55 protein-coding genes, 1 pseudogene and 3 riboswitches (2 of these 59 cut by a window edge) are annotated in these 56,268 nt (G+C 61.3%); of the genes and pseudogenes, 21 read left to right on the plus strand and 35 right to left on the minus strand.

Annotated elements, in window-relative coordinates:
* From otnI to RCH06_RS05850, 10 genes are all read right to left on the minus strand, one after another.
* Window positions 1-332: the 5' end (the start) of a 2-oxo-tetronate isomerase gene (gene otnI / locus RCH06_RS05805; protein WP_327080489.1), read on the minus strand. The gene continues 469 nt to the left of window position 1, outside the view; 332 of the gene's 801 nt are visible here — the first part of the coding sequence; its start codon is at window positions 330-332; its stop codon lies beyond the left edge, outside the window.
* 6 nt (window positions 333-338) lie between these two features.
* Complete coding sequence (locus tag RCH06_RS05810) at window positions 339-1,022, minus strand: class II aldolase/adducin family protein (RefSeq protein ID WP_327080490.1); 684 nt, start codon at window positions 1,020-1,022, stop codon at window positions 339-341.
* A complete protein-coding gene (gene otnK / locus RCH06_RS05815; RefSeq protein ID WP_327080491.1) occupies window positions 1,019-2,446 on the minus strand; it encodes a 3-oxo-tetronate kinase in 1,428 nt (475 codons plus the stop codon). Before otnK ends, RCH06_RS05810 begins: the two co-directional genes overlap by 4 nt.
* Complete coding sequence (ltnD, locus tag RCH06_RS05820) at window positions 2,443-3,333, minus strand: L-threonate dehydrogenase (protein ID WP_327080492.1); 891 nt, start codon at window positions 3,331-3,333, stop codon at window positions 2,443-2,445. The genes otnK and ltnD overlap by 4 nt, the downstream gene beginning before the upstream one ends.
* Before the next feature lie 183 nt (window positions 3,334-3,516).
* Window positions 3,517-4,293, minus strand: a complete 777-nt coding sequence (locus tag RCH06_RS05825; protein WP_327080493.1) for a FadR/GntR family transcriptional regulator — start codon at window positions 4,291-4,293, stop codon at window positions 3,517-3,519.
* 7 nt (window positions 4,294-4,300) lie between these two features.
* A complete protein-coding gene (locus tag RCH06_RS05830) occupies window positions 4,301-5,578 on the minus strand; it encodes a TRAP transporter large permease (protein ID WP_327080494.1) in 1,278 nt (425 codons plus the stop codon).
* The gene (locus RCH06_RS05835) at window positions 5,575-6,069 is read right to left on the minus strand and encodes a TRAP transporter small permease (RefSeq protein WP_327080495.1); all 495 of its coding nucleotides are present in this window, start codon (window positions 6,067-6,069) and stop codon (window positions 5,575-5,577) included. Before RCH06_RS05835 ends, RCH06_RS05830 begins: the two co-directional genes overlap by 4 nt.
* 86 nt (window positions 6,070-6,155) lie before the next feature.
* Window positions 6,156-7,127, minus strand: a complete 972-nt coding sequence (locus RCH06_RS05840; protein WP_327080496.1) for a TRAP transporter substrate-binding protein — start codon at window positions 7,125-7,127, stop codon at window positions 6,156-6,158.
* Window positions 7,128-7,225: 98 nt separating this feature from the next.
* Window positions 7,226-8,281, minus strand: a complete 1,056-nt coding sequence (denD, locus tag RCH06_RS05845; protein ID WP_327080497.1) for a D-erythronate dehydrogenase — start codon at window positions 8,279-8,281, stop codon at window positions 7,226-7,228.
* A gap of 376 nt (window positions 8,282-8,657) precedes the next feature.
* A complete protein-coding gene (locus RCH06_RS05850; RefSeq protein WP_327080498.1) occupies window positions 8,658-10,406 on the minus strand; it encodes an IlvD/Edd family dehydratase in 1,749 nt (582 codons plus the stop codon).
* A 159-nt stretch (window positions 10,407-10,565) separates the two neighbouring features.
* Between RCH06_RS05850 and RCH06_RS05855 the strand changes: the two genes are divergently transcribed.
* From RCH06_RS05855 to RCH06_RS05875, 5 genes are all read left to right on the plus strand, one after another.
* Window positions 10,566-11,525 (plus strand): LysR family transcriptional regulator, encoded by a 960-nt coding sequence (locus tag RCH06_RS05855; RefSeq protein ID WP_327080499.1) that lies wholly within the window; start codon window positions 10,566-10,568, stop codon window positions 11,523-11,525.
* A 45-nt stretch (window positions 11,526-11,570) separates the two neighbouring features.
* Window positions 11,571-11,675: riboswitch (glycine riboswitch) on the plus strand.
* Window positions 11,676-11,700: 25 nt separating this feature from the next.
* Window positions 11,701-11,802: riboswitch (glycine riboswitch) on the plus strand.
* A gap of 44 nt (window positions 11,803-11,846) precedes the next feature.
* Window positions 11,847-12,992, plus strand: a complete 1,146-nt coding sequence (gcvT, locus tag RCH06_RS05860; protein ID WP_327080500.1) for a glycine cleavage system aminomethyltransferase GcvT — start codon at window positions 11,847-11,849, stop codon at window positions 12,990-12,992.
* Between the two features lie 48 nt (window positions 12,993-13,040).
* Window positions 13,041-13,409 (plus strand): glycine cleavage system protein GcvH, encoded by a 369-nt coding sequence (gene gcvH / locus RCH06_RS05865; protein WP_327080501.1) that lies wholly within the window; start codon window positions 13,041-13,043, stop codon window positions 13,407-13,409.
* 33 nt (window positions 13,410-13,442) lie between these two features.
* Window positions 13,443-16,334, plus strand: a complete 2,892-nt coding sequence (gcvP, locus tag RCH06_RS05870) for an aminomethyl-transferring glycine dehydrogenase (RefSeq protein ID WP_327080502.1) — start codon at window positions 13,443-13,445, stop codon at window positions 16,332-16,334.
* Window positions 16,335-16,464: 130 nt separating this feature from the next.
* Window positions 16,465-16,866: an FKBP-type peptidyl-prolyl cis-trans isomerase gene (locus tag RCH06_RS05875; protein WP_327080503.1), complete on the plus strand. Its 402-nt coding sequence runs from the start codon at window positions 16,465-16,467 to the stop codon at window positions 16,864-16,866.
* Window positions 16,867-16,878: 12 nt separating this feature from the next.
* Here the strand turns inward: RCH06_RS05875 and RCH06_RS05880 are convergent, their stop codons facing one another.
* The 12 genes and pseudogenes from RCH06_RS05880 to RCH06_RS05935 form a co-directional block, all read right to left on the minus strand.
* Window positions 16,879-17,754 carry an alpha/beta fold hydrolase gene (locus RCH06_RS05880; RefSeq protein ID WP_327080504.1) on the minus strand — a complete coding sequence of 292 codons (876 nt, stop codon included), beginning with the start codon at window positions 17,752-17,754 and terminating at the stop codon, window positions 16,879-16,881.
* A gap of 36 nt (window positions 17,755-17,790) precedes the next feature.
* Window positions 17,791-18,678 carry an NUDIX hydrolase gene (locus RCH06_RS05885; RefSeq protein WP_327080505.1) on the minus strand — a complete coding sequence of 296 codons (888 nt, stop codon included), beginning with the start codon at window positions 18,676-18,678 and terminating at the stop codon, window positions 17,791-17,793.
* 343 nt (window positions 18,679-19,021) lie between these two features.
* Window positions 19,022-19,480 (minus strand): annotated as a pseudogene (locus RCH06_RS05890) (Rieske 2Fe-2S domain-containing protein); the annotation flags it as partial.
* A gap of 92 nt (window positions 19,481-19,572) precedes the next feature.
* The gene (locus RCH06_RS05895; protein WP_327080506.1) at window positions 19,573-20,283 is read right to left on the minus strand and encodes an ABC transporter ATP-binding protein; all 711 of its coding nucleotides are present in this window, start codon (window positions 20,281-20,283) and stop codon (window positions 19,573-19,575) included.
* The gene (locus RCH06_RS05900; RefSeq protein ID WP_327080507.1) at window positions 20,276-21,148 is read right to left on the minus strand and encodes an ABC transporter ATP-binding protein; all 873 of its coding nucleotides are present in this window, start codon (window positions 21,146-21,148) and stop codon (window positions 20,276-20,278) included. The genes RCH06_RS05895 and RCH06_RS05900 overlap by 8 nt, the downstream gene beginning before the upstream one ends.
* Entirely contained in the window at window positions 21,145-22,113 is a 969-nt protein-coding gene (locus tag RCH06_RS05905; protein ID WP_327080508.1) for a branched-chain amino acid ABC transporter permease, read from the minus strand. Before RCH06_RS05905 ends, RCH06_RS05900 begins: the two co-directional genes overlap by 4 nt.
* Before the next feature lies 1 nt (window position 22,114).
* A complete protein-coding gene (locus tag RCH06_RS05910) occupies window positions 22,115-22,987 on the minus strand; it encodes a branched-chain amino acid ABC transporter permease (protein WP_327080509.1) in 873 nt (290 codons plus the stop codon).
* A 95-nt stretch (window positions 22,988-23,082) separates the two neighbouring features.
* The gene (locus RCH06_RS05915; protein ID WP_327080510.1) at window positions 23,083-24,255 is read right to left on the minus strand and encodes an ABC transporter substrate-binding protein; all 1,173 of its coding nucleotides are present in this window, start codon (window positions 24,253-24,255) and stop codon (window positions 23,083-23,085) included.
* Between the two features lie 25 nt (window positions 24,256-24,280).
* Window positions 24,281-25,045: a GntR family transcriptional regulator gene (locus RCH06_RS05920; protein ID WP_327080511.1), complete on the minus strand. Its 765-nt coding sequence runs from the start codon at window positions 25,043-25,045 to the stop codon at window positions 24,281-24,283.
* A 390-nt stretch (window positions 25,046-25,435) separates the two neighbouring features.
* The gene (locus tag RCH06_RS05925; RefSeq protein WP_327080512.1) at window positions 25,436-26,794 is read right to left on the minus strand and encodes an ATP-binding protein; all 1,359 of its coding nucleotides are present in this window, start codon (window positions 26,792-26,794) and stop codon (window positions 25,436-25,438) included.
* A complete protein-coding gene (locus RCH06_RS05930) occupies window positions 26,791-27,462 on the minus strand; it encodes a response regulator (protein WP_327080513.1) in 672 nt (223 codons plus the stop codon). The genes RCH06_RS05925 and RCH06_RS05930 overlap by 4 nt, the downstream gene beginning before the upstream one ends.
* Before the next feature lie 9 nt (window positions 27,463-27,471).
* Window positions 27,472-28,233 (minus strand): cytochrome b/b6 domain-containing protein, encoded by a 762-nt coding sequence (locus RCH06_RS05935; RefSeq protein ID WP_327080514.1) that lies wholly within the window; start codon window positions 28,231-28,233, stop codon window positions 27,472-27,474.
* A gap of 193 nt (window positions 28,234-28,426) precedes the next feature.
* Here RCH06_RS05935 and RCH06_RS05940 point away from each other — a divergent pair, with 193 nt between their 5' ends.
* The 4 genes from RCH06_RS05940 to RCH06_RS05955 all read left to right on the plus strand — a co-directional run bounded on the left by RCH06_RS05940 (window position 28,427) and on the right by RCH06_RS05955 (window position 32,844).
* The gene (locus RCH06_RS05940; RefSeq protein WP_327080515.1) at window positions 28,427-29,377 is read left to right on the plus strand and encodes a cation diffusion facilitator family transporter; all 951 of its coding nucleotides are present in this window, start codon (window positions 28,427-28,429) and stop codon (window positions 29,375-29,377) included.
* 122 nt (window positions 29,378-29,499) lie between these two features.
* On the plus strand, window positions 29,500-30,645 hold the full coding sequence (locus RCH06_RS05945) for a YihY/virulence factor BrkB family protein (protein ID WP_327080516.1): 1,146 nt from the start codon (window positions 29,500-29,502) through the stop codon (window positions 30,643-30,645).
* 28 nt (window positions 30,646-30,673) lie between these two features.
* Entirely contained in the window at window positions 30,674-31,420 is a 747-nt protein-coding gene (locus tag RCH06_RS05950) for an extensin-like domain-containing protein (RefSeq protein WP_327080517.1), read from the plus strand.
* Between the two features lie 152 nt (window positions 31,421-31,572).
* Window positions 31,573-32,844, plus strand: a complete 1,272-nt coding sequence (locus RCH06_RS05955) for a DEAD/DEAH box helicase (protein ID WP_327080518.1) — start codon at window positions 31,573-31,575, stop codon at window positions 32,842-32,844.
* 30 nt (window positions 32,845-32,874) lie between these two features.
* On the opposite strand, the gene RCH06_RS05960 is transcribed toward RCH06_RS05955, so the two are convergent.
* From RCH06_RS05960 to RCH06_RS05975, 4 genes are all read right to left on the minus strand, one after another.
* Entirely contained in the window at window positions 32,875-33,207 is a 333-nt protein-coding gene (locus RCH06_RS05960; RefSeq protein WP_327080519.1) for a DUF6172 family protein, read from the minus strand.
* A gap of 111 nt (window positions 33,208-33,318) precedes the next feature.
* Window positions 33,319-33,873 (minus strand): DsbA family protein, encoded by a 555-nt coding sequence (locus RCH06_RS05965; RefSeq protein WP_327080520.1) that lies wholly within the window; start codon window positions 33,871-33,873, stop codon window positions 33,319-33,321.
* Window positions 33,874-34,004: 131 nt separating this feature from the next.
* Window positions 34,005-34,277: a hypothetical protein gene (locus RCH06_RS05970; RefSeq protein ID WP_327080521.1), complete on the minus strand. Its 273-nt coding sequence runs from the start codon at window positions 34,275-34,277 to the stop codon at window positions 34,005-34,007.
* Window positions 34,264-34,641, minus strand: coding sequence for a hypothetical protein (locus tag RCH06_RS05975; RefSeq protein ID WP_327080522.1), 378 nt, complete (start codon window positions 34,639-34,641; stop codon window positions 34,264-34,266). The genes RCH06_RS05970 and RCH06_RS05975 overlap by 14 nt, the downstream gene beginning before the upstream one ends.
* 466 nt (window positions 34,642-35,107) lie before the next feature.
* On the opposite strand from RCH06_RS05975, the gene RCH06_RS05980 reads away from it, so the two are divergent.
* Window positions 35,108-36,316: a CaiB/BaiF CoA transferase family protein gene (locus RCH06_RS05980; protein ID WP_327080523.1), complete on the plus strand. Its 1,209-nt coding sequence runs from the start codon at window positions 35,108-35,110 to the stop codon at window positions 36,314-36,316.
* Window positions 36,317-36,410: 94 nt separating this feature from the next.
* On the opposite strand, the gene RCH06_RS05985 is transcribed toward RCH06_RS05980, so the two are convergent.
* The 8 genes from RCH06_RS05985 to RCH06_RS06020 all read right to left on the minus strand — a co-directional run bounded on the left by RCH06_RS05985 (window position 36,411) and on the right by RCH06_RS06020 (window position 43,595).
* Entirely contained in the window at window positions 36,411-36,626 is a 216-nt protein-coding gene (locus RCH06_RS05985; protein ID WP_131428831.1) for a TOBE domain-containing protein, read from the minus strand.
* Window positions 36,627-36,754: 128 nt separating this feature from the next.
* On the minus strand, window positions 36,755-37,567 hold the full coding sequence (locus RCH06_RS05990) for an ATP-binding cassette domain-containing protein (RefSeq protein ID WP_327080524.1): 813 nt from the start codon (window positions 37,565-37,567) through the stop codon (window positions 36,755-36,757).
* Between the two features lie 9 nt (window positions 37,568-37,576).
* The gene (ssuC, locus tag RCH06_RS05995) at window positions 37,577-38,473 is read right to left on the minus strand and encodes an aliphatic sulfonate ABC transporter permease SsuC (RefSeq protein WP_327080552.1); all 897 of its coding nucleotides are present in this window, start codon (window positions 38,471-38,473) and stop codon (window positions 37,577-37,579) included.
* A 28-nt stretch (window positions 38,474-38,501) separates the two neighbouring features.
* Window positions 38,502-39,665, minus strand: coding sequence for an FMNH2-dependent alkanesulfonate monooxygenase (gene ssuD / locus RCH06_RS06000; protein WP_327080525.1), 1,164 nt, complete (start codon window positions 39,663-39,665; stop codon window positions 38,502-38,504).
* Window positions 39,666-39,691: 26 nt separating this feature from the next.
* Entirely contained in the window at window positions 39,692-40,738 is a 1,047-nt protein-coding gene (locus RCH06_RS06005; RefSeq protein WP_327080526.1) for a sulfonate ABC transporter substrate-binding protein, read from the minus strand.
* 23 nt (window positions 40,739-40,761) lie between these two features.
* Entirely contained in the window at window positions 40,762-41,784 is a 1,023-nt protein-coding gene (locus RCH06_RS06010; RefSeq protein WP_327080527.1) for a sulfonate ABC transporter substrate-binding protein, read from the minus strand.
* A gap of 138 nt (window positions 41,785-41,922) precedes the next feature.
* Window positions 41,923-42,522 (minus strand): NADPH-dependent FMN reductase, encoded by a 600-nt coding sequence (gene ssuE / locus RCH06_RS06015; RefSeq protein WP_327080528.1) that lies wholly within the window; start codon window positions 42,520-42,522, stop codon window positions 41,923-41,925.
* A gap of 41 nt (window positions 42,523-42,563) precedes the next feature.
* Window positions 42,564-43,595, minus strand: coding sequence for a sulfate ABC transporter substrate-binding protein (locus RCH06_RS06020; protein WP_327080529.1), 1,032 nt, complete (start codon window positions 43,593-43,595; stop codon window positions 42,564-42,566).
* A 145-nt stretch (window positions 43,596-43,740) separates the two neighbouring features.
* Here RCH06_RS06020 and RCH06_RS06025 point away from each other — a divergent pair, with 145 nt between their 5' ends.
* Window positions 43,741-44,013: an oxidative damage protection protein gene (locus tag RCH06_RS06025; RefSeq protein WP_327080530.1), complete on the plus strand. Its 273-nt coding sequence runs from the start codon at window positions 43,741-43,743 to the stop codon at window positions 44,011-44,013.
* Between the two features lie 8 nt (window positions 44,014-44,021).
* Window positions 44,022-45,932, plus strand: coding sequence for an FAD-dependent 5-carboxymethylaminomethyl-2-thiouridine(34) oxidoreductase MnmC (gene mnmC / locus RCH06_RS06030; RefSeq protein WP_327080531.1), 1,911 nt, complete (start codon window positions 44,022-44,024; stop codon window positions 45,930-45,932).
* 68 nt (window positions 45,933-46,000) lie between these two features.
* Here mnmC and RCH06_RS06035 read toward each other — a convergent pair whose 3' ends face one another.
* On the minus strand, window positions 46,001-47,212 hold the full coding sequence (locus RCH06_RS06035) for an ABC transporter substrate-binding protein (protein WP_442799604.1): 1,212 nt from the start codon (window positions 47,210-47,212) through the stop codon (window positions 46,001-46,003).
* A 257-nt stretch (window positions 47,213-47,469) separates the two neighbouring features.
* Here RCH06_RS06035 and RCH06_RS06040 point away from each other — a divergent pair, with 257 nt between their 5' ends.
* The 9 genes from RCH06_RS06040 to RCH06_RS06080 form a co-directional block, all read left to right on the plus strand.
* Complete coding sequence (locus tag RCH06_RS06040) at window positions 47,470-48,261, plus strand: sulfite exporter TauE/SafE family protein (RefSeq protein ID WP_327080532.1); 792 nt, start codon at window positions 47,470-47,472, stop codon at window positions 48,259-48,261.
* Window positions 48,262-48,295: 34 nt separating this feature from the next.
* Window positions 48,296-50,128, plus strand: a complete 1,833-nt coding sequence (locus RCH06_RS06045; RefSeq protein WP_327080533.1) for a nitrite/sulfite reductase — start codon at window positions 48,296-48,298, stop codon at window positions 50,126-50,128.
* A 46-nt stretch (window positions 50,129-50,174) separates the two neighbouring features.
* Window positions 50,175-50,585: a DUF934 domain-containing protein gene (locus tag RCH06_RS06050; protein WP_327080534.1), complete on the plus strand. Its 411-nt coding sequence runs from the start codon at window positions 50,175-50,177 to the stop codon at window positions 50,583-50,585.
* A gap of 10 nt (window positions 50,586-50,595) precedes the next feature.
* Window positions 50,596-51,393 (plus strand): phosphoadenylyl-sulfate reductase, encoded by a 798-nt coding sequence (locus tag RCH06_RS06055; protein WP_327080535.1) that lies wholly within the window; start codon window positions 50,596-50,598, stop codon window positions 51,391-51,393.
* Window positions 51,390-52,322, plus strand: coding sequence for a sulfate adenylyltransferase subunit CysD (cysD, locus tag RCH06_RS06060; RefSeq protein WP_327080536.1), 933 nt, complete (start codon window positions 51,390-51,392; stop codon window positions 52,320-52,322). The genes RCH06_RS06055 and cysD overlap by 4 nt, the downstream gene beginning before the upstream one ends.
* Entirely contained in the window at window positions 52,322-53,635 is a 1,314-nt protein-coding gene (locus RCH06_RS06065) for a sulfate adenylyltransferase subunit 1 (protein WP_327080537.1), read from the plus strand. The genes cysD and RCH06_RS06065 overlap by 1 nt, the downstream gene beginning before the upstream one ends.
* A gap of 170 nt (window positions 53,636-53,805) precedes the next feature.
* Window positions 53,806-54,135 carry a ferredoxin FdxA gene (fdxA, locus tag RCH06_RS06070; RefSeq protein WP_327080538.1) on the plus strand — a complete coding sequence of 110 codons (330 nt, stop codon included), beginning with the start codon at window positions 53,806-53,808 and terminating at the stop codon, window positions 54,133-54,135.
* A gap of 76 nt (window positions 54,136-54,211) precedes the next feature.
* Window positions 54,212-55,312 carry an NAD(P)/FAD-dependent oxidoreductase gene (locus RCH06_RS06075; protein WP_327080539.1) on the plus strand — a complete coding sequence of 367 codons (1,101 nt, stop codon included), beginning with the start codon at window positions 54,212-54,214 and terminating at the stop codon, window positions 55,310-55,312.
* 158 nt (window positions 55,313-55,470) lie between these two features.
* A riboswitch (TPP riboswitch) is annotated at window positions 55,471-55,583 on the plus strand.
* Window positions 55,584-55,640: 57 nt separating this feature from the next.
* Window positions 55,641-56,268, plus strand: the 5' portion of a protein-coding gene (locus RCH06_RS06080) for a purine-cytosine permease family protein (protein ID WP_327080540.1). It continues 677 nt past the right edge of the window; 628 of the gene's 1,305 nt are visible here — the first part of the coding sequence; its start codon is at window positions 55,641-55,643; its stop codon lies beyond the right edge, outside the window.

Raw genomic sequence — 56,268 nt, forward strand, 5'->3', positions numbered from 1 at the left:
AGCGGCAAAAGCCCCGCCATCACATGAATACGCGGGCAGTCCAGCACGGCAGCATAGTCAAGCGCCTGCGCCATGCCTTGTCGAAACTCGGCCTCCCGCCCCGGCAGGCAGGCCAGGCCGCGTTCGCCGCCGTCCCAATTGCCGGGCGGCGCATTGAACAAGACCTGCTGCAAGCCATGCGCCTTCAGGCGGGCGGCGATTTCGCGGCTTTCAAACGCATACGGAAACAAATACTCGACCGCCTTGAAGCCATCTTGGGCGGCGGCTTCAAAACGGTCCAGAAAATCAAGCTCGGGGTAGAGCATGGACAAATTGGCTGCAAATTGAGGCATGGTGAGTTACCAGTGCGCGCCAAAGGTCTGGCGCAGTTCGTCTATTTGGGATTCGGTCAGCGGCGCGGGAGCTGCCCCGCACAAGTGCATCAACCGGGCGGTTTCTTCAAGCTCCTCTAAAGTAGCCATGGCGGCGGCGGGCGAGTCGTGCCAGACGTTCGGCCCGAGTCGCTCCAGCATCACGGCGCGGATGGGCGTGCCAGCTTCGCCGTAGCGGCCAATTGCCTGCGCCACCTGCTCAGCCGCTTCGGGGTCTCCGGGGCGGTGGTAGGGAATTAGCGGCACATGGCCGACTTTCATGACAAAGTAAGGGGTCAGGGCGGGCAGCAGTTCGCGCGGGGCTGGCCCGCACGCCTGCAGGCTTAGTGCAACGCAGTGGGTGCTGTGGGTGTGGATCACACACCTGGTTTTCATGCCAAATTGGCTTGATGCGCTGTAGATACGGGCGTGAAGCGCTATTGTTTTACTAGCACGGTCGCCACTGGTCTGCTGCGCCTGCGCATCCAGCCGGGCAAGCCGGGCCGGTTCCAAAAAACCCAGACAGGCATCGGTGGGCGTGATCAGGAAACCGCCGCCTTCGGCGTCATCAAGCCGCACGCTGATGTTGCCTGCAGTGGCATGCACATAGCCGCGCTCGAACAGGCTTCGGCCCACGCGGCAGATTTCTTCTCGGGCTTCTGTCTCGGTCATGCCAACCTCTTGAAAGCTTTGGTGAAGAAGTCGTCGGTGCCAAAGTTGCCGGATTTCAGCGTCAAATGCAGGCCTTCTCTGCCCGCCGCGTCACTGTGCGCATGACACCAAGGCACGCCGGGGTCAATTTGCGGCCCGATTTTCATCTGCGTGATGCCCAAGGCGTTGACGCAAGCACCCGAGGTTTCGCCGCCGGCCACCACCAGCTGGCGTACGCCGTGCACCACCAAGCCGCGCGCAATCGCGGCCAGGGTTTGCTCGACCAGCGCGCCGGCAGCCTCCACGCCCAGCTGGTCTTGCACCGAGCGGACTGAATTTGCGTCGGCTGACGAATAGATCAACACCGGGCCATCCGCCAGCAACGGCACGGCCCAGGCCAGGCTTTCAGCCACGATGTCCTTGCCCGCAGCTTGGGCGGCCGCGATGTGCAGCGGCTCCAGCGCCAGCGCCGGGCGTCCGGTCTGAATAAAGGCTTTCACCTGCCGGTTGGTGGCCAGCGAACAACTGCCAGACACCACTGCCTGCAGGCCGATGGCGGCGGGCAGCACACTGGCAGTGCTGGAAGGCGCAATGCCGAAGTTGGCCGGCAAGCCAATTGCCACGCCCGATCCGGCGGTGACCAGCGGCATGCCGTTCAGCGCAGGGCCGAGGCGCAGCAGGTCGTCGTTGGATATGGCATCGACCACGGCAATGCCGACGCCGTCGGCACGGAGTTGCTCGATGCGCGCACGAATCACCGCCTCACCTTGGGCTACGGTTTTGTAGTCGATCAGCCCCACTTTTTGGTGGCACTGCGCCTGCAACACGCGCACCAGATTGGCGTCGGTCATAGGCGTGAGCGGATGGTTTTGCATGCCGCTTTCATTGAGCAGCACATCGCCGACAAACAAATGACCCTTGAACACGGTGCGCTGGTTGTCGGGGAATGCCGGAGTGGCAATCGTGAAATCGCTTCCAAGCGCGGCCATCAAGGCCTCGATCACCGGGCCGATATTGCCCTGCGCCGTGCTGTCAAAGGTGGAGCAATACTTGAAGTAAATCTGCTGCGCGCCTTGGGCCTGCAGCCAGCGCAGCGCGTCCAGCGACTGCGCGATGGCTTCATCGACGGGCAAGGTGCGGGATTTGAGGGCGACCACAACCGCATCGGCTGGCGTATCCAGCGGCTGATCAGGCACGCCGATGGCCTGCACCACACGCATGCCAGCGCGCACCAGGTTGTTGGCCAGATCCGTGGCACCGGTGAAGTCGTCGGCAATGCAGCCGAGCAAGAGAGTGGCCCCCACGCTTGCCACTTCGTGTGCTGCGCTGCCCCCCGAGGGGGCTGAGCTTGCTTGGGGCGGCCCTGCGCGGCGCTCGGCCCCCACGCTTGCTACAAGGCGCTCTGTCCGGGACTCGGGCGGCGCGGAGTTGTTGATGTTGTTCATGGCTTTTTGGGCAACTCAATGCCGGGAAAAATCTTGATGACGGCGCTGTCGTCTTCGCGCGCAAAGCCTGCGGTGGATGCCTGCATGAACATCTGGTGCGCGGTGCTGGACAGCGGCAGCGGAAACTTGCTGGCACGCGCCATGTCGAGCACCAGGCCCAGGTCTTTGACAAAAATATCCACCGCCGACAGCGGCGTGTAGTCGGCGGCCAGCACATGCGCCATGCGGTTTTCAAACATCCAGCTGTTGCCTGCGCTGTGGGTAATCACCTCATACAGCGCAGCCGGATCGACCCCTTCGCGCAGCCCCAGCGCCATCGCTTCTGCGGCTGCTGCGATGTGGACGCCCGCCAGCAACTGGTTGATGATCTTGACCTTGCTGCCCGCGCCAGCCGCATCGCCCAGGCGGTACACCTTGCCGGCCATTGCATCGAGCAGCGCGCCGACCGCCGCATAGGCCTCGGGCGTGCCCGATGTCATCATCGTCATCTCGCCGCTGGCGGCCTTGGCGGCACCGCCGGAAATCGGCGCATCCAGGTAAAGAATGCCCAGCGCCTCCAGTCGCGCCTGCAAGGCAATCGACCAGTTGGGGTCTACGGTGGAGCACATCACAAACACGCTGCCCCGCTTCATCGCGCTGGCGCAGCCGCCTTCGCCAAACAGCACGCTTTCGGTCTGTGCGGCATTCACCACCACCGACACGATGATGTCGCACTGCCCGGCCAATTCGGCGGGAGATGCGCAGGCCACGCCGCCCTCTTCGGCAAAAGCCTGTGCGACATCGGGCCGCACATCAAAAACATGCACATGGCAGCTATGGCGACGCAGTGAACGCGCCATGCCACTGCCCATGGCGCCCAGGCCGATTACGCCAACGGTTGATGTCATTGTTTGACTCCTTCTTTGCGGTTGAATTTAGGACATGCCTGACGGAAAAGTCTTGAGACTCTGAATAAACCGGAAGGCTTGAGGCACTTTTTTGGCAAGGTTGTCATACAAATTTTTGTTGAATTTTCGGCACAGAATAATCCGTTGCAGCCTGTGGCGTACAGGCGGCAGCGGGCATGCGATTCAGTTTTTCATCGGCAATGCAGACACCAGCGGGCGCGCCAACTGAACGCCCGCTTGCTCCCAGAAAGCCGGGTCGGCCTGCTCAATACGCTGGATGGCGTTGTCCATGTGCTGCGCGGCGGCCTTGCGGGCCGCCACCGGGTCACCCGCTTCGATGGCCTGCACAATCATTTCATGCTCGTCGCGCACCTGCCGCGCAAAGTCTGCCCTGCGCGCTTCATTGGCGCGCGTCACCTGGGTCGCGCCACGCAGGAACTGGCCCAGGTATTGCAGCGTGCCAATCAGAAACGGGTTGCGCGCCGCGTCCGCAATGGCGCGGTGGTACTGGACATCTTCGTCCACGCCATCGCCACCGCTCTGCACCGCTTTGTCAAGCAGCGTGATTGACTGGCGGATACGCTTGATGTCAGCCTGGTTGCGGCGCTTGGCGGCCAGTTCGGCGACTTCTGCCTCCAGCGCGCGGCGCACTTCCACCATCTGGATCACCGCCTGCTTTGAAACCGCCGAACGCGCATCAAAGTTGAGCGGCGAAAAGCCGACTTCCTTCACATACACGCCGCTGCCCTGCCGGGAATCGACCAGCCCCAGCGACTTCAGGCGTGACACGGCTTCCCGCACCACGGTGCGGCTGACCAGAAACTGCGCCACCAGCGCCGCTTCCGTCGGCAGTTTGTGGCCCACGCCCAGACGCCCGGCGCGGATTTCGGCGGCCAGCACGCCGGCCACCTGATCCGAAAGGTAAGCGCCGGGCGTGATGGGCTTGAACTGCAGCGTCATGGTGGGGCTATTTGGCGTAAACCAGGTCGCGCAGGCCCAGCGACACCACCGGCACATAGGTAATGATCATCAGGCACACCAAAATGACCAGCACAAAGGGAATCAAGTCCTTGACCATCCGGTCCAGCGAAATGCGCGCCACGGTACACGCGGCAAACAGGTTCACGCCAAACGGCGGCGTGATCATGCCCATCGCCAGGTTCACCACCATGATCATGCCGAAATGCACCGGGTCAATGCCAAAGTGCATCGCCACCGGCGCCAAAATCGGTGCCAGCACGATGATGGCGGCGCTGGTTTCAATGAACATGCCAATAAAGAACAGAGCCGCATTCACGCCCAGCAAAAAGTAGGTCGGTGACTTCAGCACATCCTGCAGCCAATGGCCAATGGCGTCCGGCACACCGGCACGCGTGATCAAAAAAGCAAACAGGCCAGCGTTGGCAATGATGAACATGATCACCGCGGACGACAGCACCGACTTGCGCAAAATAACCAGCAGGTCGGGCAGTTTGATTTCGCGGTAAATCAGCAGGCCCACAATCAGCGAATAAAAAACCGCAACTGCTGAGGCTTCGGTAGGCGTAAACACACCGCCGTAAATGCCGCCCAGAATAATCACCGGCATCAACAGCGCCCAGCTCGCCTTCATGGTGGCCTTGCCCACCGACTGCCGGCCTTCACCGTCGTTCTTGCCCCAGCCCTTGATGCGGCAGTACACCCAGACAAAAAGCATCAGCCCCAGGCCAATCAAGATGCCTGGGCCAATGCCGGCAATGAACAACTCGCCCACCGACACTTCAGCGCTCACGCCGTAAAGAATCATCGGGATTGAAGGCGGGATGATCACGCCCAGCTCGGCGCTGGTGGCCTGCAGCGAAGCCGCCCAGGTGGTCGGATAGCCGACCTTGACGAGCGCCGGAATCAGGATCGTGCCAATGGCAAAGGTGGTCGCCACCGACGAGCCTGACACCGCCGCAAAAATCATGCAAGTCAGCACGCACGTCATGGGCAAGCCGCCCTGCACGCCGCCGACCAGGCTCTTGGCAAACTCGACCAGACGGCGCGAAATGCCGCCTGACTCCATGATGTTGCCGGCCAGAATAAAGAAAGGAATGGCAGCCAGCGGAAACTTGTTGATCGAATTGAACATCTCCTTGACGGAGATCAGCATGTGCGCATCGGCGACCTGAATCCCCACGATAGAGGCCAGCCCGATCGATACCGCGACGGATACGGTGAGTGCAAAGCACAGCACCATGGTGGTTAACATCACGGCGGTCATTGCGCAGTCTCCAGTTCAAGGCGCTGGGGATCCAGCAGGTTGGCAACAATGCCGATCATGCTCAGCACGCCGCCCACAGGCATGGCCAGATAGGCCCAGAACATGCTCACGCTCTCCAGTCCGCTCATGGTTTGCACCTTGCCACGGTTGGCATAGTCCCAGCCCCACCAGACGATGACGGCAACCAACGCCAAGGCGGCAAAACAAACAACAAAATCCAGCACGCGCTTGATGCGCGGCGGACTCCAGCGGTACAGCACATCCACGCTGACCATTGCGCCCTGGCGAAAGGCCATCGGAATGCCCAAAAATACCATCCAGATCAGGCTGAAACGAATCAGCACTTCCGTCCATTCCGCCGGAATTTCCAGCACAAAGCGGGTGATGATCTGAAATACTCCCAGGCTCGCGGCGATGGCGAGCATGGCGCAAGCGGCGTAAAGCGCAAAGCCGCTGGTCCAGCGCTCCAGCCTTAAAAAATTGTCTTTCATGGCGCTCTCGGTCTGAAAAGAGACGTTAAAAAACGCCCAAAAATTCTTGCTTTTTGGGCGTTACGGTTCAACGGGTGAAGCGGTGATTACTTGTAGTTGCGGATGCGCTCGATGTTCGCCTTGCCAAACTGCTTTTCAAACTCAGCATTCACCGGCGCCAGCATGGCGACGAACTTGGACTTGTCCACGTTTTCGACCACGGTCATGCCTTTGCTGCGCAACTCGGTCACACCTTTGGCGTCATCCTCGTCCACGCGGGCGCGGTTGGCTTTGACGCCTTCCTTGGCGGCATCAAGAAAGGCCTGCTTGTCCGCCGCGCTGAGCTTGTCGAAGGCTTCCTTGTTCATCAGGAAAATGCCGGGTGAATACACGTGGCCGGTCAGCGTCAGGTACTTTTGCACCTGGTCAAACTTCGAAGCCATGATGACCGACAAGGGGTTTTCCTGCCCGTCCACGGTGCCCTGCTGCAGCGCGGTAAACACTTCCGGGAATGCCATCGGCGTGGTCACGATGCCCAGGCCTTTGTAGGCGGCTACGTGTACCGGGTTTTCCATGGTGCGCATCTTCAGGCCCTTGACGTCTTCAGGGCCGTTGATGGAACGCTTGCTGTTGGTCATGTGGCGCATGCCGTTCTCGCCCCAGGCCAGCGCCTTGAAGCCTTTGGAGTCGAACTTGGACAGCAGTTCCTGCCCGATAGGGCCGTCCAGCACGGCGCGTGCATGGGCCTTGTCACGGAACAGGAAAGGAATGTCCAGAATTTTGGTTTCTGGCACAAAGTTGGGCACCGGGCCGGACGAAGAGAACGCCAGCGCCTGCGTGCCCAGCTGGACGGCCTCAATCGATTCGCGCTCGCCGCCAAGCGAGCCGGAATAAAAAGGCTGAATCTTGTAACGGCCAGCGGTGCGTTTTTCAACCTCTTTGGCGAACGTGTCGATGGCAACGCCCTGGTGCGAGTTTTGCGCAATCGAGATGCTGATCCGCATCGTGGTCTGGGCCGCAGCCGACGCCATAAAACCAACGGCCAAAGAAAGGCCAATTACCAGTTTGCTCAATTTCATGGGGTGTCTCCTCAGGGTGGCAAGTTAAGAACTGACGATGGGTTAGATCACTCAATCCGGATTGAATTTGTCATACAACTTTCAGTGTCGGGTGATTGTTATCTGATCGGCAAGGTGACGGCATACGGAGTTTCCCTGATGTAGTCCCGAATAATGGCTTCAAAGCTTTCCTCAGCCAGCAGCCCCAGGGCGCTGGCCCGCACCGAATGAATGCCCGCCGGCCAGGTGTTGACGATGTTGCCGATGGCTGCGTCGGGGATCCAGTCAATCAGCGCCGTGGCGGCGGGCCCGGCCACGCGTTCCAGCGCCGCTGCCATCTCGGCCGGTGTCGTCGTCAGCGCCGGCAGGTTCAGCGCAGTGCGCGGGCCCCACTGCGCATCGGTGGTCTCGGCGGCGCGAATCAAGCCATCAATGGTGCGCGCGGGCGACGACAGGGCGATGGGCGTTTGCGGCGCCACCGGACAGACGGCCCGCACGCCCGCCAAGGGCTCGCGAATCATGCCGCTCAGAAAGCTCGACGCCGCGCCGTTGGGCCGGCCCGGGCGCACGCTGACGGTCATCAGGCGCACGTTGCGGCCCTGAATGAAGCCCTTGCGCGTGAAGTCGGCGACCAGTTGCTCGCCCATGAATTTCTGGATGCCGTAGCTGCTTTGCGGCGTGGGCAACGTGTTGTCCTCGATGGCGGGCGGCAGCGGCTGGCCGGGCGCATCGCCAAACACGGCCAGCGAACTGGCAAACACCACCATCGGCCGGGTTTTCAGGGCGCGGCAGGCTTGCAGCAAAGCCAGCGTGGCGGCGAAATTGCTGCGCATGCCCAAGTCAAAATCAGCTTCGCATTCGCCGCTGACCGCCGCTGCCAGATGAAAAATGATAGCTGCCTGCGCAGGCACCGCTTGCGCCACAGTCTCTTTTTGCTCAAGAAGCTCGCCCAGGTCACCGATTACGACGGCGATGCGCGAGTCAGCCGTCAAATCGTCGGGCGGCTGCGCGCGGTCTACCAGCGTGATGCGCGTAATCGGCACAGGCGCGCTACCGGCCAGCGACAACTGCCCCTGCGCCAGCAGGCTGCGCGCCAGACGCACGCCCAGAAAACCGGCGCCGCCCGTGATGACGACATGACAGGGTAGCGGCGTTGAAAGGGATGGGTTCGACATAAAATCTCCTTGGTGATGCAATGGATGGATGGATGGATTATTTTCAACCCGAATAGTCAGCCCGCAGCCGCACGGGCTCAAGCTGACATGCCGGATGGCGATGACTGCCATGCAAAGACAGCGCACCGGAAGGCGAACGCTGCACGGCGCAGTGATTTGCCAGTGCGCCAGACACGGCCTCTGGCGGTATTCGCATGTTTATGCCGCACCGCAGGCGATTCATGAAGGCGGAAAACCCTCGCGGGCATCCGTCAACGGCATTTTCAGCATAAAACAGGCCTGTGGTGCACGCCGAATGGGCGCTGGCAGCTATTAATTCAGTAGCAAAATGCTGGCTTGCCTGCATGCCGCGATGGCCCGTTAAATCGATACCGCTTTAATGCGAATGCCGTGGCACTTCAGCGCCCCGGCACCCCACCAGAAAATCAAAATCACAGCCTTCATCGGCCTGCAGCACGCGGTCGATATACAGCTGCTGGTAACCGCTCTTGGGCGGCCCGGCCTGCAGCGTCTGCCGCGCTTGCCTGTCGGCGTGGCGCTGCGCCATATCGGCATCGCTCACTTCCAGCTCCAGCGTGCCGGCATGGCTGTCCAGCGCAATCCAGTCGCCCTCCTGCACGATGGCCAGCGGCCCGCCGGCTGCCGCTTCAGGCGCGACATGCAGCACCACCGTGCCGTAGGCAGTGCCGCTCATGCGCGCGTCCGAAATGCGCACCATGTCGGTAATGCCCTGCGCCAGTAATTTCGGCGGCAGGCCCATGTTGCCGACTTCGGCCATGCCCGGATAGCCCTTGGGGCCGCAGTTCTTGAGCACCATCACCGAGTCGGCATCGATTTCCAGCGCCGGGTCGTTGATGCGTTCTTTGTAATGGTCAAAATCCTCGAACACCACGGCCTTGCCACGGTGCTTCATCAGCGCGGGCGTGGCCGCCGACGGCTTCAGCACCGCACCGCGTGGTGCCAGGTTGCCGCGCAAGATGCACATGCTGCCGTCCGCCACCAGCGGTTTGTCCAGTGGCCGGATCACTTCGTCGTTGTAAATCGGCGCGTCCAGCACGTTGTCCCAGATCGACTTGCCATTCACGGTCAGCGCGTCCTTGTGCGGCAGCAAGCCGCCCTCGCCCATCCGGCGCAGCACGCCCGGCAGGCCGCCGGCGTAATAAAACTCTTCCATCAAAAAACGCCCGGACGGCTGCAAATCAACAATCGTGGGCGTGCCCTTGCCAATGTTCGTCCAGTCTTCAAGTTCCAGCGGCACACCGATGCGGCCGGCAATGGCTTTGAGGTGAATCACGGCATTGGTCGAGCCGCCAATAGCCGCATTGACGCGAATCGCGTTTTCGAAAGCTTCGCGCGTCAGTACTTTTGACAGCTTCAGGTCTTCCCACACCATGTCCACAATGCGCATGCCCGACATATGCGCCAGCACGTAACGGCGCGCATCGACGGCTGGAATGGCGGCGTTGTGCGGCAACGACGTGCCCAGCGCCTCGGCCATGCAGGCCATCGTGGACGCCGTGCCCATGGTGTTGCAGGTGCCCGCCGAGCGCGACATGCCGGCTTCCGCCGACATGAACTGGTTCAGGGTGATTTTTCCGGCCTTGACGGCTTCATGCAGCTGCCACACCACGGTGCCCGAACCGATGTCGCGGCCTTCGTGCTTGCCGTTGAGCATCGGGCCGCCGGTGACGACGATGGTCGGAATGTCGCAGCTGGCCGCGCCCATCAAGAGCGCCGGCGTGGTCTTGTCGCAGCCCACCAGCAGCACGACCGCATCCATCGGATTGCCGCGAATCGACTCCTCCACATCCATGCTGGCCAGGTTGCGCGTCAGCATCGCGGTGGGGCGCAGGTTCGATTCGCCATTGGAAAACACCGGAAATTCGACCGGAAAGCCGCCGGCCTCTGAAATGCCGCGTTTGACATGTTCGGCAAGCTTGCGAAAGTGGGCGTTGCACGGTGTCAGCTCAGACCAGGTGTTGCAGATGCCGATGATGGGCTTGCCCTGAAATTCATGGTCAGGAATGCCCTGGTTCTTCATCCAGCTGCGGTACATAAAACCGTTTTTGTCGGCCGATCCGAACCAGGCGGCCGACCGTAGCGTGCGTTTTGGCGTGTTGGACATCTTGTCTCTTTCCATCGGGGAGTGAATGCCAGCGCATGGTAGAAGCCCGAGGCATGCAAAACAAATGAAGAAATTTGCGCCAGCCATACAATTTTTCGTATCCCTCAACAAAATTGGCAACTGCATTAAATGCGTTGCCATCGCTACAGCAAACCCGACATGAACATCCTTGACGCAGCGCGGCGCACGCGCACCCGGCTCAAAACCCGACAGATGTTTTTGCTGATTGCGCTGGACGATGCACGCAACCTGCATCAGGCTGCCACGGCGACAAACATGAGCCAGCCTGCGGCGTCCAAAATGCTCAAAGACATCGAGGAGCTTTTTGGCGTGCCATTTTTTGAACGCCTGCCCCGAGGTGTGCGGCCCACGCTGTACGGCGAAACGATGATTCGCCATGTCCGCCTGGCGCTGGACAGCCTGTCGCAGGGCCAGGATTCGATTGCCACCTTGCAGGCTGGTTTGTCAGGCCAGGTGGATATTGGCGTCATCATCACGGCGTCGATGACACTCGTTCCGCAGGCCATCGCGCGCGCCAAGGCAGAAGCACCCCGGCTGTGCATCGGCGTCGAAATGGGCACCAGCCATGACTTGCTGCACCAGCTTCAGCGCGGCCAGCTGGATTTCTTGATTGCGCGCATTCTGGTGCAAAACGAGGCCATGAACCTGCGCTATGAAGCCCTGTCCGAAGAAACCGAATGCGCCGTGGCACGTGCCGGGCATCCGCTGCTCCAGCGCACCGACCTCGGCTTGCAGGATTTGGCCGCTGTCAGCTGGATACTGTCGCCGCGCGGCAGCATCTTGCGCCACCGGTTTGACATGATGTTTAGCGCCGCAGACATTGACATGCCTTCCAACGTCGTCGAGACCACGGCCATCTCGGTCATTACCAGCTTGCTGCTGCAAACCGATTTTTTGCATGTCATGCCACTGGAAGTGGCGCGGGCGTTTGTGCAATCGGGCGAACTGGCGGTTTTGCCGATTGCGCTGCCTTGCAAAATGGACAGCTTTGGCATTATTTTGCGGCGCGACCTGGTGCTGTCGCCGGGCGCAAACCTGCTGCTCAAGCATGTGCGCGCCACGGCGGCAGCGCTGTATTCAGGCACTGGCGGCGGTTAAATTCCAGCGCCGAACGTGGCAGAAAATTCAGACTGCTCGGCTACACTTGGCGCGTCAGGAGAGAGTTTTCCTTACTGAAAACCGCCGAAGGCGCATGTGCCACCCTCAATGGTGGACTGAACGCTCAGGCAAAAGGACTGACAACCGCCTTTGCCAGCGCATGCCGCAAGTCAAGGCGTTCCCTACTGGAGAGAGACCGTTTTCTAGGCGGTCCACCGAAGGAGCAACCCTGCATCGCCAGGCGAATCTCTCAGGTAAACAGGACAGCAGGGGCAGACCGTGGCTTTGGCCATGGATTCATATTTGCCCCCGGAGAACGCCATGTCCAACGAATCTTCTGCCCCTTTGCACAAAACACCGCTCAATAGCCTGCACATAGAACTCGGTGCGCGCATGGTGCCGTTTGCCGGCTATTCCATGCCGGTGCAATACCCGGCCGGACTGATGGCCGAACACCTGCACACCCGCAGCAGCGCCGGCCTGTTCGACGTGTCGCACATGGGCCAGTTGCGGCTCGTCGGCCTAGACGCCGCCGCCGCGTTTGAAACCTTGATGCCGGTCGATGTGATTGACCTGCCTGCGGGCAAGCAACGCTACGGCCTGCTGCTCAATGACGAAGGCGGCATCATTGACGACCTGATGTTCTTCAACCGCGATGTCGCCAACGGCGGCGATCTTTTCGTCATCGTCAATGGCGCGTGCAAGGCGGGCGACATCGCGCATATCCAGAACAAAATCGGCAGCCGCTGCGAAGTCATCCCGATGCCCGAGATGGCGTTGCTGGCGCTGCAAGGCCCGCTGGCCGTGCAGGCCCTGCAGCGCCTGTCGCCGGGCGTTGAAAAGCTGGTGTTCATGACCGGCGGCCAGTTCAGCGTAGCGGGCTGCGACTGCTTCATCACCCGCAGCGGCTACACCGGCGAGGACGGTTTCGAGATTTCAGTGCCTGCCGCGCAGGCCGACACGCTGGCGCGCGCCCTGCTGGCCCAGCCGGAAGTCAAACCGGTGGGCTTGGGGGCGCGCAACTCGCTGCGCCTCGAAGCCGGTCTGTGCCTGTATGGCCAGGACATCGACACCACCACCACGCCGGTCGAAGCCAGCCTGAACTGGGCGATGCAAAAAGTCCGCCGCACCGGCGGCGCGCGGGCCGGCGGCTTTCCGGGCGCGGACAAGATTCTGGCGCAGCTGGCTGAGCCGGCCAGCCTCACCCGCAAGCGCGTGGCGCTGATCGCCAGCACGCGCGTGCCGGTGCGCGAACCCGCCGCGCTGGAAAACATGGACGGCCAGGTCGTCGGCCAGGTCACCAGCGGCCTGCTCAGCCCCACGCTGAACCAGCCCATTGCGCTGGCCTATGTGCAGCCCGACTATGCGCTGGTCGGCACCGAACTGTTTGCCATGGTGCGCGGCAAGCCCGTGCCCATGAAAGTGGCCGCTACGCCTTTTGTGCCCACGCGTTATTACCGTGGCTGATTTATCCTTTAACTTCCTTTTTTCATACCACCCCACCGGAGAAACTGCATGACCGTCAAATACACCGAAGACCACGAATGGCTCAAGATTGAAGGCGACACGGCCACCGTCGGCATCACCGTGCATGCGCAAGATGCGCTGGGCGATGTGGTGTTTGTCGAGCTGCCGGAAGTCGGTGCCACCTTTGCCCAAAAAGACACCGCCGGCGTGGTTGAGTCGGTCAAGGCCGCTGCCGATGTGTACATGCCCGTCAGTGGCGAAGTCGTTGAAGTGAACGAAGCGCTGCGCGATGACCCGTCACTGGCCAACTCCGACCCGCTGGGCGCGGGCTGGTTCTTCAAGGTCAAGCTGTCCGAGCCAGCGCAACTCGATGCGCTGATGGACGAAACCCGCTACACCGCTTTTTCTGCCGCTTAAATTTTTCTTCAAAGACTGACACGGAACACTGACATGCTGCCATCCGCCACGCCGCTGGGCGCGCTCGAAAACCCTGCCGAATTTATTGCCCGCCACATCGGCATTGACGCGGCGGACGAAACCCACATGCTCAGCGTCGTCGGCGCCAGCTCGCTCCGGGAATTGATTGACGGCATCGTGCCGCCATCGATTGCCCGCAGCAGCCCGATGGCCATTCCGCCGCCCGTCACTGAAGCTGCTGCGCTCAAGCAGCTCAAGGCGATGGCGGCCAAGAACAAGGTGTTCAAAAGCTTTATCGGCCAGGGCTATTACGGCACCTACACGCCGGGCGTGATTCTGCGCAATGTGCTCGAAAACCCCGCCTGGTACACCGCTTACACGCCGTACCAGGCCGAGATTTCGCAGGGCCGCATGGAAGCGCTGATCAACTTCCAGACCATGGTCTGCGACCTGACCGGCATGCCGATTGCCAATGCGTCGATGCTCGATGAAGCCACTGCCGCCGCAGAAGCCATGACGCTGGCCAAACGCAGCGTCAAAAGCAAAAGCAATGTGTTCATCGTCGCGGGCGACTGCCATCCGCAAACGATTGAAGTGATCCGCACACGCGCCGCGCCGCTGGGCATTGAAGTCAAGGTCAGCACCGCATCCGCTACGCTGCCGCAGCTGATGGCCACGGGCGACTATTTCGGCGTGCTGGCGCAATACCCCGCCACCAGCGGCGCTATTCACGACCTGCGGCCACTGGCCGGACAAGCGCATGCCAACAGCGCGGCCTTGTGCGTTGCCGCCGACTTGTTGGCGCTGACGCTCTTGAGCCCGCCGGGCGAATGGAACGCCGACATCGTGCTGGGCAGCACCCAGCGCTTTGGCATGCCGATGGGCAACGGCGGCCCGCACGCCGCCTACCTGGCCTGCCGCGACGAATACAAGCGTTCGCTGCCGGGCCGTCTGGTCGGTGTCAGCGTTGATACGCACGGCCACCCGACCTACCGGCTGGCGCTGCAAACCCGCGAACAGCACATTCGCCGTGAAAAAGCCACCTCCAACATCTGCACCGCGCAGGTGTTGCCGGCTGTCATGGCCAGCATGTATGCGGTCTACCACGGCCCGCAGGGCTTGAAGCGCATTGCCGAACGCGTCGCCACCTACACCGCCATTTTTGTGCAGGGCCTGCGCCAGATGGGCTTTGACATCACGAATAAAGGCGCTTTTGACTCGGTCACTGTCAAAACCGGCAACGCTACTAATTCGATAGCTGAGCGTGCACGCCAGTCGGGCGCAAACCTTAGATTTCGCTTAAGAAATCACTTGGGCGTGTCGCTGGACGAGACCACCCGCCGCAGCGACATCGAATTGCTCTGGTCGTTCTTTGCGCAGCCGGGCCAGACCGTGCCGGTGGTCAGCAGCTTCGAGCAAGGCGTTGAATTGCTGATTCCCGCCAGCCTGCGCCGCACCAGCGACTTTTTGACGCATCCGGTGTTCAACACGCACCACAGCGAAACCAGCATGCTGCGCTACATCCGCAAACTCAGTGACAAGGATTTGGCGCTCGACCGCAGCATGATTCCACTGGGCAGCTGCACCATGAAGCTCAACGCGACCAGCGAGATGATTCCGATCACCTGGCCCGAGTTCGCCAACATCCACCCGTTTGCACCGCACGACCAGTTGCTGGGCTACGCCGAACTCGACCAGCAATTGCGCGACTGGCTGTGCGAGGCGACCGGTTACGCCGGCATCAGCCTGCAACCCAACGCCGGTTCGCAAGGCGAATACGCCGGCTTGCTGGTCATCAAGGCGTATCTGGAAGCCAACGGCCAGGGCCACCGCAACATCTGCCTCATTCCCTCATCAGCCCACGGCACCAACCCGGCCAGCGCACAAATGGCCGGCATGACGGTGGTCGTCACCGCCTGCGACGCACAAGGCAATGTCGACATGGCCGACCTGAAGGCCAAGTGCGAAAAGCACAGCGAAAACCTCGCCTGCGTGATGATCACCTACCCGAGCACGCACGGCGTGTTCGAGACGCATGTCAAGGAACTGTGCCAGCTGGTGCATTCGCACGGCGGCCGGGTTTATGTCGATGGCGCGAACATGAATGCGCTGGTCGGCACCGCCGCACCGGGCGAATTTGGCGGCGACGTGAGCCACCTCAATTTGCACAAAACCTTCTGCATTCCGCACGGCGGCGGCGGTCCCGGCGTCGGCCCGGTCTGCGTGGTGGCCGACCTGGTGCCTTACCTGCCCGGCCATGCCACGGCGGGGATTCGCGTCAATGGCGTGGGCGCGATTTCTGCGGCCCCGCTGGGCAATGCGGCGGTGTTGCCGATCAGCTGGATGTACTGCCGCATGATGGGCCCGCAAGGCTTGAAGCAGGCCACCGAAGTGGCGATTCTGAGCGCCAACTACATTAGCGCACGGCTGAAAGATCATTACCCGACCTTGTATGCCAGTGAAAACGGCCATGTCGCGCACGAGTGCATTCTGGACTTGCGCCCGCTGAAGGAAACCAGCGGCGTCACCGCCGAAGACGTGGCCAAGCGGCTGATGGACTATGGTTTTCATGCGCCGACATTGAGCTTTCCGGTGCCGGGCACGCTGATGGTCGAACCCACCGAAAGCGAAACGCTGGCCGAACTGGACCGCTTCATTAACGCCATGATCGCCATCCGCGAAGAAATTCGCCAGGTTGAAAACGGCGACTGGCCGCAAGACAACAACCCGCTGAAACACGCGCCGCACACCGCAGCCAGCCTGCTGGGCGCCGACTGGGAGCGGCCGTATTCACGCGAAACCGGCGCTTTCCCGCTGGAAAGCCTGAAAGCAGTCAAGTACTGGCCGCCGGTCGGTCGCGTAGACAACGTCTATGGCGACCGCAATTTGTCGTGCAGCTGCATTCCGGTTGCTGACTACGCTTGAAGCGCACTGCAAACCGCCTGCGTGCCTGAATTCCCCCTCTCCCTGCGGGAGAGGGTTGGGGTGAGGGCCAGCGGCGGCATCAGCACTAAACTCCCTACGCATCTATCCCTCCATGCTTCACAGGAAAACCATGAAATCAATCCTCTCCCTGCTCGCCATCACCGCTTTTTCCACCAGCGCCTTCGCCGTGGCTCCGCCTGAAACGCTGCCATCTGGCGTAAAAATCGTCCACACGGTCGATGGCACGGGTGCGCAACCCAAGGCATCCGACACCGTCAAAGTGCATTACCGGGGCACGCTGGCCGACGGCAAAGAATTTGACAGCTCCATCAAGCGCGGCCAGCCTGCCTCGTTCCCGCTGAACCGCGTGGTGCCGTGCTGGACTGAAGGCATGCAAAAAATCAAGGTTGGCGGCAAGGCCACATTGACCTGCCCGCCAGCCACCGCCTATGGCGATCGCGGCGCAGGCAGTGCCGTGCCACCGAATGCCACGCTGACGTTTGAAGTCGAGTTGCTGGCCATCGAAAAATAAGCCGGCATCGGCTTACCTATCTGCCTTCAGTGCGGCCAGCAGTGCGGCGTTGAACGCGGCCGCCTGTTCAAACTGAACCCAGTGCCCTGACGCCTCTATCCACGTCAGGGACTTGAAGCCCGGTGCCCGCCGCAGCGCCGGCCCCAAACGCTCCCCCAGCCCCCGATACAGTGCATCTTCCCGGCCATAAATGGCATACACCGGGCATTGCACGCGCGCCAATGACTGCGCCAGTACATCAGTGCGCGACAGGCTGCGGCCCTTCATGCGGTCGCGCAAGACGTTCGCCTCATGCAGGCGCACGGCCCCTTCAGTGATCGACTCCGAATGAAGCAGCATCAGCGCGGCCAAATTGCGGCGGTGAACGGCATCGCGCTGCGCGGGTTCTGCCAGGTGCCGCCAGGCGTTGAGCCGAATGGCCTTTGGCGGCGCAACGCCCAGCCCCGGCGCGCCGACCAGCACCAGGCGCACCACCCGCGCAGCAAACTGCTCGGCGATAAAACCGGCCACCATGCCCCCAAACGAAAAGCCGACCAAATCGCAGGCTGCGTCGCCCACCAGGCATTGCAGCCCCTGCTCGACAAGACCGGGTAGCGCATCGGCGTCGGTGCCGTGCAAGGGCGCGGCAGAATCGCCAAAGCCTGGCAAATCGGGCACCAGCACCCAGCGCCCGGAATCGGCAAGCGCGGTGATATTGCGCAGCCAGTGCGTCCAGCTCCCACTTCCGCCGTGCAGCAACACCAGCGGCGGCAAAGCCGGATGGCGCGTCGCCTGGCCCCAAACATGCCAGACCAACGTGTCCGTGCCGCAAGGGGTTTCAGTGCGCGTCGCGGTGTTCAGGAGCGCTTGGGCTTCTGGCGGTAATTCAACCGAAAGTTCAGAAATCATCGCCTGTTCATCCCTTTGCGCCGCAACACGGCAGCGTCAATCAAACAGGCTTTCAAAGCCATCGACCGGCTCAAACCGCTTGTGGCGGGCGTGGAAATACAGCCGTGTGGGGCCGGGCATCGCCAGCGCGCGTACCGAGTGGCGGACATCGCCGGGGTAACAAATCACCCGTCCCTCTTCCAGATCAAACGGCTCCGGCAGGATCACGGGCGGCAGGCGGCTGCGGGCTTCTGCCATCACGCTTTGCACACTGGTGTGGCGCGCCAGGTGCGCCAGGCTCATGATTTGCGGTGGCGCCAGCGTGATCTGGTCAGCCCAATACTGCTGCAACGCCTTTCGGGGACTGAGCCAGATGCTTTCGGTGGTTTCGTGGTTGTCGTGAACCGCCACCTGCCCGGCAGGCACGGCAGACACAAAAAACCGCGTGTCAAACCGCTTGCTCATGACCGATGGCGAAGTCGGCGTGATCCAGCGCGTCCAGGGCACCAGACTCCGGGTCTGCAGGCGCAGCGCCATTTGCGCCAGCACCGCGTTGAAGCCATGCCCTTCGCGCAGCAGCGCAGCCGCCCGCGAACAGTCAACGCCCTGGTTGGCGGCGTCCTGCGCCATCAACACGCCCGACTCTTCAAACGCTTCGCGCAGGGCGGCCACATACAGCCCGCCCGCCGTGCGTTCGCTGATGTCGGATTCGTTCAGGCCAGCATGCAGTGCCTGCAGTGGCTGGTCCAGATGCGCGGCCATGTCCAGTTCGGCATCCAGTGCATCGACCTTGCCGCCCGGAAACACATACGCGCCACCCAGCACGTCAGACAAGGCGTGGCGCTTCATCAAAAACACCTCCAGCCCCGTGGGTGCATCGCGCAGCATGACCACCGTGGCGGCCTGTCGCAAGGGCGTGGTGACAATTTCCAGATTCAATTCCATCGTCTGCTTTCAGGAGAGCATGCTGCACGGCCCAGTCCGTGCAGTCATGGGCTGCCGAGGCTATCAGAGTCACCGCAGGCTGCCCGTTTCTGGCGCGACAGGCACCGGGCGTAAACCAGGCATCCTAAATGCCACTCAAATATTAAAAAAGCATCAAACCAGCCTGTAGCGCAATCAGTGTATGCGCAAGCAGCTATTATTTAAATAGCAACGACTGACCTGTTCGCCCTCACAGGTCAAGCACCAGCCGCGCCGACTTGGAGCGCGAACAGCACGGCGTGAACTGGTCGTTGGCCGCTTGTTCTTCAGGCGTGAGGTACATGTCCTTGTGGTCGGGAATGCCTTCGATCAGGTTGTCGATCATCAGCCGGTAGTCGCACTTGACGTGGTACATACCGCCGCCGTAGGCCCATTCCGGATTGTCGAACCAGGCCTGGTGCGGAATTTTGGCCGGGTCGGCCAGCCCGGCCTCGCCGGTCCAGACCCAGATGAAGCCGTAACGGTCCTCGACCGGATAACTGCAGATGGCCGGAAAGCCGCGCACGCGCTGGCCGGGTATGGCGATGGTCTTGCCTTCGCAACCCATTTCCAGGCCATGGTAGCCGCAGACCAGACGGCCTTCGCGCACGAAACCCAGTGACAGCAGCGCGCCACGGTGCGGGCAGAAGTCTTCCAGCGCCGCCACGCGGCCTGCTTCAGCGCGGTAAAAAACGATGCGTTCGCCGCAAATCATGCGGCCCAGTGGTTTGTCGTCGATGTCCTGTGGGGTGCAGGCGACGTACCAGGTATTTTTGGGGAACATGGTGTTTGACCTTTCTTTCAGTGCGGCTCATGCGTGAGTCAGGCAGGCCGGATTTACGAGGCGTTGCTGGATGAAAAGGTGAAAGCGATTGCTCAGTGTGCCCGTGCCACGCCCAGTAGCTGGTTCAGCAACTCGGGCTGCTCGCGCAGTTCCTGCGCATCGCCGCTGTGCACCACCGTGCCATGGTCAAGCACCACAGCGCGGTGGCTGATGGCCAAAATGGCCTGCGGATGCTGCTCGACGATGATGGCGCTCAGGCCTTCGTCGCGGGTGATGCGGGCAATGGCGCGCAGCAGCTCCTCGACGATGATCGGCGCCAGTCCTTCGAGGGGCTCGTCCAATAGCAGCAGTTTCGGGTTCAGCACCAGTGCGCGGCCGACGGCCAGCATTTGCTGCTCGCCGCCCGACAGCTGCGTGCCCAGGTTGGTCTTGCGCTCGGCCAGACGCGGAAACATCTTGTACACGCCGTCGGGTTTCCATTTGCCGGGCCGGGCGACGGCTGTCAGGTTTTCATGCACGGTGAGCGACTTGAAGATGTTGCGTTCCTGCGGCACCCAGCCAATGCCCGCGCCAGCGCGCTGGAACGACGGCAGCTTGTGCAGGGCCACGCCGCCCAGGATGATGCTGCCGCCGTGCTGGCGCGTGGCGCCCGCCAGTGTGTTGATCAGCGTGGTCTTGCCGGTGCCGTTGCGCCCCAGCAGCGCCAGCGTCTGGCCTTCGCCGAGGCTGAGCGAGACGCCCTGGATCACCACGGCTTCGCCATAACCGGCGCGAAGGTTTTCGACATTCAGTAAATCAGCCATTAACTTTGCCCCCCACGCTCGCCACTTCGTGTGCTGCGCTGCCCCCCGAGGGGGCTTTCGCGCCTTGGGGCGTCCCGGTATCGCGCATCTCCTCGCCATGCCCGAGATAAACCGCCTTCACCTGTGGGTCGTTGGCGATGTGCTCGGGCGTTCCCTCGGTCAGCAAGGTGCCGTTGACCAGCACCGTCATGAAGTTTGCAAAGCTGAAGACCAGGTCCATGTCGTGCTCAATCAACAGCACCGATACATCGGCCGGCAGCGCGGCCACGGTTTGCAGCAGTTCCTCGCGCTCGCCAGCCGGCACGCCCGCCACGGGTTCATCGAGCAGCAGCACGCGCGGCTCGCAGGCCAGGGCGACGGCGATTTCCAGCAGGCTGCGCTTGCCATAAGCCATCAACTGGGTCGGCTGGTTCATGACTTCCGTCAGGTGAAACTGTTCCAGCAGTTGCGCGCAGCGCTCGGCAACTTGCGGGTTGCGGCCCAGCGGTTGCCACCACTTCGTGCCCAGGCCCAGGTGCTGCGACACCGTCAGCGCCAGCGTTTGCAGCGGGCTCAAGGTATCGAACAACTGGTTGATCTGGAAGGTGCGCACCATGCCGCGCTGCACCCGCTGGTTGGGCGCCAGGCGGGTGATGTCGTGACCTTCCAAAATGATGCGGCCTTCGGTGGGCTGCAAGACACCGGTTAGCAAATTGATGAGCGTGGTCTTGCCCGCGCCGTTGGGGCCGATCAAGGCATGGCGCGCGCCTTTCTTGAGGTTGAGCGTCACGTTGTTGGTGGCCGTGATACCGCCAAAACGCATCACCAAGCCTTGCGCTGACAGCACGGTGTCGGTGTTTTTTTCGATGACGGGTTGCGTGCTCATGCCTTGCCTCCACGTGAAAGCCAGGTCCAGGGGCGAATCAGCCGCTCACGGCCCACCAGCACCAGTACCACCAGAAACAGGCCAATCCAGAACGTCCAGTATTGCGGTGTGATGGACGACAGAAAATCCTGCATCAGCTTGAACACAATCGCGCCCACCACGCCGCCATACAGCCAGCCAGTGCCGCCAATCACCAGAATCAGCAACACATCGGCCGAGCGGTGAAACTCGAACAAATCGAGCGACGCAAAGCCGGTGGTCTGCGTCATCAACGCGCCGGCAGCACCCGCCACGGCAGCGGCCAGCGTGTAGACCATCGCCAGTTTGGCGTTCACCGGAATGCCGATGGCCATGGCGCGCAGCCGGTTGTCGCGAATCGCCTTGAGGGTGGCCCCAAACGGCGAATGCACCACCCGGCGCAGCAGCACGAAGAACACCAGCAACACGGTCAGCGAGTAATAAGCCGCCGTGCGGCCGTACAGGTCAAACTCGAACTTGCCAAGCAGCGGCCCCATCACCACGCCCTGCAAGCCGTCGGCGCCGCCGGTCAGCCAGTCCAGCTTGTTGGCCAGCTCCAGCAAAATCAGGCCGACGCCCAATGTCACCATCAGCCGGGTCAGGTCGCTGCCGCGCATGATGGAAAAAGAGGCGACAAAACCCAGCAATGTGGCCACGGCCATGCCAAACGCCAGCCCGACCAGCGGATCGGGCATCACCAGCTTGGCAAACAGCGCGGCCGCATAACCGCCCAAGCCGAAGAACGCCGCATGGCCTAGCGACACGATGCCGGTGTAACCCAGAATCAAATCCAGCGACACGGCAAACAGCGCGACGATGGCGATCTCGTTGATGATCAGCGCATGGCTGGGCGACAGCACCGGCGCGGCAAAAGCCAGCAGCCACAGCACGGGTTCCCAGGGCTTGAAGCGGCTGTCTTTGAGCAGCGATTGTTGTTGTGCGTTCATATCATTTGCCTCCCTTGCGCACAAACAGGCCTTGCGGACGCCAGAGCAAAATCGCAATCATCAGCGCATACACAATGAAGCCGCCCATCTTCGGGATATAGTATTTGCCGGCTACATCAGCAATGCCCAACAGCAGCGCCGCCAGCAGCGGCCCGGTGATCGACGAGGTGCCGCCGACGGCCACCACAATCAAAAAATACACCATGAACTTGAGCGGAAAGCTCGGGTCCAGCCCCAGCACTTCTGCCCCCAGTGCGCCGCCCAATCCGGCCAGCCCCGAGCCCACGGCAAACGTGGTCAAAAACACGATGTTGACATTGATGCCCATGCCTGCGGCCACGCGCTGGTCGTCAACCGAAGCGCGCAGCCGGCTGCCAAAGCGCGTGTGCCCCAGCACATATTGCAGCGCCACCGTCAGCGCAGCGCAGACGGCGATGATGAACAGCCGGTAATGCCCCATGCCCAGCGTCCACGCGCCACTGCCCAGTTCGGTGCGGCCCTTGAGCCACTCAGGCAGTTGCATGATCTGCTGGGTCGAGCCGACAAAGTAATCGACGCTGGCGATGGCCATGAAGACCAGACCGATGGAAAACAACACCTGATCGAGATGCGGCTTGTTGTAAAGAGGCCGGTACAGCGTGCGTTCCAGTACACCGCCCAGCAGCGCCGAACCCACAAACGCCAGCGGCAGGCACAGCAAGAACGGCACGCCAAAGCGCTGCATCAGCAGCACCGTGATGTAGCCGCCGGCCATGGCAAAAGCACCGTGCGCCAGGTTGATGAAGTTCATCAGCCCCATGGTGACCGCCAGGCCCACCGCGAGGATGAAGAGCAACATGCCGTAGGCAACACCGTCAAAAAGAAGGGTCAGCATGAGAATTGGGGGGTGGGGTGAACGCCAGACCGGCACGCTGCTGCATGAACAGCGGCCTGCCGGCCATCGACCAGCCGGTGAACTGAAAAAAGGCGTTACTTGGCTTTGCCCGGATCCTTGACGTCCTTGATCACGTCAAATTCCACGTTGTAGAGCTGGCCGTCCTTGCGCTCGACCTTGCGCAGGTACACGTCCTGCACGATGTCGCGGGTTTGCGCGTCGATGAAGATCTTGCCGCGCGGGCTTTCAAAAAACTGGCCTTTCATGGCGGTCAGCAAGGCATCGCCGCCGCCCTGCCCTTTGGTGGTTTTCAAGGCTTCGTAAATCACGCGCATGCCGTCATAGCCGCCCACGGCCATGAAGTTCGGACGCAGGCCTTTGTTGATCTTGCCAAATTCCTCAACAAACTTCTTGTTCAGCGCCGACGGATGCGAGGCCGAATAATGGTGCGAGGTGACCACGCCCAGCGCACCGTCGCCCATGTCATTGAGCTGGTCGTCGTCGGTCACGTCACCGGTGCCGATGAGCTTGATGCCGGCCTTGTCCAGCCCGCGTTCGATAAACTGCTTCATCACCGCCGCGCCCGCGCCGGAGGGCACGAACACAAACAACGCGCCGGGTTTGGCATCACGCACTTTTTGCAGAAAAGGGGCAAAGTCGGGACCGCGCAAAGGAACCCGCAGCGATTCAATCACCTGGCCGCCATTGAAGATCAAACGTTCTTTGAAATACTTTTCGGCGTCAATGCCCGGCCCGTAGTCGGACACCAGCGTGACCACTTTCTTGATGCCGTTTTTCGGTGCCCAGTCGGCCAGCGCCACCGACACTTGCGGCAACGTGAAACTGGTACGCACGATGTAAGGCGAGGCCTGCGTGATGCTCGACGTGGCCGCCGCCATCACCACCATCGGCGTCTTGGACTGGGTGGCAATTGGCGCCGTGGCCAGCGCCGACGGCGTGATGCCAAAGCCGGCCAGCACATTCACCTTGTTATTGACCACCAGTTCCTGCGCCAGACGGCGCGTGGCGTCAGGCAGCGATGTGTCGTCTTTCACGATCAGCTGGATTTTCTTGCCGGCCACCGTGTCGCCGTACTGCGCCATGTACAAGCGGGCGGCAGCCTCGATTTGGCGACCCGTGGTCGCCTGCTGGCCGGTCATGGGCAACACCAGGCCGATTTTGAAGGTGTTGTCCTGGGCCATGGCGCCGGTGGCGCTTACCGCCAGGGTGGCCAGGGCGATGGCATGAAGGAAGAGTCGTTTTTTCATGCTTGTCTCCAAAAAAATGGGGGGATTATGGTTGCCGGCAGACCGGTATTGACGAAAGGGCTTTTGCTAAAGCCTGAGATTTTCTGCTGCGTTTGCGGATCAAACGCACGCCAGGCATGCGGTCATGCTGGGGGTTGCGCACCGCTTCACGCAAGTTGCGCTGTGCCAGCCTGGAATGTTCGCGCATGATAGCTTCGGCACGCGAACCTTCGTGGTTTTCAATCGCGTCAAGCACCTGGCCATGCTGGTCCTGGGCCACCACCAGCATGTCGCGCGCCTGCGGCGAGTTGGCCTGCACCACGACGAATGCCGAAGCCGAGGCAAACGGCAGGCCGGCGACACGCGTCAGTTCACGCGCCATAAACGGGCTGCCCGACAACTCGCCCAGCAGGCTATGGAATGTTTCATTGAGCACCACATAACGCGAAAAGGCATCGTCGTTAAGCGCCGCTTCGAGCAGCAAGTCATCGATTTGCCTCAAGCATTCGCGCGCTTCGGCCAGCACCACCGGCGCCGCGCCGCGCTCGGCTGCCAGGCGCGCGGCCATGCCTTCGATAGTGCCGCGCATCTCAATCGCGTCCGACACATCACTCTCGGAGAAAGTGCGCACCGCGTAACCGCCGTTCGGCAGAGCTTCCAGCAGGCCTCCCTGCTCCAGCCGCGTCAGCGCGGCGCGGATGGGTGTGCGCGACACGCCCAGCTTTTCGACAATGGAAAGCTCGGCAATGCGCGCGCCGCCCTCTTCAGGCAGTTCGGCACTTAAACTTTCTATCGCGGCACTGGCGTTCATGGATACGCAATGTATTCATTTATTGCGAATAATCAATAAAAATAGGCTGGATCAGGGCATATACCGACTTTTTTATCCAATGAAAAGCATCTTCACAACATAAAGACTGAAATCATTTGTTTGCTACCTTGCCCCTGGACTTTGATGATCGGGATAAAAAAGATGCCTGTTATTGCGCGTTAACCCGAAAAACGGCCTGAATCGCCAGACTATTTGCATCAAATACGGCTCATGCGCTTTATGGACGTGCGCTAGCAGCTATTGATTAGATAGCAAATCTCTCTTGCCGCTTGCATTCCAGACCGCCGGCTTGAAATTTTGGCCAATCGTGTGCCGGTCTGTCTGGCTTGGAGGACGCCATCACATCGGCTGATTGGCAAGGCGCAGACGCTACTTTTTATTTGAAATGACGCGCACTGCCAGACCGCCCAGTTCACTCGAACGCCCGACCTCGATGTCCAGCCGGTGTACGGCTGCGATACGTCGCACGATAGACCAGCCCAGGCCACTGCCGCTTTCAAGGCTGCCGGTGACCCGGAAAAAACGCTCGCCCAAGCGCGTGCTGTCTGCATCGTCCAGGCCTGGCCCGCTGTCTTCAACACTCAGCGCCACCTGGCCGTCCTGCGGCTGAACGGCGACCTTGATACGTGCTGATGACGGGCTGTAGCGCACGGCGTTGTCGACCAGGTTGCGCACCAGCACTGCCAGCAGTGTCGCGTTGCCCGGAATGGGGCAGGACGCGTCGCCCTCAAATTCCAGCGTCTGCTGTTTGCCAATGGCTTTGGGCGCCAGCTCGGCCACCACTTGCTGCGCCACGGCGCGCAGATCGACTGCTGCCATGACGGGCGCTTCCAGCGCTTCCAGCGCTTCCAGCCGGGACAGGCTGAGCAGTTGCTCGACCAGGCGCGTGGCGCGGTCGCAGCCTTCGAGCGTGCCTCGCAGCGCGTGCTGACGCAAGGCGTCGTCGGTTTCGCCCATCGCCACTTGCGCCTGCATGCGGATGGCGGCAATCGGTGTGCGCAGTTCGTGCGCGGCATCGGCGGTAAAACGGCGCTCGGATTCGAGCAAATGTCCGATGCGCCCGAACAGGCTGTTCAAGGCGGCAATCATGGGCATCATTTCGGTGGGCGCATGGCGCAGGGTGACTGGGTCGAGCGCCTGCGGCTGGCGCTCGGCCAGGGCGCGCCCAAGCCGGCGAATCGGCTGCACCCCCTGGTACACCGCCCACCACACCGCCAGCCCCAGCAGCGGCAGCGCCACCCCCATCGGCCACAAGGTGCTGCGCAGCACGGCCCACAAAATGGAGTCTCGCGAACGCATCTGCTCGCCGACGTAAACCTGCACGTCCTTGTCGGCTCCATAGGCGGCAAAAACGCGCCACGTCATGCCATTGATCTGCACGGTCTTGAAGCCGGACTTGAAGCGCTTGCCCGACTCAATCATCGGTGTCACCGGGGCATTGGCAGAACGCAGCGCCAGCCGGTCTTCGTAAAACACCTGAAAGGCCACCTTGGGCGCATAGCGGTGCAGCGTGGGGGCGTCGATGCCTTTGCCATCGTCTTCAAGCGCCTGCGCCTGCTGCATCACCAGCAGCGCGGCGGCCTGCGCCAGGTGACCGTCGAGCAATTCATCCAGCTCGTGGCGCACATCGAACCAGGTCAGCACGGCCACCGCCAGCCAGACGGCCACCACCATCGACATCACCATGACCAGCAGACGGCCCTGCAGCGAGCGTGGGGACCGGATCATGGTTTGGGCACGTCGCGCTGCAGCATGTAGCCGACACCGCGCACCGTGTGGATCAGCGCCGGCCCGAGCTTGCGCCGCAGGTTGTGGATGTGGACCTCGATGGCGTTGCTTTCCACTTCCTGGCCCCAGCTGTAGAGCTGCTGCTCCAGCTGTTCGCGTGACAACACCCGGTCAGCGCCCAGCATGAAGGCTTGCAACAAATCAAATTCCCGAGTGGACAGCGTGACCGGCTCGCCGGCCTGGCGCACCGAGCGCGACGCCGGGTCGAGCACCACGTCCTGCGCGCTCAGGCATTCCTGCGGCTGGCCATGCGCCCGGCGCACAAGCGCGCGCAGCCGGGCGGCCAGCTCGTGCAAATCGACCGGCTTGACCACGTAGTCGTCAGCGCCCCCATCCAGCCCCCGAATCCGGTCCGGCACGGCGTCGCGCGCGGTCAGCACCAGCACCGGCGTCAAAATGCCCGAACGGCGGATGTCGGCCAGCACGTTCAGCCCATCTTTGCGCGGCAGGCCAAGGTCAAGCACGGCGGCTTCATAGGCCTGGGCGCGCAGTTCGCGCTCTGCGGCCTCGCCATCGCGCACCCAGTCCACCAGAAAGCCCAGCTGGCGCAAGCCGGCCCGCAGGCCGTCGCCCAATAAAGAATCGTCTTCAGCCAGCAGGATGCGCATGGGGGTCTTTCAGTCGTCGTTGTCGTGGTGATTATTGATCCGCAGTGCGTTCTGGGCGGCCGCGTTGTTCGGTGCCTCGGCCCATTGCCAGCCCCAAAAACCCATCACGCAGGCCAGCACCAGCGCTGCCAGAATGCGGTGGTTGCGCTTGGCCAGATCGGGTCCGGTGCCGGCAACGCGGCCGGTCAGCATGGGCAACGCCCGGTTCTTGCGCCGCAGCAGGCTCAGCAAGGCAATCAAGCCGATATGCACCAGCACCAAGGCCAGCAGGGTATTGCCGAAAAATTCATGCACGTGTTTGAGCCATTTACCGCCCCACCCATCCCAGAATGCATAGCCGCTGAGCGTCAGCGGAATAATCACGGCCAGGATCAGCGCCACGGCCAGCGCCATCAGAAGGTTCTCGCCCTGACGCCAAGCCGGCAGCAGTGTCGCCTGTGAAGTCACCGTGGGCAGCGACTTCAGCCAGACCGGCAGGCCCTTCAACTTGCGCCACAGCCTAGACAGCCGCACCTGACGCGGGCCGACCCAACCCCACAGCACGCGGCCCACCAGCAGCCCGGCCAGCGTGTAACCCAGCGTCACATGCACCAGTTGCCAGCGATCCCCGTCGGCAGTCAGGTAGGCACCGGTAAAGCTCAGCGCCATCAGCCAGTGCAGCATGCGCGTGGTGGCGTCTGTCACGCGGCGGCTGGCGGGCCGGGGCGACAGGGTTTGCGGGGCAGCCGGCGGTTCGGTGGGTTCTGAAGAAGGAAAGGTGTGGGCGGTCATGAATGACGACTCCTTGTTTTTAGCTTGCCTTCATAGTGCGGCCGCCTTCTTAGCCCTTTCTTAAGCGGCCATGCAGCCACCTCAGACGGCCTTAAGCCGGAGCCGCCAGACTCTGGATTCATCGTGCGCCACAAGGTAAGCTTTGCGCCTGAATCCCGGGCATCTGTTCGCCACCCCATAACAAGAATTTTTTATGAATTTCAACAACCTCGCCGATGACCCCGAAGACACCCAGCACAGCCCCGCCGAGCGCGCGTCGGCGGCTTCCCGCAGCACCTGGGTCAGCGTAGCGGTCAATATCGTGCTGTCGACCGCGCAGATCAGCGTGGGCATCCTGTCAAAATCCCAGGCGCTGATTGCCGACGGCATTCATTCGCTGTCTGATCTGGTGTCTGATTTTGTGGTGCTTGTGGCCAGCCACTACAGCCAAAAAGACGCCGATGAAGAGCACCCCTATGGCCATCAGCGGTTTGAAACTGCCGCGTCGCTGGCGCTGGGAGTGATCTTGCTCACGGTGGGTGCAGGCATGCTGTGGTCGGCGGTGGGCAAGCTGCAGTCGCCCGACACGGTGCCGCAAGTGCATGCCAGCGCGCTCTGGGTGGTGGGCTGCGCTTTGGTTGCCAAGGAAACCCTGTTTCGCTACATGCTGGCCGTGGCCAAGCGCGTCAAGTCGAGCATGCTGGTGGCCAATGCGTGGCATGCCCGGTCAGATGCGGCTTCGTCGCTGGTCGTGGGTATCGGCATCATCGGCAACCTGGCGGGCTACCCGATTCTGGATCCGATTGCCGCATTGATCGTCGGGTTCATGGTCGCCAAAATGGGCTGGAGCTTTGGCTGGGACGCCATGCATGACCTGATGGACCGCGCCGCGAACGAGCAGGAAGTCGAGGCGATTCGCCGCACGCTGATTGAAACCCCCGGTGTAAAAAACGTGCATGACGTGCGCACCCGCAAGATGGGCGACCTGATCGTGGTCGATGCGCATATCGAGGTCGATGCGCTGATTACGGTCGAAGCGGGCCATGATATTGCAGTTGAAGCGCGCCAGCGCGTGCTCAAGCGCCACCGGGTGCTGAACCTGATGACACATGTCGACCCGTGGCGGCGTCCCGATCTGGACCATGCGCAGCCACCGGCCTCCTGAAACCGGCAGCTGTCGCCTGCCGCCTACAGCATTCATGAGTCGAGACCGACGACAGCGCTTGGCAACACGGGCGAGACTGTGCGCGAAGGAAGCCGCCGATATCCGGAGGGCAAAAGTGACGCATGCTTTTAACTCATTTCTACCAGCTCGCCAAACAGTCAGTTTCTGCCTGGATTGATGATTACGCCCCCAGCATGGGCGCGGCAATCTCTTATTACACGGTGTTTTCCATTGCACCTTTGCTGATCATCGTCATCGCCGTGGCGGGTTTTGTCTGGGGCCGTGAGGCCGTGCAAGGCCAACTCGTGGGCCAGCTGACCGACATGATCGGAAAAGAAGGCGCTACCGGGATTCAGGCGCTGATAGAAAGCGCCAACCAGCCGACCCAAGGGCTGGTGGCAACGGTCATCAGCACGCTGGTGCTGATCGTCGGTGCCACCACGGTGTTTGCCGAGCTGCAAAGCGCACTGGACCGCATCTGGCAAGTGCCGCAAGCGCCGAAAGCTGGCGGCATCTGGGCAACGTTGCGCACCCGGCTGCTGTCACTGGGTTTTATTCTGGGTCTGGGCTTTTTGATGCTGGTGTCGCTGGTCAGCAGCGCAGGCATCGCGGCCCTGGGCGGTTGGGCCAAGGGGCTTTTGCCGGGCTGGGCCGTCCTGCTTTACGTCATCAACCTGGTTGTTTCGGTAGGCTTTACCACGGTGCTGTTTGCCATGATCTTCAAGCTCATGCCGCAGGCGCAGGTGAGCTGGCGCGATGTGTGGGTGGGCGCAGGCGTCACGGCGGTCTTGTTTGAAATCGGCAAAACGCTGATCAGCCTCTATATCGGAAAAAGCAGCGTCACCTCATCATTTGCAGCCGCCGGCTCTCTGGTGGTGCTGCTGATCTGGGTGTATTACTCGGCGCAGATATTTTTGCTCGGAGCCGAGTTCACGTGGGCCTATGCCAATGCACACGGCTCCCGGGTCGGTAAGAAAAACAACCCTTCGGCCTTGACTGCCCCTGAAAGCAGCAAGGAAGACGGCGGTAAAAAGATTCCCACGCTAGTGACCGTCGCATCAGAAACAGCCAAGGACGGCGCACCGGATTCGCAGGCTTTTTCGGGGCACGCTGATGATTCAGACGAGGCAACCGCCCTGCGCCCTTATCACGGCACGGAGCATGCCAGCCTCAAACAGCGCGCTATCGTTTATGCGGGCAGCCTTGCGGCCTTGATAGCGCTGCGGGTGGTATTGAAGAAAAAAGGGCGAAGTCGCAGGTCTTGGTAAATTGCGCGTCTGAAAAAACAGCCGCTTCATGACTTCAGCTCCACCACGCCCCAAGAGGCACTGGCTTGCCATCATTTTCTGGTCTTTTATGGCGGCGGGTACTTATGGGTTGTACAGCGGCGTAATCGTCATTCCTGACTCTTTTAACCCTTGGGCACCGCTAGATGTGAATGCACAGCCGAGTGTCCTGACGGCCTACAAGCTGGCCCGTACTCGTAACGACCCGGCCCTGTGCGCCAATGCCTTGACGCAAACTGGCATGAAATACGACCTTCTGCCCAACCGCACCACCGGGCCAGGCTGCGGGTTTGACAACGCAGTGCGCCTGCGTGAAGCCGGGGTGCGACTGGGTTCGCAGGTGTCACTCAGTTGCCCGATGGCGCTGTCTTTTTTCATGTGGGAAAAGCATGCGCTGCAGCCCGCCGCCCTGCAGCATTTTGGCCAGCGCGTAGTGGCCATTGAGCATCTCGGCAGTTACGCCTGCCGCAACATCAACCGGGGCGAAAGTACGGCATCCGGTTCGCGCAGCCGACATGCAACGGCCAATGCGCTGGACATTGCAGGCTTTACCCTGGAAAGCGGCAAACCTATTTCCATCCTGAAGCAATGGCAGGCAGCCGACACGACGGCAGCGCCGAATGCTGAAGCGCAGATGCTGGCCGATGCGCACCAAGGCGCTTGCCGATTTTTCAGCGGTGTGCTCGGCCCCGACTACAACGCCGTTCACCGCAACCATTTCCACCTGGAGACGGGCGGCTACAGCATGTGCCGCTAAATTGCGCTCAGGCGCTGGCGTGCTGCTGGCTGTCAGCTGAAAAAAGGCAGGGGCTTAAACTTGCGGCCTGCAACGACAAGCCCATCGCTGCGCCAAAACGGCTTGCCCCTTTTCTTTTGCCTTTCACTTCCTGAGTACCTGAGCACCTTTTTATGCCCTTTTCATCACTCGGCTTTTCGCCTGCGCTGCTGCCCGCCCTGTTGCGCGCCATCACCGAAAACGGCTACCTGGCACCCACCGCCATTCAGTCAGAAGCGATCCCTGCCGCGCTGCAAGGCCGCGACATCGTCGCCTCGGCCCAGACCGGCTCCGGCAAGACGGCGGCTTTTGCCCTGCCACTGCTGCACCGGCTGGCCGAAACGCCCACCGGCACATCGCGGCGCGTTCGCGGCCTGATCCTGGTGCCGGCGCGCGAATTGGCGGCGCAGGTCGGTGAGGCCCTCGTCAGCCTGGCCAAATACCTGCCGCAGCGGATCAAGGTGGCGGTGGTGTTTGGCGGCGTGTCCATCAATCCGCAAATGATGAACCTGCGCGGCGGTGCCGACATCGTGGTCGCCACGCCGGGCCGATTGATCGACCTGATTGACCACAATGCGTTGACGCTGGCGTCAGTCAGCCTGCTGGTGCTCGATGAAGCCGACCGCCTGCTCGACCTGGGTTTTGGCGAAGAACTGGGCCGCATCCTGGCCCTGCTGCCCGCGCAGCGCCAGAGCCTGTTTTTCTCGGCCACTTTTCCACCGGCCATTGAAACGCTGGCCGCCAGCATGTTGACCGACCCGTTGCGCATCGAAGTGCAGGCAGCGCCACAAGCCGCACCGGACATCGTGCAGCGCGCCATTGAAGTAGACCCAAGCCGGCGCACCCAGTTGCTGCGCCACTTGGTGCAAACCGAAAAATTCAAACGCGTGCTGGTGTTTGTGGCGACCAAACATGCTGCCGAAATCGTGGCCGACAAGCTGCGCAAGGCCGAGATTGAAGCCGAGCCATTTCATGGCGAATTAAGCCAAGGCAAACGCAATCAGGTGTTGCAGGATTTCAAGCTAAAGGCGCTGCAGGTGGTGGTGGCCACCGATGTGGCGGCGCGGGGCATAGACATTGCCCAACTGCCGGTGGTGGTCAACTACGATTTGCCGCGCTCATCGGTTGACTACACCCACCGCATTGGCCGCACCGGCCGGGCCGGTGAAAGCGGCATGGCGATCAGTTTTGTCAGCGCCAATACTGAAGCGCATTTCAAGCTGATTGAGAAGCGTCAGGGCATGAACGTAGCGCGTGAACAGGTGGCGGGTTTTGAGCCGGTTGAGGTTCAGCAGGTCAATCCGGCTGATCCGTTGTCAAACGGCGGTATCAAGGGCAAGCGCCCCAGCAAGAAAGACAAGCTGCGGCAAGCGGCTGCCCAGACACAAGCCGGGCAAGACCATTAAAAGAGGCCGCGCTGGGCGTGACCCGCGCCTTTATTCGTCGAAATCCTCGTCGTCTGTAGCGACGTTTTTAGCGCCCTGCGGCTTGGCCGTGCGGTGGCCGTGTTTGGTGACGATTTCCACATAAAACTGCTCGCTGCCTTCCTGGGCAACCGTGTCGATCAGGCCCATGAGCGCGGCAAAGTGAACCCCTGATGCGGTCGCTTCGTTGCTGCCGAACTTGCAGTCAAAGTCCCAGAAATCCACACCTGCCGGCAAGGCACGGCTGCGTTCGCGTTTGACGTATTTTCGAATATCGTGTTTGCTGGCGTCCAGCAGGCGATCACGGTTTTTGCCTTCGATGTTGAGGAGATATGTTTTTCTCATGGGGGTTGTCCTTGTGTGGAGCGATTGATGCGATATCACCCCTTGCGGACGTGACTGGGAAGCGCCCTATTATCGGGCCATCAAACCCCGCTCCGGCCTGGCCCGAGGCAGTCAGTTGCGGCCGCGGCCCAGCGCCTTGTCTATCGCCGCATGCAGATGCTCCAGCCCGAAGGACACATCGGTGAAGACGCCATTGACATAAAAAGCCGGCGTCGAGCGCACACCCAGGTGGCGCGCGCCTTGCATGTGCTCCTGCACACGCTGCAGGTACACATGGTCATTCATTTCGTTCTGGTAACGCGGCAAGTCCAGCCCCAGCTGCGCGGCATAGTCGAGCAGCTGCTTTTCCTTCAAATGCGGCGAATTTGTGAACAGCAGTTCGTGCATCGGCCAGAACTTGCCCTGCGCGCCAGCGGCCTCAGCCGCTTCGGCTGCCAGTTCGGCATGCGGATGCACTTCGCGCAATGGAAAGTGGCGAAATACAAAACGTAATTTGGCGTCGAAATGCGCGAGGATGATTTTCAGTGCGCCATGCGCCTGGCAGCAGGCGGGGCATTCAAAATCGCCGTATTCAATCAGCGTGACTGGCGCGGAGGGCGAACCCCAAATATGGTCGGTGGCTTCGTCAGGAAGCAGCAGCGGATCGGGCTTGGAATGAGGGTGCATGAGAATCCCTTTCAAAGGCGCTTGTAAAGTGCAGTGCCTGCGCCTTCGGGACGCGCAGTCTGCACAGTATGCGCTGCCTAGCACCTGGGAATCAACAGTGATTCTTTCGGCTTGCCAGGGGTTTTGGTGGTTCAGACCGATGCAGCGGCGGCGGCGGCTGCAGCGGCAGCAGCCGCTTCCAGGGCTTCGTCCAGCCCCTTGCACGAAGGTGAACACACGGCCTGGGACTTGCCCAGCACCTTGCGTGTGCCCATCAGCGAACGGGCGCGATGCTTGCCGCACATGAAGCACGACATGGTGGCCGCACCAAACGAGGTGGTGGCGGCAAAGGGCGAACCCGATACTTTGGATTTGTAGCGCAGGCCGTCTGCGAGTACGGCGGTTTTAGCGTCAGCTCTTGCCATGGGTGGGGTCTTCCTTGGGTGGTGTGTTTGAACGATTCATGGCCTGGCGCATGGCCCGATCCAGAACCTCTTTGGCCTGCCGCTCAGCTGAGAGCGAAGCATCCAGCGCGGAGCGGCACAGCCCTGCATACTGGTAATTGACGTTTTCGTACAACTCGGCTGCCGCCGGATGGGTATCCAGCAATGCACCCAGGGCCGTACCCGGTTCTACATCGCCCAACTCGTTGACCAGATGCTGTACCACGGAGCGGTACTGCTCTGCCCCAACGGGCACCGAACTTTGTTCCAGCCGCTCAAGAAGCGCGGCCAGCACGTGAGTCACGGTCAGATCAGTTTTACGAAAGTGTGGTTGTGTGGCGTTCATGTAGAAAATCTGGGGTCTCCTTCCCCAAATTCAAGCACTGGGCGAGTTGCGTAATCCGCTCTGGATTAGCTGCCAGGCCATTGCGAGCCTAGCCTGGCAGGCCTTAAATGCTATATTTTTTATAGCTTAAAGCGCTTGTCCGTCTTGGTTTGGAGCCGTATTTTACCGCTAAATACAGTGAAAAGTCAATCTTCATTTTTCCAGCATGGAATTTCGGGCAAGCGTTGAGGCGCACACGCTTTGGCCTGTCTTTGCACTAATACTTAGTAAAAATTGCCTGTAGCGCATGCTGGATGTTCCTAAACAGCTTCTTATTTAATAGCAAAATGCATTTCACCCCAAACCAGCCAGAATTTCAAAACGGATGACGCCCGCCAGGGCGCAGCTTCTAAACTGCAGTCCCGGCAACGGCTGCCAATCCGGTCACTACGGCCTGAATACCGCCTTTCCCTCCATCGAAAAACAAATGCACAACAAACCTGCCGCCACCCCACCCCAGCCGCTGGCCGGCCTGCGCGTCGTTGAATTCACCCACATGGTCATGGGCCCTGCTTGCGGCCTGGTGCTGGCCGACATGGGCGCCGAAGTCATCAAGGTCGAGCCGATCGCAGGCGACCGCACCCGCCAGCTGCTGGGCGCCGGCATAGGCTTTTTCCCAATGTTCAACCGCAACAAGAAAAGCATCGCGCTTGATCTCCACACGCCCGAAGGCGTGGAAGTAGCGCGCAGGCTTTGCGCCAGCGCCGACGTGGTGGCGGAAAACTTCAAACCCGGCACCATGCGCAACTATGGCCTTGACTACGCCACCCTGAGCGCCACCGACCCGCGCCTGATCTATGTCAGCCACAAAGGCTTTTTGCCCGGCCCGTATGCGCACCGCACTGCCCTGGACGAAGTGGTGCAAATGATGGGCGGACTGGCCTACATGACCGGGCGACCGGGCGACCCGCTGCGCGCCGGAAGCAGCGTGAACGACATCATGGGCGGCATGTTTGGCGCGATGGGTGCGCTGGGCGCGCTGATCCAGCGCGGCATTACCGGCAAGGGCATGGAAGTGCAGTCGGCGCTGTATGAAAACAATGTGTTTCTGGTCGGCCAGCACATGCTGCAGTGCGCCATGACCGGCCAGGCGGCAGCGCCCATGCCCGACCGCATTTCGGCGTGGGCGGTGTATGACGTGTTCACTGTCAAGGAGGGCGAGCAAATTTTCCTGGCGGCAGTCAGCGACGCGCAATGGGTGACGTTTTGCGATGTACTGGGTTTTTCCGACCTCAAGGCCGACTCGCGCTATGCCACCAACAACGAGCGCGTGTGCCAACGCCCCGCACTGCTGCCTGCCCTGCGCGAACGCCTGGCAAACCGCAGCGCCGCTGACCTGGCAGCGCTGTTTGAACAAGCCGGTTTGCCGTTTGCGCCCATCCGCAAGCCCGAGGAGCTGTATGACGACGAACACCTCCAGGCAACCGGCGGCCTGGCGAACATCACGCTGCCCGATGGCGAACGCGCCGGCCAGACCGCGCAAACCCCGCTGCTTCCTTTCACCCTGAATGGCCAGCGCCTGAACGTGCGCAGCGACCCGCCCACGCTCGGGCAACACACGCACGAGCTGCTGTCCAGCCTGGGTTATGCCGCCAGCGCCATAGACACCCTGCACCGCCAGGCCATCGTGCGCTGACGCATCTGGCCAGCCCTAAACATCTCAGCGCACCCCAAAAAGACGGGCGTCGAATTGCCGGGATGTTTTGCCCGGCAGACAATCGTGATGGCGTCTACAGCTTGGCAATCGATACCTCGGTCGATTTGACCAGCGCCACCACCTCGCTGCCGATGACCAGTTCGAGTTGATCGACCGACCGCGTCGTGATGACCGAGGTGACGATGCCCCACGGCGTTTCGACATCGATTTCCGACACGACATCGCCGCGAATGATTTCCTTGACCTTGCCGCGAAACTGGTTGCGCACATTGATGGCTTGAATAGACATGAAAAACTCCTTTGAGGTTAAAAAAACGACTGAAAACGACTGAAAACGATATTTTTAGTATTTGATACGCTATTAAATAAATAGCTGCTTGCGCACACCTGCATTGCGCAAAGGCCACTTTTTATGCATTAAATCGCCCAGCGCAGCCCATGCGCGGGCATGGCGGGCCACACGGGCTGAAGGGCAGCGGTTTCGTCGGCCGGTTGCTGCAGCACGCGATCCAGAATCTTCTTTTCGATCTGGCCGAACAGCGGATCGCTGCGCTGACGCGGTCGGGCCATCGGGATGCGTTCATCCAGCGCAATACGCCCCTCTTCGATCAGGATCACCCGGTCAGCCAAGGCGACGGCTTCCTGCACGTCGTGCGTTACCAGCAGCGCCGTGAAGCCATTGCGCTGCCACAGGCCTTCGATCAGCTGGTGCATCTCGATGCGGGTCAGCGCGTCGAGTGCGCCCAGCGGTTCATCGAGCAGCAGCAGGCGCGGGTTATGCACCAGCGCCCGGGCCAGAGAGACGCGCTGGCGCTGCCCGCCAGAGAGCCGCGCCGGCCATTCGCTCTGGCGCTCGGCCAGGCCCACTTGCGCCAGCACATCGGCGGCGGCCTGATGCCCGCCAGCCAGCAAACCCAGCGCCACGTTGTCGATCACCCGTCGCCACGGCAACAAGCGAGAGTCCTGGAACATGACCCGCGTGTCGTTGCGCAGGCCCGTCACCGGCTGTCCATCGAGCCGGATGCTGCCGTGCGTGGCCGGCTCCAGCCCGGCCACCAGACGCAACAAAGTGCTTTTGCCGCAACCGCTGCGGCCGACGATGGCGACAAATTCACCGGGTTCAATCACCAGCTCGGTGCGCTCCAGCACCTGGCGTTTGCCGTAATGTTTGGACAGGCCGCGAATTTCAAGGCGAACGCCGCGCGCCGCAGTTTGTTCAGTGGTTCTCATGGGGTTTCCTTAAATTCCGGCCGACTGATAACCCGGATGCCAGCGCAGCCAGTAGCGCTCCAGACCGCGCGCAAACGAATCCGCCAGCTTGCCCAGCAGGGCGTACAGCAAAATCCCGACCAGCACGATGTCGGTCTGCAAGAACTCGCGCGCATTCATCGTCAGGTAGCCGATGCCGGCCTGCGCTGAAATGGTTTCGGCAACAATCAAGATCACCCACATCAGCCCCAGCGAAAACCGCAAGCCCACCAAAATCGACGACATGGCACCCGGCAAAATCACCTCGCGGTAGAGCTGCCAGCGCGACAGGCCATAGCTGCGGCCCATTTCGATCAGCCCCGGATCCACATTGCGGATGCCATGAAAGGTGTTGAGGTAAATCGGAAAAAATACCGACACGGCAATCAAAAACAGCTTGGCCGTCTCGTCGATGCCAAACCACAAAATCACCAGCGGAATCAAGGCCAGCGCTGGAATATTGCGCACCATCTGCAAGGTCGAGTCCAGCAGGGTTTCAAAAAACTTCACCGAGCCGGTCAGCAAGCCCAGCGCCAGCCCCAGGCCGCCGCCAATCGCCAGGCCGCTCAAGGCCCGCCAGGCGCTGACCTTCACATGCGTCCACAACTCGCCCGATACCGTCAGCGCCCAAGCGGCCTTGATCACTTCCGAGGGCGCAGGCAGCACGCGGGTAGACAGCCAGCCCAGCGATGACGCCACCTGCCAGAGCGCAATCAGCCCGACCGGCACCACCCACGGTAAAACACGCTGGCCCACGTCGCGCAAAACAGCGCCGCCTGAAAAGCGCGGCAGCGTCAGGCCAACGCCCCTTGCCCAAAAGCCCAGCCCCGGGGCATCAATCACATCAGGCAGGGGCGTCACCTGGATTTCACGAATTGGAAGGGTCATCATGGTTTCCTCATTTCATCGGTACGCATCAGCTTTGCGACACACGCGGCAGGAAGTTGTTGGCCACCACCTCGCCAAACGGGCCGCTGAGCCCGGTACCGCTCAGTTTTTGGCGCAGCTTGAGCGGCAGCAGCGGGAACACCAGCTCGGCAAAACGGTAGGCTTCTTCCAGATGCGGATAACCCGAGAACACAAAGGTGTCGATGCCGAGCGCCGCATATTCCTGGATGCGGGCCGCCACGGTTTTGGCGTCGCCCACCAGCGCCGTGCCGGCGCCACCGCGCACCAGGCCCACGCCAGCCCACAGGTTGGGGCTGATTTCCAGGTCGGCCCGGCTGCGCTTTTTACCGCCGCCATGCAGCGCCGCCATACGGCGCTGGCCTTCGGAGTCCATGCGCGAAAACGCGGCCTGGGCCCGGATCACCGTGTCGTCGTCGAGCCGGCTGATCAGGCTTTCTGCGGCGCGCCAGGCTTCGTCGTCTGTTTCGCGCACGATGACATGCAGGCGAATACCGAACTTGACGGTGCGGCCCTGCTTGGCGGCACGCTCGCGCACATCGGCCACCTTTTTCGCCACTTCCGCAGGCGGCTCGCCCCAAGTCAGGTAGGCATCGACCTGCTCGGCAGCCAGGTCGTGTGCAGCGGCTGACGAGCCGCCGAAGTACACGGGCGGATAAGGCTTCTGCACTGGCGGGTACAGCAGCCGGGCGCCCTTGACGCTCAGGTGTTTGCCTGCGTAGTCGAAGCTTTCGCCGTCGTGGCTGCGCGCAATGATCTCGCGCCAGATTCGGATGAATTCGGCCGACTGTTCATAGCGCTCGGCATGATTCAGGCTGACACCGCCACCTTCGAGTTCAGCCTGGTCGCCACCTGTGACCAGGTTGATCAGCAGCCGTCCGCCCGACAGCCGGTCAAACGTTGCCGCCATGCGGGCCGCCAGGCTGGGCTGGTGCAGGCCCGGCCGCACAGCGACCAGGAACTTGAGGTTTTTGGTGACCGGCAGCAGGCTGGAAGCCACCACCCACGGGTCTTCACATGAACGGCCGGTAGGAATCAAGACGCCTTCATAACCCAGCGTGTCGGCGGCTACGGCGACCTGCTTGAGGTAATCAAAACTGACTTCGCGGGCGCCTTCGCCGGTGCCAAGGTAGCGGCTGTCGCCATGGGTCGGAATGAACCAGAAAACTTGCATGTGTGTACTCCTTATTGATGCATGCGTTAATTTTGTTGACGTAAAGCCAGACGGGCAGCGTCTGCTTGCCAGACGATGTCGGCCACCCGGACCGGTTTTGGAATTAAGCCCAGCTTGAAAAAAGCGTCGGCCACCTGCTGCTGGTCGGCCACGGTGGCTAGATTCAGCGGATTGACGGGCGATGGCGGTCGGCGCTGGATAAACCGGCTCACAATGCCGGCATCCAGGCCGCTGAAGTCGGCGATCAGCTGGATGGCGTCCTTGCGCCGCGCCTGCGCGAAAGCATCGGCCCGTGTCAGTTCTTCAAGCAATGCCGCCAGCACCGGCCCCTGCTGCGAAGCAAAGGAGCGCGAAGCCAGGTAAAACGAGTTGTTGCTCGACAGCGAACGGCCAGTGACCAGCACACGCGGCTTGATGTCGAGTTCAATCGCGGCATAAAACGGATCCCAGATCGCCCAGGCATCGACGCTTTTGCGCTCGAACGCGGCGCGGGCATCAGCCGGTGCCAAGTAAATCGGCTGGATTTCACGCCAATTCAGACCGGCTTTTTCGACCGCCCGCACCAGGAGGTAATGCGCGCTGGAGCCTTTTTGCAGGGCAATTTTTTGCCCCCTCAGGTCGGGCAGGGTTTTGATCGGCGAGTCGCCCAGCACCAGAATTGCCGAACTGTCGGGCTTGGGCGGTTCAGCGGCCACATACACCAGGTCTTTGCCAGCCGCTTGCGCAAACACCGGTGGCGAGTCGCCAGTCAGGCCAAACTCCAAACTACCGACCGACAGGGCTTCGAGCAACTGCGGGCCAGCCGGAAACTCGGCCCAGGTGATTTTGGTGTTGGGAAAGCGCTTTTCCAGCACGCCTTGTTGTTTCAGGATGACCAGGTTGACAGCGGACTTCTGGTAGCCGATGCGCAGTGGAGGCAAGGGCCTGGCGGCGCTGCTTGAAGCTGGCTGGGCGCTGGCGCGGCCAAGCCCCAGACCCCAGACAGCGGCGCTGGTGCCGGCAATGGCCAGAAAGCGCCGGCGCAACTGAACGGCGGCAAAAGAGTCGAAAAAAGAAGGTGTGACGTTTTTCATGATGGGGTTCGTTGGCACGGCGTTCAGGGGGCTGCTTTGAAGGCGGCGTCGCGCACGGCAATTGCCTTGGGAATCAACTTGAGATCAAAAAAAGTGTCGGCCAGCTTTTGCTGCTCGGCTATCACACTGTCGGGCACGGGCCTGACGTTGAATTGGTAGCGCTGCAGGCTCAGTTCGACTACATCGACCGGCAGGTTTTGCAGCGGCGCAATCAGCGCGGCCGCTTTTTTCAGGTTGGCCTTGAGCCACGCGCCTTGCGCCACCGAGTCGTCGAACAAAGCCTGGATCACTTTCGGATTTTTCGCCACGAAGCCGCGCTCACCCAGGTAATACTGGTAGTTGTTGACCACGCCCTTGCCGTCGGCCAGCACTCTGGCAGCAATCGCTTTTTCAGCGGCAGCCGCAAACGGATCCCAGATCACCCAGGCATCGACATGGCCGCTTTCAAACGCTGCCCGTGCATCGGCTGGCGGCAAATAGACCGGCTGCACATCGCTGGGCTTCAGGCCGTTCTTTTCCATCAGCCTGACAAGCAGGTAATGCACATTGCTGCCCTTGTTCAACGCGATTTTTTTGCCCTTGAGTTCGGCAACGGATTTGATGACCGAGTTCTTGGGCACCAAAATGGCTTCCGCTTCGGGCGCTGCCGGGTCGTAGCCGATGTAGGCAAACCTGGCCCCGGCGGCTTGCGCAAAGATGGGCGGCGCTTCGCCGACGAAGCCGACATCAACCGCGCCCAGGTTCAGGCCTTCGAGCAACTGCGGGCCAGCCGGAAACTCGACCCATTTCACCGTCGCATTGAGCGGTGCCAGGCGTTTTTCCAGCGTACCCTGGTTTTTTTGCAGCACGAACAGACTGGCCGCCTTCTGGTAGCCGATGCGTAGCTCTGTCTTTTCCTGTGCCTGCGCGGCAGGCAACAGGCACAGGCTGACGGCGATTGCCAGCCCCATGACCAGCAGGACGCTGACAAGCAAGTCACGCAGCATGAACGGCGCGGTCGATCTGGTGGTGTGGAAGTCGGGTTGATCAAGCAGGGATGAAGTCATGGTCTTGGGCTCTTGTTGAATGGCGAAAGGTTGAACGGATGCGGGTTGCGCGCAGGCATAGCACTGCCACCCGCTGAAAAAGCAGTCACTCAAAAAAATCAGAAATTCAGGGCATTGGCCAATCAACGGCCTGCGGCGTCAGACGCTACATCGCACCTGTGAAAACGGCACAGCGGCGTATTGAGGCGGCGGGGGCAAGCGAAAGCTCTCGGCCAGCAGCGTGGCAACGGCCTCATCGAGCCGCACTGAAATATCCGCCGCAGGGGCATAAACACCTTCAGGCGAACGCGCAATCTGCACATCGGTGGCATAAACGCCCGGCAAAATGTGGCGCGCTGACAGTGACTGCAACACGGGCCGCAAGGCGTAGTCGAGCGCCAGCATGTGGTGCGGACTGCCGCCAGTAGCCAGCGGCAGCACGGTCTTGTTCTTCAGCGCAGTTTGCGGCAGCAGATCCAGAAACACTTTCAGCACGCCGCTGTAGGCCGCCTTGTAAACCGGCGTGGCGATGACAAGGGCATCGGCCTGCGCGACTTGCGCCAGCGCCTCAATGATGGCGGGATGGCCCCAATCTGCGAGCAGCAGCGCCTCGGCGGGCAGGTCGCGGATATTGAGCCGCACGACGTGCAACCCGGCTCTCAGCGCCAGCCGTTGATGAACCGCGTCGAGCAGCGCAGCTGACCGGGAAGGCGCGGAGGGACTGCCGGCAATCAGCAATACGGTGGGCGACAAAGACATTTCAGGAGGCTTTCTGCGTAAAAAACTGAGGAGCGGTGCGCTTACTTCTGCGTATAGATCTGGTCGAACGAACCACCATCGGCGAAATGCGCCTTGTCCGCCTGCGTCCAGCCGCCAAAACCCTGGTCAATCGTGAACAGTGTGAGTTTGGGGAACTGGCTGGCGTATTTGGCTTTGGCCTTTTCGCCAGTCGGGCGGTAATAGTTGCGCCCGGCAATGTCCTGCCCTTCGTCTGAATACAGGTAGTCAAGGTAAGCGGTCGCGACGGCGCGGGTGCCTTTTTTGTCCACGTTCTTGTCCACCAGAGCCACGGTGGGCTCGGCCAGGATGCTGATCGATGGCACCACCACCTGGAACTTGTCAGCGCCAAATTCTTTCAGCGCCAAAAAGGCTTCGTTTTCCCAGGCCAGCAGCACGTCACCGACGTTGCGCTGCACAAAGGTAATGGTCGAGCCGCGCGCCCCGGTGTCCAGCACTGGCACGTTCTTGTAGAGCTTGCCGACAAATTCCTTGGCTTTGGCGTCGCTGCCACCATTCTTGCGCTTGGCAAATTCCCAGGCCGCCAGGTAGTTCCAGCGCGCACCGCCCGAGGTCTTGGGGTTGGGCGTGATGACGGCCACGCCGGGTTTTGTCAGATCGTCCCAGTCCTTGATGGCTTTCGGGTTGCCCTTGCGCACCAGAAACACGATGGTCGAGGTGTAGGGTGCCGAGTTGTGTTGCAGGCGCTTTTGCCAGTCCTTGGGCACCAGGCCGCCATTTTTGACCAGCGCATCCACATCACCGGCCAGCGCCAGCGTGACCACATCAGCGTCGATGCCGTCAATGACCGAGCGCGCCTGCTTGCCCGAGCCGCCGTGCGACTGCTTGATCGTCACATCCTGGCCGGCCTTGGCCTTCCAGTATCTGGCGAAGGCGGCGTTGTAGTCCACGTACAGCTCGCGGGTCGGGTCGTAGGACACATTGAGCAGCGTGACCGGCGCCGGCTGGGCATGGCTGGTCAACGCCGGGCCGGCCAGAGTCAGGGCGACTGCTGTGTGAATGGAAAGGTTGATAAAGTAACGGCGTGAGCGCATGGGGGTTTCCTGATTTCCAAAAATGCATGTAAATGCGAACAAAATGGATTCTGGAAGCAACCGGCGACTATCAAAACGAATAAAAACGCAGTTCTTTATTCGGAAAACCTCTTTAGACTTTTAAAACACGAAAGAAACGCTTCCTATGGCACGTCTCGTCAATTGCATCAAACTCGGCCGCGAAGCTGAAGGCCTTGATTTCCCGCCGTATCCTGGCCCCCTCGGCAAGCGCATCTGGGAAGAAGTCAGCAAGCCGGCCTGGGCCGACTGGATGAAGCAGCAAACCATGCTGGTCAATGAAAACCGCCTCAACCTGGCCGATGCACGCGCCCGCCAATACCTGGCACGGCAGATGGAAAAGCATTTCTTCGGCGACGGCGCCGATGCGGTGCAAGGTTACGTTCCCCCCAGCGCCTGATCGCAGGAATGCCCGAGCGCGTCGAGTGGCGGGAGGACGGCACGGCAAGCGGCAGCCCCTGCAGCCCGCGCTTTGGCGACCGCCAGCGCAGTGAGCTCGGCGGCCTTGAACAGGCCAAGGCCGTTTTCCTTCAAGGCTGCGGCTTGCCCGAAGCCTGGGCCGGCCAGCCGCAATGGTGCGTGCTGGAAACCGGCTTTGGCCTGGGGCTGAATTTCCTCGTCACCTGGGCCGCATGGAAAGCGGATGCGCAGCGCCCTCGCCTGCTGCATTTCGTCTCGACCGAAGCTTTTCCGGCCAGCGCTGACGATGTCTTGCGCAATGCCCAAACCCATCCCGAACTGATTCCTTTTGCCGAGCAGCTCCAGCACCAGCTTTGGGGACTGTTGCCCGGCTTTCACCGGCTGAGTTTTGAAAACGGCCAGGTGCTTTTGACGCTGTGCATTGGCGACGCCAAAGCGATGCTGCGCGAACACAATTTTGAAGCCGATTCGGTGTATCTGGACGGCTTCAGCCCCGTGCTGAACGCCGATAGCCGAGACGTGCATACCTTCAAGGCCGTCGCCCGGTGCTGCCGGCGCGGCACACGCATTGCCACTTGGAATGTGGAAGGCAGCGTGTGCGATGCGCTGACGCAATGTGGCTTCGTGGTGAAGAAAGTGTCCGGCATCGCGCCCAAGCGCGACAGCTTGCGGGGTGAATACCAGCCGGCATGGGAACCCAGAAAGAAATCAATAACAGAACATCGACCTACGCCAGCTCGCTGCATCGTGATCGGTGCAGGCTTGGCGGGTGCTGCCGTGGCGGCCAGCCTGGCGCGGCGCGGTTGGCAGGTCACGGTACTGGACGCAGCCAGCGCGCCAGCCGCAGGCGCGTCGGGGTTGCCCGCCGGGGTATTGGCGGCTCATGTTTCGCCCGATGACAGCGTGCTGTCGCGCCTGTCGCGCAGCGGTATCCGGGTGATGCTGCAGCAGGCCGAGTCGCTGCTGCAAACCGGCACCGACTGGCAGGCCACCGGCGTGCTGGAGCATTGCATCGAGCATGCCCGCAAACTGCCTGCGACATGGCAAGCCGGGCAAGCGCTGGCCGATGCTGCACACGACTGGACCACGCTGGCCACCGCCGAACAACTCAAACACTGCGGCCTGCCGCTTGACACCCCAGCCTTGTGGCATGTTCGGGCCGGCTGGATCAAACCGGCGCGTCTGGTGCAGGCGTGGCTGGCAACGCCGGGCGTGACATGGCGCGGCCAGTCCGAGGCGTGTCAGCTGCTGCGGCACGCTGGCCAATGGCAGGTGCTCGACGCCGCAGGCCAAATGCTGGCGCAAGCCGAACTGCTGGTGCTGGCGGCCGGCCACGGCAGCAGGGCACTGGCTACATCGGCTGGGCTGTTGAATCCACTGGCGCTGCAGCCCATTCGCGGCCAGGCGTCCTGGGGGCTGCATGCACCGGACACGGCACCCGCCATGCCGGCTTTTCCCGTGAATGGCCACGGCAGTTTGGTGCCCAATGTCCCGTTGGACGCGGGAATGGGTTGGGTTATCGGCTCGACGTTTGAACGCGACAGCCACAGCCGTGACATCCGGCCTGCGGACGAACAGCACAACTTCAGCAAGCTCCAGACGCTGCTGCCCGTTGCGGCGCAGGCTTTGGCCTGCCAGTTTGACCGTCATCAGGTGCAAGGCTGGGCCGGCATCCGCTGCGCCACCCCCAGCCGCCTGCCGTCACTGGGGCCGCTGGAAAATGTGCCCAATGTGTGGGTCAGCAGCGGCATGGGATCGCGCGGATTGAGTTTTGCCGCGCTGTGCGCTGAACTGCTGGCAGCGCGGCTGCATGGCGAGCCGCTGCCGGTGGAGCAGCGACTGGCCGATGCGCTGCTGCCCCAATACGCCAAGCGTCACGCGGACGCCCTGGAAACCTGAAATTCAAGCAAAAAGTGGCGCTTGCGCATAGCGGACGTGCGCAAGCAGCTATTTATTTAATAGCAATTTTACTTCATGGCTTCGGCCGGGCGTCTGGCTTTGACGTAGGCGTCGCTCGGCAAATAGGCTTTGCCGTCGGCATAGCGCCAGTTCACCATCGTGCCTTTGTTGCCGCGCAGATCGAGCTTGCCGACATAGGCGCCCATCGTCGATTGCTGGTCGATGGCCCTGAATTCAGCCGGGCCGAAAGGCGTGCTGAACTTCACCCCGCGCAACGCGGCGACCAGCTTTTCGTTGTCCGTCGAATTGGCTTTCTTGATGCCGGCAAAAATCGCCTGCATGGTCGAATAACCAACCACCGAGCCGACCTTCGGGTATTCCTTGAAACGGCGGTAGTAGTTGGCCGCAAAGCTGGCATGTTCGGTTGAATCAATCTGGTCCCACGGGTAGCCGGTGACGATCCAGCCCTTGGGCGTTTCGTCTTTCAGCACGTCGAGGTATTCGGGTTCGCCCGACAACAAAGACACCACCGGCGTTTTCGGGAAAATGCCGCGCTGGTTGCCTTCGCGCACGAGTTTGGCCAGGTCAGCGCCAAAGGTCACATTGAAAATCGCGTCGGGCTTGCTTTGCATCGTGGCTTGCAGCGTGGTGCCGGCGTCCAGCTTGCCCTGAGCCGGCCACTGCTCGCCGACAAACTCCACATCGGGCCGTTTGGCCTTGAGCAGCTCCTTGAAACTGGCGACGGCGCTCTGGCCGTATTCGTAGTTGGGTGCAATCGTGGCCCAGCGTTTGGCCGGCATTTTGGCCGCTTCCTCGACCAGCATGGCCGCCTGCATATAGGTGCTGGGGCGCACGCGGAAGGTGTAGCGGTTGCCTTTTTCCCAGACCAGCGCGTCGGTCAACGGTTCGCTGGCGATATAGACGCGCTTGTTTTTCTGCGCAAAATCACTAAGAGCCAACCCCACGTTGGACAAAAAGCCCCCAGCCAGCACATCGACATTTTCGCGCGAGGTGAGTTCGATGGCATGGCGCAGCGCTTCTTCGGGCTTGCCAACGTCGTCGCGGGCAATCACTTCGACCTTGCGGCCCAGCAGGCCACCGGTGGCGTTGATTTCTTCCACGGCCAGTTGCCAGCCCTGACGGTAAGGCAGAGTGAACTGCGGAATCGTCGAGTAACTGTTGATTTCACCAATCTTGATGGGCACAGCCGAGGCGGCTTGCGTGGACAGCGCCGTCGCCAGCCACAGACTGCCCAGCAACGCAGATTTTGAAAATTTCAAGATATTTCTCCAAAAGTAAAACAATTCGGCGGTCAAGCTGGTTTGCTTCTACACAACCAACCCGAAAAAAACAGACTTTACCGCGCGCAGCGCGGCTTGCATGGCACGCATGCCGGAAACACGTATTGAGTTGGCTTGAGCGGATACCCGACAGGCCTGCAAACCCGCATGCAGACGGGTGAATATGCTTATTCGCATAAAGGAAGAACAAAACGATAGTTTGAATCCATAAGCAGCGCCATTACATTTTCGGCCTTATGCATGAATTCGCTTTTGTCTTTGCCGGTTTTTTCGTGGGCCTCGTGGTCGGGCTGACCGGCGTGGGCGGCGGCTCGCTCATGACGCCGCTGCTGATCTTCGTGTTTGGCGTCAAGCCACACCTGGCGATTGGCACCGACTTGCTGTTTGCGGCCTTCACCAAGATGGGCGGCACGGTCAGCCTGGCGCGCGCCCGGGTGATTGACTGGCGCATCGTGGGGCAAACCGCGTTGGGCAGCATTCCGGCATCTTTGGTCACGCTGTATTTTCTGCAGCGCCTTGGCCCCGCAGATCCGCATACCCAGTCGATCATGACCACCACCCTGGGTCTGGCACTGCTGCTGACGGCAGCATCGACTTTCTACAAAGTGTGTCGCGGCAAGACGCCGCCGCAGCACATTGCCCCTGAACTACTGGCCCAAGCCACGCACGCGCGCCACTGGGCATTGCCGATATTGTTTGGCGCTGTCATTGGTACGCTGGTGACGCTGACCTCGGTGGGCGCCGGTGCCATCGGTGTGATTGTGCTGATGCTGCTGTACCCCGCCCTGCCCTTGCCGCGCATCGTGGCGGCTGATATTGCCCATGCGGTGCCCCTTACACTCGTGGCCGGCCTGGGCCATGCGTCCATTGGCTCCGTGGACTGGCCTTTGCTGCTCAAGCTGCTGGCCGGCTCGCTGCCCGGCATCTGGCTGGGCACGCAACTGATGCGCAAAACCCCTGACCGTGTCATCCGCTCGCTGCTGTCGATGCTGCTGGCTTACGCCGGCGTGAAACTCATTTCCATCTGATCCGTACATCCCCTTCACCTGATCTTCGATATCCATGTACCAATACACCGAATTTGACCGCCATTTTGTGAAAGCCCGTGCCAGCCAGTTCCGCGACCAGCTCACCCGCTGGCAGGCGGGCACACTGGCCGAAGACGAGTTCAAGCCGCTGCGCCTGCAAAACGGCTGGTATGTGCAGCGCTACGCGCCCATGCTGCGCGTGGCCGTGCCTTATGGCGAACTGGCCAGCCGGCAAATGCGCGTGCTGGCCAAAATTGCCCGCGAATACGACCAGCCCGACGCGGCCCTGATGGCCGACGCGCAGGCCATGCAGGACAAGCTCGGTGCCGTGCCTTTGCGCAACGGCCAGTCGGTGCACACCAAGCTGACCAAAGGCTATGCCCACTTCACTACCCGCACCAACGTGCAATACAACTGGATTCCGCTGAGCGACGCGGCCGACGTGATGGACTTGCTGGCCAGCGTGGACATGCACGGCATCCAGACCAGCGGCAACTGCATACGTAACATCACCAGCGACGCACTGGCCGGCATTGCGCCTGACGAAATCGCTGACCCGCGCCCGTTTGCCGAAATCATGCGCCAGTGGAGCACGCTGCACCCGGAATTCGCCTTTTTGCCGCGCAAGTTCAAGATTGCCCTGAATGGCGCGCTGGAAGACCGCGCCGCCATCGGCTGGTACGACGTCGGCCTGCAACTGCTGCGCAACGACGCCGGCGAGCTGGGCTTCAAGGTGCTGGTCGGCGGCGGCATGGGCCGCACGCCGGTGATTGGCAGCGTGATTCGCGAGTTCCTGCCATGGAACCAGATCATGAATTACATCGAAGCCGTGATTCGCGTTTACAACAGTTACGGCCGGCGCGACAACGTCTGGAAAGCGCGCATCAAGATTCTGGTGAAAGCCGAAGGCCAGCGCTACATCGACCAGGTCGAGGCCGAGTTCAAGCAGATCGTCGAGCAGGACGGCGCGCCGCACCTGATCACGCAAGCCGAATTTGACCGCGTGTCCGCTTGCTTCGTCGCGCCTGTCGTCACGCAGCGCGTGCGCACAGCGGACGAACAAGCCGCCCATGAAGCATTGCGCACGCAAGCACAAGGCAACATCGAATACACCCGCTGGCTGGAACGCAACGTCAGGCCGCACCAGAACCCTGCGCTGCGCGCCGTGTCGCTGTCGTTCAAACGCCTGGGCCAAGCGCCTGGCGACGCCACGGGCGAACAGATGGACATCGCGGCCGATCTGGCCGACCGTTTCAGCGCCAGCGAATTGCGCGTCACGCACGAGCAAAACCTGCTGCTGCCGTGGGTACATGCCGACGACCTGCCCGAGTTGTGGCAAGCAGCGCGCGCAGCCGGCTTGGCCCGCCCCAACATCGGTCTGCTGACCGACATGATCACCTGCCCCGGCGGCGATTTTTGCTCGCTGGCCAATGCCCGCTCGATTCCGATTGCCGAAGCCATCACCGAGCGCTACCAGGACCTGGACGAGCTGCATGACTTGGGCGAGATCGATCTGCACATCAGCGGCTGCATCAACTCCTGTGGTCACCACCACAGCGGCCACATCGGCATTCTGGGCGTCGATAAAGACGGCAAGGAGTGGTACCAAGTGTCGCTGGGCGGCGCTGACGGCACCCTGCTGTCCGGCCCGGCCATGCCCGGCAAGACCGTCGGCCCGTCATTTTCTGCCGCCGAAGTGCCCGAAGTGGTGGAAGCCTTGATTGCAACCTACGTCGCCCAGCGCAATGGCCGCGAAACTTTCATCGACACGCTGCGCCGCACAGGCCCGGATGCTTTCAAACTCGCTGCCAATGCCGCCCGCATGAGCACCCGACGCCCCGAACCCGCCGAAAGCGTTGCCGCCTGAGCGTCTTGTTGACATTCATACCGAACCTCTAAACTGGAGAAACACCATGAAATTGATAGCAGCCAACGACCACACTGTATACGCCAACGACGAAAACAGCATTGAACTGACGAATGACGCCGATCCACGCGACGTGTCGCTGGAAGGCGTGGCGCGTGTGCAGCTGAATTTCCCCAAATTCAGCGATGGCCGCGCATTCAGCCAGGCGTTCTTGCTGCGCCGCCGGCTCGGCTTCAAGGGTGAAATCCGCGCCACCGGCGATGTGCTGGTCGACCAGCTGGCGCAAATGAAGCGCAGCGGTTTTGACGTAGCCGTGCTGCGCGCCGACCAGCCCCTGGACGTGGCACGGCGCGTGCTGGCCGCTTACCCCGGCTACGGCGTGGGCAAGTACCAGGGCGACGCCGTCGATGTTTTGCCGCATTTTGTTGATGCAGCCACTGAACTCGTGGCCGCCTGAGAAAGCCCACATGCGTGCCATTTCCCTTTACGCCAAACCATCGCCCGATTTTGCGCAAAAACGCGCGCGCAGTCTGGCGCTGCTCCAGTCGGCTGCAGCCACCTACTCGCCACTGACGCAAGCGTCCAGCCTGGGCGCTGAAGACATGGTGGTCACGCATCTGATGCATGAAGCCGGCCTGCTGGACAGCGCAAGCACCAGTATTTTTGTGCTCAACACCGGCATGCTGCATCTTGAGACCGTGGCGCTGATTGAACGGATTGAAGCGCGTTACCCGGTCAAGGTCGATGTTTACCGTCCTGTCGAGGCAGCCGCCTCAGCCTTTGTGCAAACCAACGGCCTGGAGGCGATGTACCAAAGCCTGGATCTGCGCAAGCAGTGCTGCCACATCCGCAAGATGGAGCCGCTAGAGCGTGCGCTAGCCGGCAAAAAAGGCTGGCTGACCGGCCTGCGCCGCGAGCAGTCCGCCGCCAGAGCCGAAGTCCACGACGTCGAGCAGCAACCCGAGCGCGCCAAGATCAACCCGCTGGCCGACTGGACGCTGGGCGATGTCTGGCACTGCATTTCGGTCAACGCCATTCCCTACAACCCGCTGCACGATGAGTTCTTCCCCAGCATCGGCTGTGCGCCCTGCACCCGCGCTGTGACGCTGGGCGAGGATTTCCGCTCGGGCCGCTGGTGGTGGGAAAACGAAAGCGCCAAGGAATGCGGCCTGCATGTGGCCGCCGACGGCACCCACGAAGCCCAGGAACCCGCCGCGTTTGAACCGCTTTCCAGCCTCATTCCCCCCAGAGAGACCACCGCATGAACGCCAGAGCCGAACCCCAGTTGCTGAACACGCTGAGCAATTCCCACCTTGACGCGCTGGAAGAAGAAACCATCTTCATCCTGCGCGAAGTTGCCGCAGCTTTCGAGCGCCCGGCGCTGCTGTTCTCGGGCGGCAAGGACTCGCTGGTGATGCTGAAATGTGCTGAAAAAGCCTTTGGCGCTGGCCGCATTCCGTATCCGCTGCTGATGATCGACACCGGCCACAACTTCCCGGAAGTGACGGCTTTTCGTGACATGCGCGCGCAGGAACTCGGCGCGGAGTTGATCGTTCGCCACGTTGAAGATTCGATGCAGCGCGGCACCGTGCGCTTGGCGCACGCGGACGAGCCGCGCAACGCGCACCAATCGGTGACATTGCTAGAAGCGATTGACGAATTCCGCTTTGATGCGCTGATTGGCGGCGCGCGTCGCGACGAAGAAAAAGCGCGGGCCAAGGAGCGCATCTTTTCGCACCGCGACAGCTTCGGCCAGTGGCAACCCAAGGCGCAGCGGCCCGAACTCTGGACGCTGTTCAACACCCGCCTGCAGCCCGGCGAGCATTTCCGCGTCTTTCCGATCAGCAACTGGACCGAACTGGACGTGTGGCAATACATCGAGCGCGAGCACATCGCGCTGCCGTCGCTGTACTACGCGCACACCCGCCAGATTGTCGAGCGCAAGGGCTTGCTGGTGCCGGTATCGGAACTCACCCCGCCGCGCGCTGGTGAAACCGTGCTTGAAAAAACCGTGCGCTTTCGCACTCTGGGCGACATCACCTGCACCTGCCCGGTCGAAAGCCCGGCGGCAACCGCAGCCGAAATTGTGATTGAAACCCTGACCGCCGACGTCAGTGAACGCGGTGCCACACGCATGGACGACAAAACCTCCGAGGCTTCGATGGAAAAGCGCAAGAAAGACGGGTACTTCTGATGACTACTATAGATTTGATAGCTGGAAGCGCATGTGCAGCATGCGCTACAGGCAAAAAATACCTAAAATCCGCGTTGAAATTCATCACTTGCGGCTCGGTCGATGACGGCAAGAGCACGCTGATTGGCCGCCTGCTGGTGGACAGCAAGGCCGTGCTCCAAGATCACCTCGCCGGTGTGCAACGCGCAGGCGTTACCGACCTGGCGCTGCTGACCGATGGCCTCTCCGCCGAGCGCGAGCAAGGCATCACGATTGACGTGGCTTATCGCTACTTCGCCACCGAACAGCGCAAGTTCATCATCGGCGACGCGCCCGGCCACGAGCAGTACACCCGCAACATGGTGACCGCCGCATCAAGTGCCGACGCCGCCGTGGTGCTGGTCGATGCCACCAAGCTCGATTGGAAAAACCCGGCGCTGGAACTCTTGCAGCAAACGCGCCGCCATTCCCTGCTGGTCAACCTGCTGCGCGTGCCGTCCATCGTGTTCGCCGTGAACAAGCTGGACGCGGTGGCAGACGCCACGCTGGCGTTCAACAACATCAGCGCCGCGCTGGCCGCCTTTGCCCAGGCTGCAAAAATCCCGGTTACTGCCACCGTGCCCGTGTCGGCGCTCAAGGGTTTCAACATCGTCGATGGCACGCCCGGCTGGTGCGGCTACGAAGGCCCGTCCCTGCTGGCGCTGCTGGAGCAACTGCCCGCGACGCCCGCCGAGACGGATGAAGCTTTCTCTTTTCCGGTGCAGTGGGTCGAAAAATTCTCGTCTTCGGCCGATACCTCGCAAGGCCGCCGCATTTTCTGGGGCCGCATCGCCACCGGCGGCGTGCAACCCGGCCAGACCGTGACCCTGTTGCCCAGCGGGCAAACCGCCGTGGTGGCGCAGGTGCTGGGCCATACCCGCCAGCCCCAATCCGTCGTGGCTGGCCACAGCGCCGGCATCGTGCTTGACCGCGAAGTCGATGTCTCGCGCGGCGACTGGCTGCTGGCACCCGACACCTTCACGCCATCACGCGAAATTGCCGTCACCATCGCCTGGATGGATGACGAGCCGCTGGTTGCCGGGCGCGTGTACTGGGCGCTGCAAGGCCATCGCTGGGTCAAGGCCAAAGTCAAACGCATCGTGCACAAGCTCGATGTCAACACCCTGGCCGAGGAAGATGCCAGTGAGCTGCCACCGAACGCCATCGGCCATGTCGAGCTGAGCCTGCAGGAACCGCTGGTGACGCTGCCTTACGTGCGTTCACGCATTTTGGGCTCGGTGGTGCTGGTTGATACCGCATCGCACAAAACCTCTGGCGCTGCGCTGGTTTTGTAATTCAATTTTTTTTAACCCTTCAACCCTGCTTTTTAAATCGCTGGACACGCTTCGACGCTTGACGCGACATCTGAGGAATCCGTTGATTTCCACAGGTATGCGTTTGGTCAAGTGAATTTGTCAGCCCTTGCCTTAAAATTCAGGGTTTTCACCGACCCGCCCATAACATCATGACCCACGTCGTTTCCGATCCCTGCATCCGCTGCAAATACACCGATTGCGTGGACGTTTGTCCCGTGGACTGTTTCCGCGAAGGCCCGAACATGCTGGTGATTGATCCGGACGAGTGCATCGACTGCGCCGTGTGCATCCCAGAATGCCCGGTCAACGCCATTTATGCCGAAGAAGACCTGCCCTCCGACCAGCTGCATTTCATCAAGATCAATGCCGACCTGACCAGCGCGCCCGGCTGGAAAAGCATCACCAAGCGCAAGGAAGCCTTGCCTGATGCCGAGGAATGGAAAGACAAGACCAACAAGCTGTCCGAACTGGTGCGCTGACCGGCCTCATGGGCAAACGGGCGCATCCCGTTCGGGTTCTAGCCGCCAGCCATTTAAAAATTCAAGTCAAGAAATCATGGAACCTCAACTGAACCAAGAAGTGATCAACACCGCAGCCCAGCACGACGGCCCCATCGAAACCGATGCGGTCATCGTGGGCGCAGGCCCCGTCGGCCTGTTCCAGGTGTTTGAACTCGGCCTGCTCGAGATCAAGGCGCACATCATCGACTCGCTGGCCTACCCTGGCGGCCAGCCCATCGAGCTTTACCCCGACAAGCCGATCTACGACATTCCGGCGATTCCGGTCTGTACCGGCAAGGAACTGACCGACAACCTGATGAAGCAGATCGAGCCGTTTGGCCCGACCTTTCACCTGGGCCAGGAAGTCAGCGTGGTGGAAAAGCAGGAAGACGGCCGTTTCTTTGTGGAAACATCCAAAGGTACGAAGTTCCTGACCAAGACCATCTTCATCGCTGCTGGCGTCGGCGCTTTCCAGCCCAAGCTGCTGCGAGTTGAGGGCCTTGAACAGTTCGACAACAGCCAGTTGTTTTACCGTGTCAAAAATCCGGCCGACTTTGCCGGAAAAAACCTGGTAATCATCGGTGGCGGCGACTCCGCTCTCGACTGGGCCTTAAACTTTGTCGCCGAAGGCCCGAACAAGGCTGAAAGCGTGATCCTGATCCATCGTCGCGATGGCTTCAAGGCAGCGCCCGCGAACGTTGCCAAGATGAAGGAGCTGTGCGATGCGTATGAGATGCAGTTCCTGATCGGCCAGGTCACCGGCTACGACGAAAAAGACGGCAAGCTGACAGCAGCCAAGGTGACGGGTGCCGATGGCATTACCCGCGTGGTGCCGCTGGATGTGATGCTGGTGTTCTTTGGCCTGTCGCCCAAGCTGGGGCCGATTGCTCTGTGGGGTCTGGACATTGAGCGCAAACAGCTCAAAGTGGACACTGAGAAGTTTTCCACCAACATTCCCGGGATTTTTGCCGTCGGCGACATCAACACCTATCCGGGCAAGAAAAAGCTGATCTTGAGCGGTTTCCATGAATGCGCGCTGGCTGCGTTTGGTGCAGCGCCCATCATTTTCCCGGATAAGAAAATCCATTTACAGTACACCACCACAAGTCCCAAACTGCACAAGGTGCTGGGCGTGGAATCGCCGGTTTTTGACTGACAGGCGTTAACAACTTATCAGCCAGGCCCGCTTCGAGCGGGCTTTTTCACGCGTGTACCTAACTTACGCTTGAAGCTGACTCCAAAAATCTGAAGCCCTTGGCCAGCAGAAATGCCAAGATGGAAACCCTTCTACAATTCGCGTTGTGTTCGCAAGAGCACTTTCGCTGGGGGTGTTGCTGCAATTGGGGGGAGCCAAGCGCAGTGACTGAGAAAGTCCCTTTGAACCTGATTGAGGTAATCCTCGCGCAGGGAAGCATGTTCCAGATGTCTGCCGTTCGGCAAGGCGTCCAGCCAAGCCGCCCTGCCATTGACGAACGGAACTGTTGATGGACTCGACGCCGCTTTCTCCTGTGAGCGCCAATACGGCACTTACGCCATTGCCTGCAAACGAGCGACTTTTTGGATGGCGCGATCATGCGGCGCTCTGGCTGAGCCTGGGCGTCGGCCTGCTGGTCATGCAAATCGGCGCTTACCTGGTGCCGGCACTTGGAACCCAGGCTGCGTTGACGGTTATTCTCTGCGGCTCGATCTTCGGCGCAGGTTTGCTGGCTTGGACTGCCAAGATTGGCTGCGACAGCGGCCTGTCAAGCGCCGGTTTGATGCACGCCACCTACGGCAGCAACTTTGCGCGCTTGCCGGTGTTGCTCAACATCGTGCAGCTGATTGGCTGGACAACTTTTGAGCTGGTTGTCATGCGCGACGGTACGCTGGCCATCGCGCGGCAATCCGGTGGGTTCACAGGAACCTTGTGGCCCCTGTTGGCAACGTTGCTTTGGGGCGCGGTGTTGCTGGCTTTGCTCTCAGGCTCAATGGTCAAACTGGTGCGCAAATTTATTGGCCGCTACGGCTTGCCGCTGGTGATCGCCTCCCTGCTGTGGCTGAGCTGGCAATTTCTTGCCAAAGCCAATGCGCAGGGGTTTGGCGCGTTGTGGCACCGTGCGGGTGATGGCAGCA

This window comes from Polaromonas sp. CG_9.5, from assembly GCF_035984465.1.
Classification (GTDB): Bacteria; Pseudomonadota; Gammaproteobacteria; order Burkholderiales; family Burkholderiaceae_C; genus Polaromonas.

Coding starts and splice junctions, on each gene's coding strand:
- RCH06_RS06005 (WP_327080526.1), bottom strand. CDS start 40,738: ATGAAAAACGTCACACCTTCTTTTTTCGACTCTTTTGCCGCCGTTCAG.
- RCH06_RS06040 (WP_327080532.1), top strand. CDS start 47,470: ATGCATGAATTCGCTTTTGTCTTTGCCGGTTTTTTCGTGGGCCTCGTG.
- RCH06_RS05975 (WP_327080522.1), bottom strand. CDS start 34,641: ATGAACGCCACACAACCACACTTTCGTAAAACTGATCTGACCGTGACT.
- mnmC (WP_327080531.1), top strand. CDS start 44,022: ATGCCCGAGCGCGTCGAGTGGCGGGAGGACGGCACGGCAAGCGGCAGC.
- RCH06_RS05935 (WP_327080514.1), bottom strand. CDS start 28,233: ATGACCGCCCACACCTTTCCTTCTTCAGAACCCACCGAACCGCCGGCT.
- RCH06_RS05920 (WP_327080511.1), bottom strand. CDS start 25,045: ATGAACGCCAGTGCCGCGATAGAAAGTTTAAGTGCCGAACTGCCTGAA.
- ssuD (WP_327080525.1), bottom strand. CDS start 39,665: ATGCAAGTTTTCTGGTTCATTCCGACCCATGGCGACAGCCGCTACCTT.
- RCH06_RS05875 (WP_327080503.1), top strand. CDS start 16,465: ATGAAATCAATCCTCTCCCTGCTCGCCATCACCGCTTTTTCCACCAGC.
- gcvH (WP_327080501.1), top strand. CDS start 13,041: ATGACCGTCAAATACACCGAAGACCACGAATGGCTCAAGATTGAAGGC.
- RCH06_RS05925 (WP_327080512.1), bottom strand. CDS start 26,794: ATGATCCGGTCCCCACGCTCGCTGCAGGGCCGTCTGCTGGTCATGGTG.
- RCH06_RS05940 (WP_327080515.1), top strand. CDS start 28,427: ATGAATTTCAACAACCTCGCCGATGACCCCGAAGACACCCAGCACAGC.
- ssuE (WP_327080528.1), bottom strand. CDS start 42,522: ATGTCTTTGTCGCCCACCGTATTGCTGATTGCCGGCAGTCCCTCCGCG.
- RCH06_RS05885 (WP_327080505.1), bottom strand. CDS start 18,678: ATGGAATTGAATCTGGAAATTGTCACCACGCCCTTGCGACAGGCCGCC.
- RCH06_RS05825 (WP_327080493.1), bottom strand. CDS start 4,293: ATGACGCTGCAGTTCAAGCCCATCACGCCCGGCGCTTACCTTTCGGAT.
- RCH06_RS05830 (WP_327080494.1), bottom strand. CDS start 5,578: ATGACCGCCGTGATGTTAACCACCATGGTGCTGTGCTTTGCACTCACC.
- RCH06_RS05970 (WP_327080521.1), bottom strand. CDS start 34,277: ATGGCAAGAGCTGACGCTAAAACCGCCGTACTCGCAGACGGCCTGCGC.
- RCH06_RS05900 (WP_327080507.1), bottom strand. CDS start 21,148: ATGAGCACGCAACCCGTCATCGAAAAAAACACCGACACCGTGCTGTCA.
- RCH06_RS05985 (WP_131428831.1), bottom strand. CDS start 36,626: ATGTCTATTCAAGCCATCAATGTGCGCAACCAGTTTCGCGGCAAGGTC.
- RCH06_RS06055 (WP_327080535.1), top strand. CDS start 50,596: ATGCGTGCCATTTCCCTTTACGCCAAACCATCGCCCGATTTTGCGCAA.
- RCH06_RS05880 (WP_327080504.1), bottom strand. CDS start 17,754: ATGATTTCTGAACTTTCGGTTGAATTACCGCCAGAAGCCCAAGCGCTC.
- RCH06_RS05855 (WP_327080499.1), top strand. CDS start 10,566: ATGAACATCCTTGACGCAGCGCGGCGCACGCGCACCCGGCTCAAAACC.
- ltnD (WP_327080492.1), bottom strand. CDS start 3,333: ATGACATCAACCGTTGGCGTAATCGGCCTGGGCGCCATGGGCAGTGGC.
- otnK (WP_327080491.1), bottom strand. CDS start 2,446: ATGAACAACATCAACAACTCCGCGCCGCCCGAGTCCCGGACAGAGCGC.
- RCH06_RS05955 (WP_327080518.1), top strand. CDS start 31,573: ATGCCCTTTTCATCACTCGGCTTTTCGCCTGCGCTGCTGCCCGCCCTG.
- RCH06_RS05930 (WP_327080513.1), bottom strand. CDS start 27,462: ATGCGCATCCTGCTGGCTGAAGACGATTCTTTATTGGGCGACGGCCTG.
- RCH06_RS05980 (WP_327080523.1), top strand. CDS start 35,108: ATGCACAACAAACCTGCCGCCACCCCACCCCAGCCGCTGGCCGGCCTG.
- RCH06_RS05965 (WP_327080520.1), bottom strand. CDS start 33,873: ATGCACCCTCATTCCAAGCCCGATCCGCTGCTGCTTCCTGACGAAGCC.
- RCH06_RS05945 (WP_327080516.1), top strand. CDS start 29,500: ATGCTTTTAACTCATTTCTACCAGCTCGCCAAACAGTCAGTTTCTGCC.
- RCH06_RS05990 (WP_327080524.1), bottom strand. CDS start 37,567: ATGAGAACCACTGAACAAACTGCGGCGCGCGGCGTTCGCCTTGAAATT.
- cysD (WP_327080536.1), top strand. CDS start 51,390: ATGAACGCCAGAGCCGAACCCCAGTTGCTGAACACGCTGAGCAATTCC.
- RCH06_RS05950 (WP_327080517.1), top strand. CDS start 30,674: ATGACTTCAGCTCCACCACGCCCCAAGAGGCACTGGCTTGCCATCATT.
- RCH06_RS06065 (WP_327080537.1), top strand. CDS start 52,322: ATGACTACTATAGATTTGATAGCTGGAAGCGCATGTGCAGCATGCGCT.
- RCH06_RS06010 (WP_327080527.1), bottom strand. CDS start 41,784: ATGACTTCATCCCTGCTTGATCAACCCGACTTCCACACCACCAGATCG.
- gcvP (WP_327080502.1), top strand. CDS start 13,443: ATGCTGCCATCCGCCACGCCGCTGGGCGCGCTCGAAAACCCTGCCGAA.
- denD (WP_327080497.1), bottom strand. CDS start 8,281: ATGTCGAACCCATCCCTTTCAACGCCGCTACCCTGTCATGTCGTCATC.
- RCH06_RS05905 (WP_327080508.1), bottom strand. CDS start 22,113: ATGAACGCACAACAACAATCGCTGCTCAAAGACAGCCGCTTCAAGCCC.
- RCH06_RS05810 (WP_327080490.1), bottom strand. CDS start 1,022: ATGACCGAGACAGAAGCCCGAGAAGAAATCTGCCGCGTGGGCCGAAGC.
- RCH06_RS06020 (WP_327080529.1), bottom strand. CDS start 43,595: ATGCGCTCACGCCGTTACTTTATCAACCTTTCCATTCACACAGCAGTC.
- RCH06_RS05915 (WP_327080510.1), bottom strand. CDS start 24,255: ATGAAAAAACGACTCTTCCTTCATGCCATCGCCCTGGCCACCCTGGCG.
- ssuC (WP_327080552.1), bottom strand. CDS start 38,473: ATGACCCTTCCAATTCGTGAAATCCAGGTGACGCCCCTGCCTGATGTG.
- RCH06_RS05960 (WP_327080519.1), bottom strand. CDS start 33,207: ATGAGAAAAACATATCTCCTCAACATCGAAGGCAAAAACCGTGATCGC.
- RCH06_RS06075 (WP_327080539.1), top strand. CDS start 54,212: ATGGAACCTCAACTGAACCAAGAAGTGATCAACACCGCAGCCCAGCAC.
- gcvT (WP_327080500.1), top strand. CDS start 11,847: ATGTCCAACGAATCTTCTGCCCCTTTGCACAAAACACCGCTCAATAGC.
- fdxA (WP_327080538.1), top strand. CDS start 53,806: ATGACCCACGTCGTTTCCGATCCCTGCATCCGCTGCAAATACACCGAT.
- RCH06_RS05910 (WP_327080509.1), bottom strand. CDS start 22,987: ATGCTGACCCTTCTTTTTGACGGTGTTGCCTACGGCATGTTGCTCTTC.
- RCH06_RS05840 (WP_327080496.1), bottom strand. CDS start 7,127: ATGAAATTGAGCAAACTGGTAATTGGCCTTTCTTTGGCCGTTGGTTTT.
- RCH06_RS05835 (WP_327080495.1), bottom strand. CDS start 6,069: ATGAAAGACAATTTTTTAAGGCTGGAGCGCTGGACCAGCGGCTTTGCG.
- RCH06_RS05850 (WP_327080498.1), bottom strand. CDS start 10,406: ATGTCCAACACGCCAAAACGCACGCTACGGTCGGCCGCCTGGTTCGGA.
- RCH06_RS06025 (WP_327080530.1), top strand. CDS start 43,741: ATGGCACGTCTCGTCAATTGCATCAAACTCGGCCGCGAAGCTGAAGGC.
- RCH06_RS06050 (WP_327080534.1), top strand. CDS start 50,175: ATGAAATTGATAGCAGCCAACGACCACACTGTATACGCCAACGACGAA.
- RCH06_RS05895 (WP_327080506.1), bottom strand. CDS start 20,283: ATGGCTGATTTACTGAATGTCGAAAACCTTCGCGCCGGTTATGGCGAA.
- RCH06_RS06045 (WP_327080533.1), top strand. CDS start 48,296: ATGTACCAATACACCGAATTTGACCGCCATTTTGTGAAAGCCCGTGCC.